Raw genomic sequence first — 57671 nt, forward strand, 5'->3', positions numbered from 1 at the left:
CATCTCCTTTGTCGCCATCGACGAGGCACACTGTATCTCGGAATGGGGGCACGATTTCCGGCCGGAATACCGCAAAATCAGGGGTATTGTCGACAACATCGGGCATCACTCGGGCCGCATGGGCCTGCCCGTCATTGCCCTCACGGCCACCGCTACGCCCAAAGTGCAGCAGGATATTCAGAAGAACCTGAATATGGAAGATGCCGACGTGTTCAAGACGTCGTTCAACCGCAAAAACCTGTATTACGAGATCAAACCGAAGGTCGATGCCAAGAAGGCCCTGATCAAATACGTCAAGCACAACAAGGGTAAATCGGGCATTGTGTATTGCCTGAGCCGCAAAACCGCCGAAGACATTGCCGAATTGCTGCGGGTCAACGACGTGCGGGCCCTCCCCTACCACGCCGGCCTCGACCCACAGACCCGCATCGCCAACCAGGATGCGTTTCTGAACGAGGAAGTTGACGTGGTATGCGCGACCATCGCCTTTGGCATGGGTATCGACAAGCCCGACGTTCGGTTCGTAATTCACTACGACGCGCCCAAGTCGCTCGAAGGGTATTATCAGGAAACGGGCCGCGCTGGCCGCGATGGGCTGGAAGGCAACTGCATCATGTTCTACAGCTACGACGACATCGTGAAGCTGGAGAAATTCAACAAAGACAAGCCCGTTACCGAGCGCGACAACGCCAAGCACCTGTTGCAGGAGATGGTGTCGTATGCCAACCTCGGGGTGTGCCGCCGTCGGCAGTTGCTGGGTTACTTTGGCGAATACATGGAAAAGGATTGTGGCTTCTGCGACAACTGCCTTAAACCCACGCCCAAGTTTAAAGCGCAGGCCGAGATTATTCTGGCGTTACAAACGGTTTTGCAAACCGATCAGCGCTTCGACGTAAGCCACCTCGCCGACGTGTTGACCGCCACTGACAATCAGTACATTACCAGCTACGAGCACGACAAACTGGAGCTCTATGGCAAGGGTAAGTCGTTCAGCGAAGATTGCAACGTCTGGTGTTCGCTCATCAAGCAGATCACCATTCTGGGTTTCCTCGAAAAAGACGTCGACAACTACGGCGTGCTGCGCGTTACGCAGAAGGGGATGAACTACATCGAGGACCCCTATCCGGTGATGCTCTCGACCGACCACGACTACGAGCAGGCCGAAGCCGACGCCAAAGAGGAAGACAACAACGAGGCAACGGCCGGCAGCGGCGGCAACGCCTACGACGAAGAACTGCTGGGGCTGCTGAAGGCGCTGCGGAAGAAAGTTGCCAAGGAGAAAAACCTGCCTCCCTACGTGATCTTCCAGGACCCTTCTATGGAGGAGATGGCGACAACGTACCCAACCACGCGCGAAGAGATGGCGCAGATCAACGGCGTGGGTATGGGCAAGGTGCAGAAATTCGGCAAGCCGTTTATCGACCTGATTACCAAATACGTTGAAGAAAACGACATCGAAACGGCCAAAGACGTCGTTGTGAAGTCGACCGTCAACAAGTCGAAGATCAAAATTTACATTATTCAGCAGATTGACCGGAAGATCGACCTCGACGAAATCGCCGAAGCCAAAGACCTGACGCTCGTTGATCTGGTCGAAGAAATCGAACACATCTGCTACTCGGGTACGCGGCTGAACCTCGATTACTACATCGATCAGATTATCGACGAAGATCGGCAAGACGAGATTTTCGAGTATTTCATGCGGGCCGAAACCGATAACATTGCCGTTGCCATGCAGCAATTCCAGGGCGACGATTTTACCGAACAGGAACTCCGCCTCATGCGGATCAAATTCTTGTCAGAAGTAGCCAATTAAAGTCGTTTGATGTTTGCTGTTTGTCGTTTGACGTTGTTCCACACCCATACATGACTTGGTTCTGAGCAGCGTAACGCCAGACATCAGACGTTAAACATCAAACCCTAAAAATGAATATACTTATACTTGGCTCGGGGGGGCGCGAACATGCCTTTGCATGGAAACTGACCCAGAGTCCGTTGTGTGATCATCTGTTTGTAGCGCCGGGCAATGCTGGCACCGCGCAGATGGCAACCAACTTACCCATTGCTGTTACCGATTTTGCCGCTATTGCCAAGGCCATACGTACCCACCAGATCGATCTGCTGCTGATCGGCCCGGAAGAGCCGCTGGTGAAAGGCGTAGTCGATTACTTGCGTCAGCAACCCGATCTGACCACGTTGCGCATCGTGGGGCCAGATGCGCTGGGGGCGCAGTTGGAGGGCAGCAAAGATTTTTCGAAGACCTTCATGGCGAAGCACGGCATCCCGACAGCCAGCTCGCGCACGTTTACCGACGAAACCCTGGCCGAAGGCCTGGCCTACCTGGAAACACATACACTGCCGGTGGTGTTAAAAGCGGACGGGCTGGCGGCCGGCAAGGGGGTCATTATTGCCGATACCGTGGTGCAGGCGCAGGATACGTTGCGCGAAATGCTCGGCGGGCGATTTGGCGAAGCAGGCCACCGGGTCGTGATTGAGCAGTTTCTGCGGGGCATTGAACTGTCGGTCTTCGTTCTGAGCGATGGCACGAACTATAAGATTCTGCCCGAAGCCAAAGATTACAAACGCATTGGCGAAGGGGACACCGGCCCCAACACGGGCGGCATGGGTGCTGTTTCGCCGGTGGTGTTTGCCAACGACACGTTTCTTCGGAAAGTCGAAGAGCGCGTTGTGAAGCCCACGATGGCGGGCCTTCAACAGGAAGGCATCGTCTACAAAGGCTTCATTTTTATTGGGTTGATGAACGTGAAAAGTGAGCCGTACGTCATTGAGTATAACGCCCGGATGGGCGATCCCGAAACGGAAGTGGTGTTGCCGCGCATTCAGACCGACCTGGTCGAACTGCTGGTAGCCACGGCCGATGGCGAACTCGACAAGGTGACGATGCAGGTGTTGCCCCAAACCGCCGTTACGACGGTGCTGGTTGCGGGAGGCTATCCCGATGCGTATGAGAAAGGCAAAGCCATTGCCGACCTCGACCGCCTCGATGACGTAACCGCTTTTCATGCGGGCACAACCAACCTCGACGGGCAGGTTGTGACCAACGGAGGACGCGTGCTGGCGATTACAGCCATTGCCAACTCGCTCGAAAACGCCGTACGGAAGTCGCAGGAAGCGGCCCGGACGGTAACTTACGACGGAAAGTATTTCCGAAAAGATATAGGACTGGATCTGATCCGGTACCAAGACTGAAACTGTACAATGCAGAACGAACAGTGTACGATGACTAGTACAACGAGTCAGGTACGTGTTCAGTGAAGCCATTGTACAGTGTTCATTATACAGTGTACATTCAAAGATGGGATGTCAATCCTGTGCTGTTGGCGGATGCGGGTCTCGCGCCCGAACAACCGATACCGATGAGGTAGCCGTAGCGACCAAAACGGCGGGTTGTTCGAGTGGAGGCTGCTCATCAGGCGGCTGCAATAAACTAAACTCGTTTGACTGGTTGAGCGATATGCTCCCATCAAACGCACCTAACACCCGCGACGGCTATACCGTCGTTGAGGTAAAATTTAAAGGCGGACGCAAAGACTACTTCCGCAATGTGCATAACCTGGACCTGACGACGGGCGACTTTGTGGTGTGTGAGATGACCTCGGGCTACCACCTCGGCGCCGTTTCGATGCAGGGTGATCTGGTGCGGCTGCAACTCAAACGCAAGCACATCCAGATCAACGACGATACGAAGGTGATTCAGCGGGTAGCGACCCAACGCGACCTGGAGAAACACGAACAGGCCATTCTGCGCGATTTGCCAAGCCTCTACCGTGCCCGCGAGATCGTGCGTGACCTGAAGTTGCAGATGAAGCTTTCCGACGTGGAGTTTCAGTCAGACAACACGAAAGCGACGTTCTACTACTCGTCGGAAGAGCGGGTCGATTTTCGGGAGCTGATCAAGATGCTGGCGTCGGAGTTCAAGGTGCGCGTCGAGATGCGGCAGATCAGTTTGCGGCAGGAAGCGGGGCGTATCGGCGGGTTGGGTTCGTGCGGCCGGGAGCTCTGTTGCTCAACCTGGCTGACCGATTTCAAAAACATTACCACCTCGGCCGCGCGCTACCAGAATCTGTCGCTCAACCCGGCTAAGTTGTCGGGGCAGTGCGGTCGGCTCAAATGCTGCCTTAATTACGAACTCGATACCTACGTGGATGCGCTGCGCGACATCCCGACGGTCGACAAGCCGCTGGAAACGCAGAAAGGCCGCGCCTTTTTGCAGAAGACCGACATCTTCCGCAAGATCATGTGGTTCGGTTATAGTTCGGAAAGCACCTGGCATCCGTTGCCCATTGCGCGGGTGCTGGAGATTGTTGCGCTAAACAAGCAGGGCGTTGTACCCGAGTCGTTTGACGTGCTCACGCCGGTTGGTGAGAAAGAAGCCCTTTCAGCCGCCGCTCTCAACGCCGACCTGACGCAGCTGGACAAGAAATACGCCAGCCAGAACCGCAGCAGTAGCAGCCGACGGAAAAAGAAAAAACGGTAAGAGCCTCACTCCATAAAAAGCAAAAAGGCCCTCAGTTTGATGCTGAGGGCCTTTTTGCTTTTTAGCTGCCCGCCGAAAACGGATATGCCTATACGTTTATAAGGGCAAATAAACGGTGAACGTAGCGCCCTCGGCAAGCTTGCTAGCCGCCGTGATTGCGCCACCGTGGGTATTGACCACTTTTTCGCAGATCGCCAGACCAATGCCTGTTCCGGCGTATTTCGCTTTGCTGTGGAGCCGCTGGAACACCTGAAAAATGCGGTCGATGTAGCGCGGGTCGAACCCGATTCCGTTATCGATGATATCAATCCGGTAGTAGCCCTGCGTGCGGGTTGGATCGAGCAGCGTTGGCGCATCAGCGGCGGTTACCTGTCGGGTACGTACCTGAATATGCGGCGCTACGCCTGCTTTCCTGAACTTGATGGCGTTACTAAACAGATTTTGGAACAGTTGCCGAAGTTGCGATGCATCACCGCGCACTACTGGCAGTTCAGGTACGTCGAACGTAGCGCCCGACTCAGTCACGGCGAGTTCCAGATTAAGCAGCACGTCAGTCACGACGGCATTGAGCGCCACCGAATTGGTGATTTCCTTGTGGGTCGAGAGGCGCGAATAGGTCAGCAAGTCCTGAATCAGCATCGACATACGCCGGGCGGCCGACTGCATTCGCTCCAGTAGTTCCACATCCGGGCCAAGCTCGATAGCCCGCTGATTTTTCAGAATGTCGCCGAACGACTGAATTTTGCGCAACGGTTCCTGCAAATCGTGGCTGGCGATGTAGGTGAACGACTGAAGGTTATCGTTGCTGCGGCGCAGTTCCTGGTTGGCGGCTTCGAGCTGCTGCTGGTTGGCGAGCAGGTTGTCTTCGGCCAGTTTTTCGCTCGTTTTGTCCTGCATGGTCAGCACGACTCCGTCGCCCCGTCTAACAATCGACAGGTTGTAAAAACCGGGGCCAGCGCCGTAATCGTAGGTAATATCGCCCCGGTATGGCGTGTCGGTATCAACGACCTGCCGGCAACGGCTCATCAACTCACCGGCATGGTTTGCCGTGAAAAAATCGAGGAGCGTACAGCCAGCCAATTGCTTGTCAGTCCGTTTCATCCACCGGCGATTGGCTTCGTTTTGAAGTACAAACCGAAAATTGGTGATTTGTCCGTCGACGTTCCGTATGGCGTCGAAGGCTACGATGGCATTCTGCGATCCATCGAGCACCGACCCCAGCAACTGGGCTTGGGAATGATACGCCAGTTGAGCTGTACGGGTTGCCGTGACGTCGGTCAGCGCGAGAATTAGCTGGTCATTTTGGGGTGCCATCGCCACCCGGTACCAATTGCGGTGCCCGTTTGTACCCGATGGCATCTCGAACTCCTGCGCTTCGCCCAGCTTAACCCCCAGAATACAGCGCGAGAGCAATCCCGACTCGCGGGCGTTGTGGAAGGCCGCGGCCAGGGGTTTACCGATCAGGTCTGTTTTGGACTGGCAGATCTCATCCCGAAACAGCGAATTCATCCGAACGACGCTAAAGTCCTGAACTCGGGCGGCGGAAGGCTCGGCTTTCAGGACAACCAACCCCATGGGGCCGCTTTCCATGATGTCGTTCAGCAACTGCGCCTGTTGCGATACGGCTTCATCGGCTTTTTTGCGCGCGGTGATGTCCAGGTACGTTACCATAACGCCTTCCTCAATGGGGACCACGGTTATGGCCCGCCAGCTGTTCTGGTCGGGGTAATAGGTTTCGACCGTCTGCCTTTCACCCGTTTCGAGCACCTGCCGGTATTGATCGAACAGCCCGCTGCTGGCCGGGTATATGTCCCGAACGGTCTGCCCGAGCAATGAATCGCGGGTGTGGCCAACGGCGCGCAGACCCACCTCGTTGGCGACGCCAAACCGAAAGTCGCGGAGTTGGCCCTGCTCATTACGAATAGCCTCCAGCACGATAACACCGTTCACCGATGCGTCGAAAGCCCGCTCAATCAGGGGTTTTAGCCTAGTCGAGGCCATTCCGTCGTCGTTTTTCACAAGGTTGAACGGTTTGTTAAGAAAAGTCCGGGTAAGCGGCAAGATGCTGAAAATAACCAAATGCCTGATCAGCAGCTACTACTACGTCGGTATGATGGCCTTCAGCCCGTTGCGTCAGGTACGTACAAAACGCTTTCCAGCGAGGGCCAGTCTGCGCACCGTAGCCTCCGTAGAACTGCGACTCAACGTCGGCCAGCGCGGGCGTTCGGCGCAGAGCTTTGGCAATCACCTGCCCGCCCAGCATCGAGCCTTCCGCTACGTAGAGCGCCCCCAGCAGTTGCGTGGCGTTCCAGCCAGCAAACAACCCAGTGGTCGGGTTCGGTAACGGTACGCCCATACGTTGCAGATCAGCAACCAGCCAGGGGGTTTTGCGGCTTGCTTGATAGTCGTAGCCGACCAGCGAACCGGCCTGTTTAGCCACTGCCGCCTCCAAGGCCTGATGAAATCGGTAATGAATGCTTAGCAAGTGCACATACTCGTCGCGGGTAAGCAAACCAGCCATCAGCTTCTGGGCATACAGCAGCCGTTCGGTTTGCTCATGACGGGTACGTGTTTCTAGTTTCAGTTGAGTAAGTATATCCATTGGTACGGAAGCGGTCATCCGACGTCGTTTATCGCCTTTGCCGCGGTTGCCTGGTCCGGCGCTTGGCGGGATGATCCCATTACAGCATTTGTTGGCTTTGTGACAGCCAGAAATCGATAGCCTGTCGCATCATATCGCTCACTTCATGGTAGCTCCCCGGCTTAATCATGTAGGCATTGGCTCCCAGCTCGTAGGCCCGGCGCATATCCTTCGGATTCTCGGAGGTACTGTAAACCACCAGCGGCAGATAGCGCGTACGGCTGGTGGCACGTACCTGCTGAATGACCTCAAAGCCGCTGTGGCCGGGCAGATTCAGATCGACCAGCACCAGCCGCGGCATCGGTACGCTTTGCCCCTGATACGTACCCTGTTGAAGCAAAAAGTCGATAGCCTCCGTGCCGCTAGTCAGAATCGTAAACGTCGGTGGTGAGCTCAGGCGGTTGATGACCCGCTTGAACACATCGACTTCGTCCTGATTATCTTCAACATACAGTATATCGAGCATGATCGTTACTGAGCTATTTTAGGAAATGAGACATAGAACGTGGTGGCCTGATAAGGTGTGCTATTAAACCATACCTTACCCCGGTGGCGGCTCATGATTCGCTTCACAATGGCCAGCCCTACGCCGTACCCTTCGTAGTCGGCGGCCGAATCGAGTCGTTTAAACAGCTCAAATACCTTGCCTGCCTGCCTCATGTCGATACCGATACCATTATCAGTAACCGAATAAATGATTTCGTGTTCGTTTTCCTGGCCCTGCACGCTCACATGTGGCTTGTCGACATGCCGCGAATACTTAACGGCGTTCGACATCAAATTGCTGAATACCTGGGTTACCATCGTGTGGTCGCCGTATAAGTCGGGGGTTTCGCCGATGCTGATGGTCACCTGATGGCCGCTGCCAGCCAGCGCAACCTGTAGCTCATCCTGAATCTGATGCAGCAACGACGGCATCGTCAGTCGTTCCACCGTAATCTCGTTCCGGCTCGTACGCGAGTAGTGCATCACGTTCCGAATCAGCATGCTCATCCGGTCTGAGGCTTTCACCACTTTACCGAACAGCCCCTTCGCCCCGTCGTCCATCCGGTCGCCATAATCTTCCTGGTAGATTTCGAGATAGCTCTTTATCGACGACAGTGGCGTGCGCAGGTCATGCGACACCGTGTAGCTGAACGCTTCCAGCTCTTCATAGGCCAGCCGCAGCTGCTCGTTGAGCGCCCGAATCTGGTTGGCTTTCTGCGTAACCAGCTGGAGCAGGTCTTCGCGCAGCCGGAGCGCCACCGACACCTCTACCTGCCGCCACGGCACCGATTTATTCCGAACCAGCTCGGCCCATTTATCGAAGCTCTTGCGGGGGCTAATCCGGCCTTCGCCTTTCTCATCAATGGTAACGGGCTTTTCGGGATTGCCACCCCACAAGACCGTCTGGATCTGCTCGGGCTTAAACCACAGCAGGTACTCGTCCATTTCGCGGGAAAGCATCATCGCCAGCAGGCCCGAGGCCCGGTCGCGGTAGGCCTCGGCGGCGGGGTACAGGTTGGGTAGCTGATTGGTCTGGAAAACCGTTTCGGTCGAGGTTGTTTTTAACCACGATACCAGATTCACGATCTCGTCGTCGGGTGGTGTGTCGCCGAGGGTGTACAGCTTACCTTCAAACATCAGGGCGGCCCCGGTGGCCGTGTTCATGTCGAGCACCGTCGTGCTGTGCTTGGTCAGCCCCTGCACCACATCCCAGTCGCCCAGCATTTGGTGGTACAGGGTCTGCTCGTGATTTTGCAGCTGCTGCGCAAAATCGGCATCGTCGTCGTCTTTCCGGATTTCGAGCGCCGTCGAAAGCAGCTGACTGATCAGCTTGACCGACTGCCGGGTGGGGTAATCGATAAACCGTGGACCGCTGTAGTGATGGCAGGCGATGAGCCCCCACAATTCACCCCGGTAGATGAGCGAAATGCTCATGCTCGACCGCACGCCCATGTTTTTGAGGTATTCGATGTGCAGCAGCGAGACAGCCCGAAGGCTGGCGTGCGTCAGATCAAGCGGGCGGTTGTGCTGGGCGTAGTTGACCGGGTAGAGCGGTACGTGGTGTTCCTGCACATCGACCACGCTGCGCACCAGGTTAATCTTGTACATCTCCCGCGCCTGCTTCGGAATGTCGGAGGCCGGGTAGTGCAATCCCAGAAACGGTTCCAGGTGGGCTTCGCGCGCTTCGGCAATCACCTCGCCATGCCAGTCTTCGCTGAAGCGGTAAATCATCACCCGTTCGAAACCCGTGATCTCTTTGATCTTTGGCGCAATTTTGCTGAACAGTGAGCTGATCGAGTGGCTGCGCTGCGTTTCGCTCATGGTCTGCGACAGCAAAATGGGCATCGTCACCGAAAAAATGCCTTTCTCGGTATTGACCGGCTCCATTTCCAGAATCAGCGCGCCATCGTGCAGGTGGAGCAGGATGTACCAGGTGCGCCCGTTGATCGTCACCTGATAAGGGTTGAACGATTCGAGCGAATTGTACTGCATGGCCAGCGTCAGCAGGTGCTGCATCAACGTACCTGGCTGGTCGCCGAAAGAAACATCCACAATCGGCTTCCCGATAAGGTCGGCGGCGGGCTGATGCGTAATTACCTCAATGTTTTCGCTGGCTTGCCAGATGGTGAACGTGGTGGGGTCAAGCGCCAGCAGATACCCGTGTGACTGAATAAAGCCAGGCCATTGAATCGGCTCCTGATCACAATTGGTTACGTCGTACGCGGGTTTCATAACGTTATTTTTTCCTATTACGCAGCCACCGGTGCCCTTTTCTGCGGGGCATCGTCTTTACTCAGGTAATCGTTTCATCCGGTAGCCTACAAAGCTACGATTTTGTCAAGGAGTATCCGGGCCGTTAGTTAAACAAAACGTCTAGCCGTCAACGATCACAAGACCGCTGATGACTAGACGTTTTACGTACCTGGCTAAGCAAAAGCAGCTTGTATTAGGCTGCGCCGCGGGTAAGTTTGGCTTTCAGGAATTGTACAATAATGGGCATCACCGACAACCCGACGATCCCGAAAACAACGATTTCGAAGTTCTTCTGGACGAACGGAATGTTACCGAAGAAATAACCCAGTAGCGAAATACTCACCACCCACAACACCGCACCAGCTATACAGTAACGGATATACGTTCCGTAGTTCATGCTGCCGGCGCCAGCTACAAACGGCGCGATCGTGCGAACGATGGGAATAAACCGCGCCAGAATGACCGTCCGGCCACCGTGCTTTTCGTAGAATTTCTCGGTTTCGGTGATGTACTCGCGTTTGAAGAACAGAATTCGTTCGCGCATTTTGATCTGTGTGCCCAGCTTCTTCCCAACGAAGTAATTGACGTTGTCGCCCAGCAGCGCAGCCACGATCAGGAGCGGAATAATCACGCCAACGCTCAGGTCGTTGGTATCGCGGGCCGCCAGCGCACCAGCCGCAAACAGCAGCGAGTCGCCGGGGAGCAGCGGCATCACAATCAGTCCCGTTTCGGTGAACACGATCAGAAACAGAATGGCATACAGCAGTACGCCGTAGTCGTTGGCCCACGCATCGAGAAACTTATCGAGGTGAAGCAGGAAATCGATGAGGGATTTGATTACGTCCATAACTCATATTGCGACACAACGGATTGCGTCTCACCGCCGGATGGTTTTGTGGCGACTTACTCGGTTGATTACTTCGCAAACGCCGCAGGGGCGTCGGTCTGGATTAGGCTTTATCCAGAAAATGCGTGAACGTATCGCCCCGCAGCCCCAGCCGGATGGTTTCCAGCGGGATAATCTCGTTGGGCGCAATATTGCCGACGTTCACATTGGCACCCAGCAGCTTGACAAACCAGACCTGCTGCTCTTTCTGGGGAGCCTCCCAGATGATCTTCTCAAACGGAACCTGCGTCAGAATCTCTTCGACCAGCCCCTGCCGAACTTCGCCGCTCGACCGGAACAACCCAACTGTACCGCCTTCGCGCGCCTCGCCGATCACCTTCCAGGCGCCCGCTTCGAGTTCGGCCGTCATCAGCTTGATCCACTTGTAGGGCGGAATGATCTTGGCTTCGTCTTTCGACCCCACCTCCGACAACACCGTCACCTGCTCCGACAGCGTGCGGATATACCCACACTTCACATCTGGGTCCATGTCGATCGAGCCATCCGACACTTCGGCGTGTTTCAGGTCGTATTTGTCGAGCAGTCGGCGGTAGTCGTCAAACTGATTACGAACAACAAACGCCTCGAACAACGTACCCCCGAAGTAGACGGGAATCCCGGCCGACCGGTAGGTATCCAGCTTTTGCTGCAGGTTGGGCGTAACAAATGACGTAGCCCAGCCGAGCTTAACGATATCGATGTGATCGGCCGAAACCGACAGCATATCTTCTACTTCGCGGACGCTGAGGCCCTTGTCCATAACCATGGTAAGGCCCTTGTCGCGGGGCTTCAGGGTGCGGTCAGGAATCTGGGTTAATGTATAGTTCATTGAATCAAGCAGTGGCCTGTGTTTGCAAAATCGCCCAAAAGTAGCAACACTTACCTGATTCTCACAATTTAATCCACAAATAGACGCCCGTTTGCCCGGTTCTGCTTAGTTAAATACTATTTTGCCGACATGGATGTTAACACACGACTTTCGGTTTTTCAGGCGCTGGTGGGGCAACCCATGACGCAGTCGCCATCGGGTGTGGGCCGATGGCTGGCCGGTACCCTGCAAACGGCCGAGGAAGGGCGCATGGTGGCCACGTACCTGATCCGCGACGACATGGTCAATCCCATGCAGGTGTTGCATGGCGGCGCGGCATCGGCCATTCTCGACGACCTGTGCGGGCTAACCGTTTTTGCCCTGGGGCGCGAATTCGGCTACACGTCGGTCAACCTGAACATGGATTTTCTGAATCCGGCGCGGCTGGGCGAAACCCTTACCGCCGAGGCCATCGTGACACGGGCGGGCCGTAACATCGTTCATGTGGAGGGGCGCATTACCAACGAAGCGGGTAAACTCATCGCCAAATGCAGTACCAATCTGGTGCAGACGGGCGTGAAACTGTAATCCACTATTCCAGGGTCAAAGGGCAATCTTGCGTTGTAGCCCTATTGTTTCGCGTTGGTGTAAGCAACTTTAGCCGTTGAGCCTTGACGTTTACCCTGCTTTTTCTTACCTTTGCCCCCTCATTTTCAAGTCATATACAATCATGTACGCAATCGTAGAGATCGCAGGGCAGCAATTTAAAATCGAGAAGGGCCGCTATATATACACTCACCGGTTGAGTGGAGAGGTGGACGCTGCACTTGCCTCCGACCAGGTGAAAGTTCTCCTGGTTGACAACGCGGGTACGATTACCGTTGGTGCTCCCACAGTTACAGGGGCCACGGTTTCGGCCACCATTCTCGAACACCTCAAGGGCGAGAAGGTAATCGTCTTCAAAAAGAAGCGTCGGAAAGGCTACAAGAAGAAAAACGGCCACCGTCAGTACCTGACCAAATTGCAGATTAACGATATCACGATCTAAAACAGTTGATTAGTCTTCAGTTCGCTGTTGCCTGCCAAGTAGTGAAGCAATAGCGAACAGCAAACTGAGGGCTGACAACAAACTTTCCAATGGCACACAAGAAAGGCGTCGGTAGTTCGAAGAACGGCCGTGACAGCATCAGCAAGCGACTGGGCGTCAAAATTTTCGGTGGTCAGGCGGCCATCGCGGGTAACATCATCATCCGTCAGCGTGGTACCAAACACCACCCTGGCAAAAACGTAGGGCTTGGCCGCGATCATACGCTGTTTGCCCTCGTTGACGGCACCGTAAGCTTCACCAAAGGCCGCGACAAGCGTTCGGTGGTGAACGTGGTTCCAGCAGAAGCCGTTGCGGTAGCTGCTGAATAAGCCCACCAACGTACCTGTAGAGACGCAATCCGTTGCGTCTGTCAAGCGTCAGCAACACAACGTACCCAACGCACAACGTACCGGGAACGCTTTCTTGCTGACGCTTGATAGACGCAACGGATTGCGTCTCTGCGCGTTTAGGCCGTCTACAAACCTTTCATGGAAGCGGGCGATCATTGCTGTAAACTGTTTGCCGCTCCCGCAGCGAGCCGGTAACTTTGGGCATTCATTGTCTACAACCACATGGATCAACTCTTCTCCGCAGAAGCCCTTGTCAGCCTGCTGACGCTTACCTTCCTGGAAATCGTTCTGGGGATTGATAACATCATCTTCATCTCCATTGCGGCCAATAAGCTCGCGCCAGCCGATCAGCCCAAGGCGCGTAACATCGGGTTGTTGTTGGCCATGCTGTTTCGGGTAGCCCTGCTGTTTGGCATCTCGGTACTTATTTCGCTCAGCAAACCGTTTACCCATATCGATGCAGGTTGGTTTGTGGCGGCCCCCACCGGCCAAAGCCTCATCCTGTTTGTGGGTGGCCTGTTTCTGCTCTACAAAGCCACGTCGGAAATCCACCACAAACTGGAGGGTGACCCGCAGGCCGACGAGGTGAACGCCAGCGATAAAAAGACAGGCCAATCGAGTGTCGGCAGCGTGGTTACGCAGATCGCCATCATCAACATTGTCTTCTCAATCGACTCTATCCTGACCGCCGTTGGGCTCACGCAGAACATCGCCGTCATGATTGCCGCCGTCGTGCTTTCTGTGTTGATCATGATGTTCTTTGCCGGCCCCGTAGGCCGCTTCGTCAATGATCACCCAAGCATTCAGATGCTGGGGCTGGCTTTTCTGATCATGATCGGCTTTATGCTGATTGCCGAAGGCGCTCACCTGTCGGAAGTGGTATTCTTTAACACGCCGGTGGGTACGGTACCCAAAGGATACCTTTACTTTGCCATCGCATTCTCGCTGCTGGTCGAGTTCCTGAACATGAAGCTCCGCAAAAACCAGAAGCCTGTTCACATGCGTGGTTATGAAGATCAGGCTGAGCGGGAAGGCATTATCTAAATGTATGATGCATGATTTATAATGTATAATGGGTTGAAGGAGACGTAGCTACGGCTGTGCACCTGACCTGCAATTCATCGTCCATTATTGATTGTTCATTATACATTCTCCAATGAGTCTTACCGATCAACTACAGGACATTCTCAACAGCCTGGGCGGCTTCGGCCCCGAAGCATGGCTGGCTTTTGCGTTCTGCGCTTTGCTGATAGCCGAACTGGTCTTGCTGCGGCGCAGTAGTGAACTGGTCACCCGGCAGTGGCTATCGGCTAAAACGTTGGTTGTGTTGCTCGTTGCCTGCGGGCTCTCGCTGATGCAGGAAAGTCGGGGGCCGCTGTTTCAGAGCCTGCTTTTCCTCGATAATCAGGCTGTCTTTTTCAAGATCGTCGTCGCGGTGGGTGCCATCGGCGTCGTGTTGTGGGAAACTGGCAGCCAACGCACCGCCCGACGGCTTCCCACCGAATGGTACGCCATCTTGATCGGCATGGTGTTGGGGTTATTTCTGCTGACGATGGCCGTAAATCTGCTGGCCATTTACCTGGCGATCGAACTGGTGTCAATCAGCTCTTATCTGCTTACGGGGCTGGCCGCCGACCGAAAGGCCTCGGAAGGCGGGCTGAAATACCTGCTCTTTGGGGCGGTCAGTTCGGCCGTTATGCTCTACGGCATGTCGCTGCTGTATGGCCTCACCGGTACCCTCGATATCACCAGCACCGTATTCGGCATCGAACTCGCCAAGAATGGCACGGTAGCGCTGGTAGCCCTGCTGCTGACCACCGCAGGCGTGCTGTTTAAACTATCGGCGGTGCCTTTTCACATCTGGACACCCGACGCCTACGAAGCCGCCCCTATTCCCGTCGCGGCCTTTTTCTCAATCGGCCCCAAAGCGGCGGCGCTCCTGGTGCTGATGCGCCTGCTCACGGCCCTACCCATCGGCGACGTGCAGACGCCACTCGCGGTAGTGGCGCTGGCCGGTATCCTGATCGGTAATTTGTCGGCACTACGCCAGACCGACGCCAAACGGCTGTTAGCCTATTCAACGATTGCGCAGGCTGGTTTTTTGCTCGTTGGGGTCATTGCCCTGAGCGAAGCGGGCTTTGACGCCGCTACGTTCTACGCGGCAACGTACCTGTTCATTACGCTGGCCGCATTTTTCCTGATCGATGCGCTGGCGCCAGCGAGCGCGGCTACGTCGGGCTCGTTTCGCATCGCCGACTTTGCAGGGCGTTATAAAGCCTCCCCGATCCTGGCAATAGCTCTGGTAGTGGTCGCGCTCGCGCTGACGGGCCTCCCCCCGACGGTCGGCTTTACCGCTAAGTATCTTTCGTTTACGGCCTTGTTCGGGGCGTATCAGACCACCGGCAATCCTTGGCTGCTTTGGCTCTTTGGCCTCGGGCTGGCCAACGCGGTTATCTCGCTATTCTATTACCTCAAAATTCCTTTCCTGCTGTTCTTCCGGCCGCCCGTAGCCAACGTACCTGGCGCCGACGTACCTGTCCGGCTGGTCGCCCTGCAATGGGTGGCGTTGGCCCTGATGCTTCCGCCCGTTGTGCTGCTGTTTCTGAAACCAGACTGGCTGCTGCAAGTAATTGCCAGTCTTTAAGTCAGCCAACACGGCGACGATATTGCTCTGTCAGCTTTCGTTTGGCCGCGTTGACATCCACTACTATGCTCCACTATACCATCGAGACCCTGGGCTGGGTCGCTTCCATCCTGATTGTGGGTGCCTACTTCCTGAACATACAGGGGCGGCTCGACGCGAAAGATCCGCGCTATGTATGGGCCAACCTGATTGGGGGGTTGTTTTTTGTGGTCAACACCTGGTACCACGGGGCCTATCCGTCGGCCCTTGTCAATGTCGTGTGGGTGCTGATCGCGGTCTTTTCGCTCAGTGTGCGTGCGCGGCGCGGTGGTGGCGCAGATTCAGCAAGTGCGAAGTAACCAAGCCCGCCGAGGCGGCGTAGGCGACATACTCAAACACCGGACTGACATCTTCCAGCAGCAGGCAAACGCCAAACAGCGCCAGGAAAGCCCACAGGGCGAACCGGATAGCAGGCGTCGTGTGCTGGCGCGTGGCAAAGTAAACGGCCACGATGTTCACCGCGATAAACGCATAGTCGAGGCCCAGGAAGCCCGCTTGCAGCACGCCATCACGCTGCAACAGATTCGACGTAACAACCAAAGCGGGTGCAGCCAGGCAATGAATAATGCACAGGATGGAACCGGTGATGCCGATATAGTCTGCTTTTCTGTCTACCACGTCTGCCTTCATACAAGTGAGCTGCCGCTTTCTGCCACAAAGTTAACTGACCAACCCTACTACTTGCAACATAGCTGCAAAGTTGCGGGCGTTTTGGTATAACTCGGTTTTTTGCAATAAGGTTGCAAACTTTATTGCAACATTGTTGCGATTACGTAAGTTTGCAGGAAACAACCGAATTAATCTTCTATGGTATCAACGTATGGAAACCGGCTAGCTAGCCTTATGGGCGTGCTAGTCATCGGCGGCTTACTGGCAGGCAGTTGCAAGAAGGGCACCGATCCGCTGCCGGCCGATGAAAACGAACTGATCACTACCGTTAGCCTACGCTTCACGCAGGGCAGCAACACCCAGACGTTCATCTATCAGGATAAAGATGGCGATGGCGGCGCAGCCCCGACCAAATTCGACAACGTTACCCTAACGGCCAATCAGAGCTACACAATGACCGTCGACCTTGTCGATGAGAGTAAAACGCCTGCTCAGAGTATCACGGATGAAATTCGAGAGAAGCAGGACGAACACCTGTTTGTGTTCACCCCCACCCCGGCCACGCTGCTGACGTACACCTACGCCGATAAAGACACACGCAACTTCCCGATTGGTCTGACCGGCACCGTACAAACTGGCGCCGCTGGAACCGGTCAACTCAACGTGCGGCTGCGGCATCAGCCCCCCATCAACGGCGCCCCCGTCAAGAATGGTACAGCCACCCCCGGCTCCGACGATGTGAACCTGAACTTCAACGTGACGGTACGCTAACTAAGCTACCGCTTACACAAGAAAGCCCCACTGGTATCACGCCAGTGGGGATTTCTTGTGTAAAGGCTAGTCTACTAGTGGCTAGATATCTTTCTTAGTACCCCTCATTTTGCACAATCGCCGGGTTTACGTCGATTTCGCGCTTGGGAATGGGGAAGACCAGCTTGGGGGCGTTCCAGGCAAACGTACCTGTCGACAGGCGCAGGCGCTTGATGTCGTGGATACGGAGGCCCTCAAAAGCCAACTCCCACCGGCGCTCCTGCACGATTTGGGCCAACGTCAACGTACCTGTGAGCGGGGCCACACCAGCCCGGGCCCGGATCAGGTTGACATCGGCTAGCGGCGAAGCGCCTGTAGCCGAACCTAGTTGCAGGTTCGCTTCGGCCCGGATCAGGTACATTTCGGCCAGGCGGATAACGGGAATATTAGCTCCGAAATCAGTAAACTTACCGGTATAGTACTGACTTGCGCCGCCCAAAGCGCCCACATAGAGAAGTTCCGTGCGGCGGGCGTCCGTAGCAGCGTAGCTGTTAACAAACGTCGAGATAATCCGCACGTCACTACGGCCAATACGCCCACCGCCTGCGGTCGGGATACTGGCATAGAACGTCGTCAAACCGTCATTGGCCGTTCCGGCGTTGTTTTGGTCATTCTGCTGAATTTCGAAGATACTCTCTTGCGTATTCCGGTTCCGGAAAATCGAGGTCACGCTAGGGTTGAGCCGATAGTAGCCCGACGTAATCACGCTGTTGGCTGCCGCCAGTGCAGCCGCATAATTTCCCTGTTGCAGATATACCCGCGCCAGAAAGGCCAACGCCGTATAGCGGTCCGCCCGGGTGCCATTGTCGTCAGGAAGCAGCGACGCGGCCTTAGTCAGGTCATCGATTACCTGCGTATACGTCTGGGCAACGGTTGACCGCGGCGTTTGTGTATTTGCCTGATTTACATCGCTACTCGGTGTCAAAACGAGTGGAATACCCAACTGCGTATTGCCTGAGGTAGCTCCCCACGGTAAGGCGTAATAGCGAACCAGTTCAAAGAACAGAATGCCCCGGATAAAGCGGGCTTCGCCTTCCAGCGTGCTCTTCTGATCGGCGTCGGTTACGACGTTCAATGCATTGAGCACTCCGTTGACGTTATTGATTGCCCCATACGCCGCTAGCCAGGTACGTTGCGCTTCGGCATTGGCATTGGTATACGTCTTGTTGGCTACCTCGCGGTAACTGGCAAACGTACCCCGCCAGGAAACATACCCCTCGGAACCCTGCAACTCGGACAACAAGTTGAAGTTTGTTCCATACAGTGCCCCTCCGCCCAGAATGCCGTACGAGCCGATAATAGCCGATTCAACCGCTTGCGCATCGCTCAGGGCGGTGGCGGCGTCGATACTTTGCCGGGGTTGCAATTCCAGTTTATCCGTACAGGCCGACAGCGACAGCACCACCGCCAGACTGGTTAACATGAGTTTCTTTTTCATAAATAAGTCTTCGTGATGAGTATCAGGTGCTAAAAACCAATGTTGACGCCGAACGTGATCGTCCGCTGTTGGGGCGGCGTGTAGAAGTCATGACCTATGGTTACGTTGGCCGACTGATTCGAGGTCGACGTATACTGGGTGTTCACCTCAGGGTCGTAGCCCGTGTACTTGGTGAACGTCAGCAGGTTTAGCCCCGACACGTACACTCGTGCCGACTGCATGTACACCTTACGAAGCAGCGATTTGGGCAGAGTATAGCCCAGCGTAGCCGTTTTCAGACGAACATACGTACCGTCCTGAATCCAGCGCGACGACGGACCAGCACCGTTACCCGCATACAACCGAGCCTGCGGCACCATCGTGATGTCGCCGGGGTTGCGCCAGCGGTTCAACTGGTCGACCGTTTGGTTATCGTAATAGTCGGCATTGACCGACTGGAAGAAGCCAGCGATGTTATACAGGTCATTACCGAACACACCCTGGAACAGGAAGCTCAGGTCGATCCCTTTGTACGTGAGCGTGTTGGTAACACCCGCAATAAAGTCCGGGTTAGGGTCACCTAGCTTCGTGTTGACGGCTGCACCGTAATCATTCGTCGGTTTCCCGTCCGGCCCTTCATACAAGGCATCTCCATTGGCGGGGTCAGCACCCAGAAACTTTTTCCCATAGAAGTAGCCCAGCGGTTCGCCAACGGCAACCCGGCCCAGCAAACGCGCGCCCGGTTCAATCGGTTGCCCGTTGAGTTTCGTTACCTGGTTGCGGTTCATCGAGAAGTTGAGGTTGGTGGTCCAGCGCAGGGCCTTCACCGTATTCTGCGTCGTCAGCGAGAATTCGACTCCGCGGTTACGCAGGCTACCCACGTTTTCAAACACCGACGTGAAGCCGTTGATGCCCGGCAGCGGCCGGTTCAGCAGCAGATCGCGCGTGTCTTTGTTGTACAGATCGATCTGCCCGTTGATGCGGTTCGACAAAAAGCCGAATTCGATACCGATGTCTAACTGAGCCGATGTTTCCCAGCCGAGGTTGGGATTGGCCAGCTGCGTGGGCCGGATACCCGCCTGATCAGCGTAGAAAATGGCCGAATACAGGCCGCGCGAAGCGAAGTTTGACACCTCGGAGTTGCCCGTCAGCCCGTAGCTGGCGCGCAGTTTCAGCAGGCTCAGCGTCTGGTTGTTTTTCAGGAAATCTTCTTCGTTGATCAGCCAGCCTACTGAAGCCGCCGGGAAGAACCCGTAGCGGTTGTTGGCTCCGAACCGGCTCGACCCATCATATCGCCCTGACAGGCTCAACAAGTACTTCTCGCGGAAGCGGTAGTTGATCCGGGCAAGATAAGACTCAATGCTGAAGCCCGTTTCGGTTGAGCTACCCCCCACGATCCGCGCGGCACTGGCAATCTTTTTAAACTGATCGTTCGGGAAACCACGGCCCTGCGCGCTGGCATCCTGAATGTTCTGCTCCTGGTACACAAAACCGGCCAAGGCGTCGATGGCGTGCTGCCCAAAGTTAGCCTGGTAATTCAGCGTGTTGTTGGTCGTCCAGTTGATGCTACGGATGTTGTTCTGGTAGCCGTAACCCGTGGGCGACCCGCTTTCGGTGCGGCGCGTCCGATAAATCTCTTCCTGCTGATTGAGCAGATCATAACCAAACTCACTCCGGAAGCTCAATCCCTTGGCAATTCGCAATGTTCCGTTGACGTTACCAAACGAGCGGTACGAGATCGATCGGTTGAAGGCGTCGGTTGTCTCGATTAGCGCATTGTAATACAGCGTCTGGTTGTTGAGCAGGCCGCTTTGCGGGTCGTAAATGGGTTGCAACGGCGGAATGGCATTCAACTGCACCGGGTTGGCAAAGTCGTTGTCGTCCGGCGTTTTGTTGTTGATGGTCCGGGCAATCGAGAATTTAGCCCCAAAGCTCAGGCGGTCGCTGACCGTATGGGTCAGGTTCAGTAGCAGGTTATTGCGGCTGAAATCGTTGGCTTTGATAATACCAAACTGCCGGTTGGTTGAGCCACTGAGGTAAAACTGCGTTTTGTCAGTACCTCCGTTTACGTTAAAGTTGAGCTGATTGATCGTGCCCTGGCGAAACGCTGCTTCTGACCATTTTTCGTCATAGCCCGAATTGATGTCGATGCCATAGCCGGGGAAGCCATCGATCTGATCATCAATAGCGATGCCCGAGTTCGTGATTGCTTCCGAGAACAGCTCAATGTACTGAGCGCTATTCAAAAACTTCCGCAGCCGGGTTGGGTTGCTGAAGCCTGTGTAGTAGCCGATGTTCACGTTGGTCCGGCCGGCGCGTCCTTTTTTGGTCGTCACCAGGACAACGCCGTTTGACGCCCGCGATCCGTAAATGGCCGAGGCCGAGGCGTCTTTCAGCACGTCGATACTTTCGATATCATTCGGGTCAATATCGGCCAACGGGCTATAAGGCTCCGTCGTCGTCGTCCCGATGTCCTGCGATGTTACGGGGATACCGTCGATTACGTAGAGCGGTTCATTACCCGCCGAAATAGAGGCGGCACCACGTACCCGGATCTGCAAACCCGATCCGAGCTTACCGCTGGCCTGCGTGGCCTGCACCCCGGCAAGCCGCCCCTGAATGGCCTGCTCGAAGCTTTGTACGGGCAGGTTAGCAATTTCAGCGGCTTTCACTGATACCGCCGAGCCGGTTACGTCGCGGCGCTGCTGCGTACCATACCCTACAATGACGACTTCGTTGAGCGAGCGATTATCGTTGGACAGCGCAACGTTGATAACCGACTGGTTGCCCACGTTGACCTCCTGGCTTGTCAGGCCCACAAAACTGAATACAATGACGTTGGCATTGGGTGGCAACACGAGTGAGTAATTACCATCAGCATCGGACTGGGCACCCCTTGTTGTTCCCTTTACCTGAATCGACGCACCGGGTACGGGCGTGTTCTCATCGGCAGAAGTTACCCTACCCGTAATGCGCCGTTCCTGCGCGAACACGGAAGAAGCAACAAAGGCCCACAATGTTACTGTTAACAGTAGGATGTTCTTCATATGGTCGTTTTTAGTTTGACTTTATTTTGCATTTGGCACAAATTAACATAGCTCTCTGCTACGATTATCCCAACTTATTAAAAAGTTATAAATAATATGCGTTTATCGCAAAAGTCCAGTAGATAAGTATGCATTCCAGAAAATAAGATCCGATTACCCCTCTATCATTAATTTAGTGAACTGGCACTGTCCGGCGTCAGGTCGGTCGTTACCTTTACAGATATACCCAACGCTTCCTCTTTTTATGGCTCAGCCCACCACCACAGACCGCCGATCTACACCGCCCCGCCAGAATACGCGGCGGCAGGAGCGCCCCGAAAAAGGCCGGCGCGAAAAAGAGGCGGCTCCCAGCCGAAACTGGTCATTACCCTTCGAGCGGGTTCGGGCCGACGAACGGACCAACCTCACCGTAGGCGTACTGTTGATGCTGCTGGCCGTTGGGCTGATGGTTGCGTTTGTGTCGTATCTGTTTAGTGGTCCCGCCGATCAGAGCCTGATTGGCACCGACGAATCGGTGAAAGAAGCGGGTAAAGACGTGCAGAACTGGGTCGGGCTGTTGGGCGCCCACATTGCCTATGTATTCATGTTCCGCTGGTTTGGGCTAGGCGCCATGTGCCTGCCCATCATTGTTTTCCTGGCGGGTTTGAAACTTACGTCTGGTCGTGAGCCGCTACCGCTGGCCCGCACAACCCAGTTTTTGCTTTTTCTGGCCGTCTGGACGAGTTTGCTGTTGGGTTATGTAGTGCTGGCCACCGACGCAGTCAGCGCGGGTAGCGTCTGGTGTGGAGGCATCGGCTACGAAATCAACCGGCTGTTGTATAGTCTGCTGGGCTTTGGCAGCATTGTCCTGATCGGCTTTCTCGGGTTCGCCTTCATCGTCTTCTTTTTTAACGTCACCCAACTGTCACTCGGGCAACGTACCCAGCCTGTCGGCGCTGAGGCGGCGACCGAACGGCGCGGTTATGGGGATGCCAACGATACCTACGAGGAGGCTGGCAACGTACCCAGCGATACGCTGACCGACGACGACGCTCAGCCCAACGTACCTGAGCCTAGCTACGTAACACCCAGCCCCATCGCCCCCGTTGACGTACCGCCCCCATACACGCCATCGCTGCCGCTGACGGTCAATACCTACGACGCCGAACTGGACGTTTCGACGCCCCTCGACACCCAGAGCAGCCGCCCCAAAACTGCCGCCGACCTGGCCGGGCTGGTGCTGACAGTGGAAGATGGTACGCCGCTGGCCGACACCGAACAGCCTAATCCAGTACCGCCTGTACAGACGCCCGGTTTCGAGCCCGACATGTACGACGCGGGCGATCTGGTGGCGCAGCACGGCCTCTACGACCCCACGCTCGATCTGCCCCAGTACCAATACCCAACGGTCGACCTGCTCACCAATTACCCCGAAAACCAGAAAGCCCAGGTGTCGGCCGACGAACTGGAAGCCAACAAAGACCGCATCGTCGATACGTTGGGCAAATTCAACATCGGCATTCAGCGCATTCACGCCACCATCGGGCCCACCGTCACGCTGTACGAAATTGTGCCCGCCGACGGGGTACGTATTTCGAAGATCAAAAGCCTCGAAGACGACATCGCCCTGAACCTCGCGGCGCTGGGCATCCGGATCATCGCGCCCATGCCGGGCAAAGGCACTATCGGGATCGAGGTGCCCAACAAAAACCGCGAAATGGTATCGATGCGGTCGATGATCGTCAGCGAGAAATTCCAGAAGGCCAACATGGACCTGCCGGTGGTGCTGGGCAAGACCATCTCCAACGAAATTCTGGCGGTCGATCTGGCCAAGATGCCACACCTGCTGATGGCCGGCGCCACTGGCCAGGGTAAATCCGTTGGCCTGAACGTGCTGCTGACCAGCCTGCTTTACAAGAAACACCCGGCCCAGCTGAAGTTTGTACTGGTTGATCCCAAGAAGGTCGAACTGACTCTTTTCAACAAGATTGAGCGGCACTTCCTGGCCAAACTACCTGACGCCGAGGAGGCTATTATCACCGATACCAAAAAGGTGGTAAACACGCTGAATTCGCTCTGTATTGAGATGGACAACCGCTACGACCTGCTGAAAGATGCGGGCGTACGAAATATCAAAGAGTACAACGCCAAGTTCACCAACCGGAAGCTGAACCCCGAACGCGGCCATCGCTACCTGCCTTATATCGTCCTGATTATTGATGAGCTGGCCGACCTGATGATGACCGCCGGGAAGGAAGTCGAGCAGCCGATTGCCCGGTTGGCGCAGTTGGCGCGGGCCATCGGCATTCACCTCGTGGTGGCCACGCAGCGGCCCTCGGTCAACGTCATTACGGGTTTGATCAAAGCGAACTTCCCGGCGCGGCTGTCGTTTAAAGTGACGTCGAAAATCGATTCACGCACCATTCTCGACGCCGGTGGCGCCGAGCAGCTGGTAGGCATGGGTGATATGCTGCTGTCGTCCAACTCCGACATTATCCGGCTGCAATGCCCCTTTGTCGACACCAACGAAATCGAAGAAATCTGCGAGTTTGTGGGCGCGCAACGCGGCTACGACGACGCGTATGTACTGCCTGAATTCTACGGCGATGAGGCTACTACGCAGGCCGAAGACAAAGACGTGGATCTGACCAACCGCGACCCGATGTTCGACGAGGCCGCCCGCCTGATCGTGACGCATCAGCAGGGCAGTACGTCGCTCATTCAACGCCGCCTTAAGTTGGGCTATAACCGCGCCGGTCGCCTCATCGACCAGCTGGAGAAAGCGGGTATCGTGGGGCCTTTTGAAGGAAGCAAAGCCCGTGATGTGCTCGTGCACGACGCAGCCCATCTGGAAGAAGTACTCAAATCACTCGGCTGAATTACGCCCGGCGTGCCGTCACCCAGCGGGGCAAAAGAGCCCTATTCGGGGTTACAAAGCGTTTCCCCTTCGACAATGATTGTAGCCAGCTGTTCAACAGTGGCGGGTTTCGTCATGAAGGCGCAGGCACCCAGCGCATAGCTCCGTTCTCGATCATCGGCCGTGCTCGACGTCGTCAAGATCGCGACCGGAACCTGCTGCCAGGCCGGATGCGCCTTGAGGGCAGCCAACGTCTCAAAACCAGTGAGGCGAGGCATATTTAGGTCCAGAATAATCAAGTTGGGCAATGCGGCGTTGGGGTGTTCGCTGAGGTGGTCAATAAGTGCCTGTCCATCGCAAAAACTGGTCAACGCCCACGCGGGAAAATGCTTGGTGAAAGTCAGCTGAGCCAGATAGATATCGTCGTCATCATCGTCCACCAAAAAAATTGTCGACTGTGTCATTGAAGTGTGAAGCCGGTTCCTAAAAGAGGTAAGTTTTCGCAGCTAGTTTACTAAATGCCACCCCATTAAGTAGTTTACGAGGCGGTACAATGATCAAATATACGTCTATAAGCCCTAGAAACCTGTAACAACATGTTTGTTGGACTAGCCGATTGGGTTCAGACGCTTAAACTTTTTGAGTGTTAAACTCATCTAAGCTGAAAGCCGTTAACCAATTTAGCACCTGTTAAACGACAACCGTTATACGTTAGGTTCTGCATGGCGAACAGTTTCGTGTATGCTGTTTGCTGATCGGCCAACGAACCAATTCAACAATACCCAAATCAGAATGAAGAAACTACTGAGTGCCGGTCTTTTACTGCTTCTTTCGTTTTCATCGCTCATGGCTCAGAAAGATAAACGGGCCGAAGCTATTCTAGATGCTATGAGTGCCCGGTACAAAGCCCTGAATAGTTACCAGGCTACGTTTAGTTACGCGGCAGGTAGCGAAGCCTATAAAGGAGACATTTCGGTGAAAGGGCGCATGTTCCGGCTTAAGACGGCGGGGCAGGAAGTGTTTACCGACGGCAAAGTCATGTCGACCTACGTGAAAGAAGCCAACGAAGTCAATGTGCAGGACTACGACGCCAGCGCATCCGGTGATTTCAACCCGACCAAGATTTATTCGATGTACAAAAAAGGGTTCAACTACACATACCTGCGCGAGCAGAAAGTGGGGGGCCGCACCGTGGATGTGGTCGAACTGAAACCCGAGAAAAAGAACACGCAGATCACCTCCGTGCAGATCAGTGTCGACCGCGCCGACAAATCGGTGCGCAGTTGGCTGCTTACCGACAAGAGCGGCAAGAAAACGAGCTATACCATCAGCAAGTTTGTGCCAAACCCCAACTTGCCCGATAGCTACTTTGTGTTCGACAAAAGCAAATATCCGGGTGTAGAAGTGGTGGATTTGCGGTAGTCGCTTCCTCAAAATTTACGGCCGTTGCCGCGCAGGGCACCGTGTTGGATGATACGCCAGTTTGTCTGGTGATCAGTCAATACGGTGCCCTGTTTGCGTTTCGCACAACCGACGATGCCGCGCGTGCCAAATCGCGCTAACTTACCCACCACTTTTGTTCCCTTGCCTATGCCCCCCCTTCAGACCGAATTCCCGGCGGGTCGTTTGCTGTCCGTCGATGCCTATCGGGGCTTTGTCATGCTCCTGATGATGGGCGAAGTGTTGCATTTCGACCACCTGCACGAGGCCTTCCCCGGCAGCGGCTTCTGGGCCTTGCTGGCTTATCACCAAAGCCACGTCGACTGGTCGGGTTGTTCGCTGCACGATCTTATTCAGCCTTCGTTTTCGTTTCTGGTGGGTGTGGCGCTGCCCTACTCCATCGCCAGCCGGCAGCTGAAAGGGCAGTCGGCAGGAGTTCAGTTTGGCCATGCACTCCGGCGGTCGCTCATCCTGATCCTGTTGGGCATTTTCCTGCGCTCTACCCACGCCTCGCAGACGTATTTTACGTTCGAAGACACCCTTACGCAGATTGGGCTGGGTTATCCCGTTCTGTTTCTGCTGGGGTACGTTCGGCCACGGTGGCAGTGGGTCGCGCTGGGCGTGATTTTAGTTGGCTATTGGCTGCTGTTTGTTGGCTACCCGGCGCCCGGTCCGGCTTTTGCGTACCCCGCCGTGAGCGTACCCGCCGACTGGCCTCATCACTATACTGGGTTGATGGCCCATTTCAACAAAAACAGCAACGTAGCCTGGGCCTTCGACACCTGGTTTCTGAACTTGTTTCCGCGCGAAAAGCCGTTTCTGTTCAACGGCGGCGGCTACGCAACCCTGAGCTTCATCCCGACGCTGGGCACCATGCTGCTCGGTCTGATAGCCGGTCAGTGGCTACGGCTGAACCTCTCCCCGACCGATTTACTCCGCCGACTCGTACTGGCGGGATTCGTCGGGCTGGCGGCAGGTACGTTGTTCGAGCTACTGGGTATCTGCCCCGTCGTCAAACGCATCTGGACTCCGGCCTGGGTGCTGTTCAGCGGGGGGTGGTGCTTTTGGCTACTGGCATTTTTCTACGGCGTCGTCGATGTGGGGCAAAAGCAGCGCTGGGCCTTTCCACTCGTGGTCATTGGCATGAACTCGATTGCCATTTATTGCCTCGTGCACCTGATCGAAGGTTTTATCATCAACTCCTTCTACACTCATCTGGGGCACCGCCCTTTTCAGGTAGTCGGCGCGGCCTACGAACCCCTGCTGGTTGGCCTTACGACCCTGCTGGTTTACTGGCTGTTGCTGCTGTGGATGTACCGTCGGAAGCTATTTATTCGCATCTGACGATACCATTGGGCATCAGCCGGTTAGATAATACCAAGGCATCGACCAACGTACCTGCGCGGCCCCGCAGTTGCTGCTGCGTTCGGTAGAATGCCTCTCTGGCTGGCTTATCGCTTCACACACATCCGCCTTATGCGCCAATTAGCCCTGCTTCTCACCTGCGTTCTGGTCACCGGTTTTTGTTTCGGACAAGCCCGGCCCAAAGCCGACCAATGGATTGAACTCTTCAACGGAAAAGACCTTACCGACTGGGCTGTCAAGATTACGGGCCACCCGCTCAACGATAATTACGGCAACACCTTCCGGGTTCAGGACGGAAAAATGACGGTAAACTACGACCAGTACAAAGCGTTCGACGAGCAGTATGGCCATATCTTCTACAAGAAACGCCCGTTTTCGGCGTACCTGCTGGTGGTCGAATACCGGTTTGTGGGTAATCAGGTAGCGGGCGGGCCGGGCTGGGCCACGCGCAACAGCGGAGCCATGCTGCACGGGCAGGCCCCCGAAACGATGGGCCTTCAGCAGGACTTTCCGATGTCGCTGGAAATGCAGCTGCTGGGCGGCGACGGGCAACGCGAACGGCACACGGCCAACCTCTGCACGCCCGGCACCAACGTGGTGTATCAGGGCAAGCTTTTTACCCCGCACTGCGTCGATTCTCGCTCTAAAACCTACCACAGCGATCAGTGGGTGCATGCCGAAGCACTGGTGCTTGCCGACTCGCTGGTGCACCATATCGTGGAAGGCGATACCGTGCTGACCTACAGTAAACCGCAGCTTGGCGGCGGCAACGTACAAGGGCACGATCCTGCGCTGAAGAAAGACGGGCAGCCACTCCGTGAAGGTTACATTTCGCTGCAAAGCGAGAGCCACCCCGTCGAATTCCGACGTGTTGCCGTGTTTGATCTGGCTCCGTACATGAACAAACCAGCCGAACTCGCGGCTGTACTGCGGCGGCTACGTACCCGGAAATAGGGCCTACAGGTTGTCGTCCGGCGCGGGCAACAGCGCCGCCAGCTTTTTGGGCGCTACGTGCCGGTAAGCGGCTCGCAGCGCATCCAGCAAAGTCTCTTCGGCTACGTGTTGCAGGTTGATGAGGGTCCACCCCTGTTTGCCCCATTTATTGGGTACGGGGTAGATAACGGTCCGATCGAAGGTGCAGAACAGGTCCTGATCCATGTCCGACAGCTTGACACAGATCCGGTTCTCGTTGCGGTTTAGCGTCGCCATCACTTTCCCGCCCACCCGAAACGACAGCTTATCGAAATGGGGCTTTTCAGTAACCTCGGGAAGTGAGCAGGCCAATTGATGACATGTTTCCAGTTCGACCATACAGCAAATTACGTGTTTCTGATGGACCAAGCTAGCCAGCAGCCGTAACGTACCCACCGGATAACGGATAAACGGTTGCACCAAAACAATACGCGTGTACCTTGTTGTAAACCAACAAATCGACGGACATTAGTCAATGGACACGCAATCAATTCCAACGTTATATGACTGGGCGGGCGGCAACGAAAAGCTGGAACAGCTGACCACACTTTTCTACAGCAAGGTGCATCAGGATGCGTTGCTGGAGCCGGTTTTTCGGCATATGTCGCCCGAACACGCCCAGCACGTCGCCCATTTTATCGGTGAGGTTTTTGGCGGGCCAACGCGCTATACCCATAACGACCACGGTAGCCACGCCAGCATGGTCGCCCATCATATTGGCAAGCACCTCACCGAAGGCATGCGCAAGCGCTGGATGCATCTCCTGCTCGAGAGCGCCGATGAACTGGGCTTACCCAGCGACCCCGAGTTTCGGTCGGCGCTGGTTGGTTACCTGGAGTGGGGCAGCCGGATTGCCGTGCTCAACTCGACAGCTACCGAAAACCCCATCCAGCCAAACGAACCAATGCCTCGCTGGGGATGGGGCGTTCCGGGCGGGCCATATCAACCCTAGCCGTGTGCCGCTTGCTTACTGCCGACGCTGTGCCAGCAGCGCCTGCGGGCTAACCCAGGCAATGCCCGCGTACCGGTCGTTGTCGAGCGACTCGTGCTGCACACTGAACATGCTTTGCATATACTGACTTTGTTGCCAGCGCGGAAACACTTCCTGCTCGCCTTCGGGGTGGGCAGCCCGCTCCCGTTTGTTATAAGCCGCCAGTTCATCCAGCGAGCCCATACGCACCAGGTCAAATGCTTCGCCCATCGCCGCTTTCGTGATAGCCGCCAGTTCGTTGGGGCTGACCTGAAAATCAGCAATGCGCAGTATACGGGGCGTCGACTCGTCGAGGGCGGCGGCAGCGGTATAGGCGGCGGTGCTGTCCATCGTTGTGAAGTCGATGCGCCAGTCGGGGTTTTCCCAGTAGCCAATCTGCTTTTTCTTGACATCGAGCAGCGGCATGCCATAAAGCAGCAGGTCGGCAAACGCGCCGTTCAGAATCGAGGTGGTGGCAATGGCCTTCGTGTCGACTTGCCGCATGAAGTCGCGCCGAAGGTCGAAGTTGCGGTTTTCGCCATCAGGCTGTTTGGTAAAATCGCTCGAAAAATCGGAAGCGATAAACCGAGGTACACCCGCCGCCACCGCCGCATCGACCAGCCGCAACTGCGTATCCACGATCACGTCGTGCAGCCCCTGTAGCGACGATACCACGCAATCGACGCCTTCGCAGGCCTTCGTTAACTGCGCCAGATCCGATGGGTCAGCTTCGGCGATCTGCACGCCCTGCTGTTTCAGTTCCTCTACTTTTTGGGGGTCAGAACTCGGCCGGACCAGCGCCCGCACGTCGGCACCCCGTTTGCGCAGTTCCCGAACGATTCGTCCGCCCAGATTACCGGTTGCCCCGGCCAATAAAATTGTCGTTGCCATATGATTGGTTCGCATTCGTTGCTGTGTATTGAGTTACTACGTGTGGCGACGAATTGGCCACAAAGGTCGCGGGGGTTGGCCAGCGGCGGCTGCACATTCCTGCTGACTTCTTGCGAATTCCTGCTAATTGCCCTTACGCCCTGCCACGCTGGAAGGCCCGTGGCGTTACGCCCATAACCCGCTTGAACGCCGCCGAGAAATGAGCGGGCGTGGCAAAACCCAGCGCGTCGCTGATATCGGCCATGGTTGCCTCATCGGCCCGCAACCGCTGACAGGCCAGCCTGATTTTCCAGCCAATTACGTACTGGTACGGCGACATACCCGTTGTCTGCTTAAAGAGCCGGGCAAAATGGAAAGCGCTGAGGTTAGCCAGGCTGGCCATAATTTCCACCGTGATCAGGGCGTCGGCATGGGCTTCCAGGTACGTGTCGATCCGGCTCAGCACCGATGGCGCCAGCCGGGGTACGTGCGCAGGGCGCCGCTCGTAGCTGGCGTAGTGTTCGATCAGGTGGTAGCAGAGCGTATTGGTCATCGATTCGATGTACAGCAGGCTCAGCGCGTGTTGGGTGCCCACCGCCTGCAACAACTGCCGCCCTAGCTGGCCCAGCAACGCATCGTCGAACTGAAACCGGAACGGCAGCTTCAGATACGCCAGATCAAGGCTTTGCCGGGCCATCGTTTCCAGATGCTCATTGTCGATGAATAGATGAATTGTGTCGGCGGGTTTGTTCCAGGAAACCGCGCCGTATTCCCCACCCGGATACAGCCCCAACGTACCTGGCCGAAACAATTCCTGATGAAACTGACTGCCCTGCTGTTGCCGCACCAGCATCGGAGACTCACTCTGGTAAAGCAGCAACAGATGCTGTTCGTGAACATGCGCGGGCAGTTCCATCGCCGCCGACAGATGATGCTCCAGCCTGACGCCCCGCCAGGCCAGGCTTTCGCTGGTTGCCAACGCGGGGCGGGGATACAGTTCGGACACGTATTTCATTGAGCTAAGACGGCGACGCGAAAGGCAGTCATTGTATCAACCGATTTCACCGGTATTGGTTACTGGATTGGCAGACCGGGCAAGGCTGTAAAACGCAGCCACGCGCTGGTTGCTGGCCCTGCGGCGCAGAAAACCGAGGCGATTCGTTAGTAACGTCCAAACAAAATCGCCAATCAGGGCTTGTCAGGTAGGTACTTGATTTAAGCACTCATAAACATGAAACATTGGTTAATCACCGGTGCCTCGCGGGGCTTCGGTAAAATCTGGGCGGAAGCGGCCCTCAAACGCGGTGATAAAGTAGCGGCTACAGCCCGCAACACCGACGATATCGCTGACCTGGTAAGCACTTACGGCGACGCCGTTCTGCCTATTCAGCTGGACGTTACCGACCGGCAGGCCAACATCGACGCGGTACAGCAGGCGCATCAGGCCTTTGGCCAACTCGACATCCTGGTCAGCAACGCGGGCTATGGCCATTTTGGCGCGATCGAAGAAATCACCGAAGCCGAGGCCCGGCAGCAGCTTGACACCAACCTGTTTGGCTCGCTCTGGCTTATTCAGGCGGCCCTGCCCATCATGCGCGAGCAAGGCAGCGGGCACATCATCCAGGTATCGAGCGTAGGCGGGGTGGCGGCGTTTGCCTCACTCGGTATGTACCACGCGTCGAAATGGGGCATCGAAGCCATCTGCGAATCGCTGTCGCAGGAAGTGGCCGACTTTGGCATCCACGTAACGCTGATCGAGCCGGGCGGTTTCGACACCGACTGGCGGGGCGATTCGGCCAAACGCAGCCAGCCCATTGCCGCTTACGACCCCATTCGGGAGAAGCGGGCGCAGATGATGAAGAACACCACTCAGGGTAACCCCGAGGCTACTGCGGCGGCCCTGATGAAAGTTGTCGATGCCGAAAAGCCTCCCCTTCGGATTTTCTTCGGGTCGATGCCCCTCAAAATCGTGGAGCCAACGTACCAGAAACGCCTGGACACCTGGCGGGAATGGAACGCCGTTTCGGAAGAAGCGCAGGGATAATCCACAAAAAGCCGCAGGAAGTCATTTTCCTGCGGCTTTTTGTTGTTTCGGAACAGCCCATCAGGCGGGCGGATTCATCCGGTCGAAGGCCGCGCGCAGACCATCGGGGGTAGCGTTGGCCATTGCCTCGCTAAAGCCGTAGGTCAACTCGGTTTTGCCTTGTGTCAACTGCTCGAATACGGCGTCGATAAACCCACTTACGGGCGGCGCCTGATCGTGCAGGCCTTTCCCACCCAGATCGGTATTCAGTGCGGGCGGGATCAGTTCGATCACGTCGATGCCTTTGGGCGCCAGTAGGTACCGCAATGACAGGGTAAACGAGTGAAAAAACGCCTTCGTTGCCGAATAAACCGGCACCTTCGTCAGCGGCACAAAAGCCAGCCCTGACGTCACGTTCATCACGGTCTTCAGGGCTGGCAGGTTGGCAAACAGCGCCGTCAGGTGTAGCGGCGCTTCGATATTCACCGCGATTTCGTCTTTCGCCCGCTCATAAAACGCGTCGTCGGTAACCGACATCCACTGCTGGATCCCCGCGTTGTTCACCAGCACGTTCAGGTCGGCATGTTCGGCACGTACCCAGTCGTAGAGCGCCTGCCGGTCGTCGGCCCGCGCCAGATCACACACCCGCGTGATCACCGACGGAAACCGGGCCGCGACGTCGGCCAGCGCGGCTTCGCGGCGACCACAGATAATGACCGCGTTGTTTTCCTGAATGAACCGTTCGGTCAGGCCCAGGCCGATGCCCGACGCGCCGCCCGTAATCAGGATTTTGTTATTCGACAGATTCATGCGCTTGCGTTGTTCGACACGTTTGTGTCTTTTTTCCGATAAGCAAATAACCGCCCCCAATGGCCGATCGCAAACGCTTCATTAAAACTTCACACACAACATTGCGGCCAACCCGCTATCTTCATTAGTCAGTCACCTCTATGGGTATGTCTTCCCGATCGTTTCACCACCTGTTTCAGTTCGTTTGCTGGCTGGCTGTCACTTGGGCTGGTTGCGGCTCTGTTTGGGGGCAATCAGGGCGTTCCCGCCAACCCGACTCGACGTTCAGGCAACTAAAAGCAGCTCTGAACCGGGCCGTCGAGCAGCAGGATCTGCCCGCTGAAAACACCCTTCGGCAGCAAATCGGCCTCCTTTTTTACCATCAGGGCAATTATACCCAGGCGATTGATTACCTGCTTCAGGCCCAAAAGGGCTACCGGGCCGTGGGCGCCGGTGATGACCTAGCCAACAACCTGAACGAGCTGGGAACGGTCTACTATTACAATCGGCAGAGCGCCCTTGCCCGAAAGCAGTTTGACGAGGCACTGACCATTTACCGCCGCACGGGCAACCGGTCGGGCATTGCCCGGACGTATGGCCACATCGGCCACCTGTTCGAGAAAGAGCAGAACCTTGCGCAGGCATTTGCCTATCAGAAACGCGCCCTCGCCCAGTACCAAACTACGCAGGACGAAGCCGGGCTGGGCAAAATCTACGAGAACATCGGGAGCATTTTTGAGGATCAGGCCCGCTACGACTCCGCGCGGTACTATTACCAACACGCCCTATTGTTGAGCCAGAAAAGTGGCCGCACAGTCGATCAGCTCGAAATCATCAACAACCTCGGCGACCTCTACCGTAAAACAGGCCAATATGACTCGGCACTGACCTACTACCGGCAGGTGGTGGCTACCGCCCAACGGACGCAGGAGACTTACCAGCTCAACGGCGCCTACCGCGATTTGGGCAAAACCTATCAGCTCCTAAACCGCCACGACAGCGCCTACGCTTATTTTGAGCGGAGCCACGACCTCACCGACGAGTTGTATGCGGTGGGCAACAACCAGCAGATTGCCCTGTTGCAGACCCTCTTCGACGTTGAGCAGAAAGACAACGAGATTGCCCGGCTCAGCACCGAAAAGCGAATCAACACGATTTTGTCGCTAACCGCCGGGCTGGTCTTGCTCCTGTTGGGTGGCCTGGCGGCGGTCATTATCAGTCGGCAGCGGCTCAAGATTCGGAATGAACGCGCGCTGAACGAACAAAACCGGCAGATCTTCGACACCCAGCGCGCCCTGATGGAGGCCGAAATGACCAACCAACAGCTGGCCGAAGAGAACCTTCGCTACCAACTCGCCCTGCAAGGCAAAGAGCTGTCTTCACATACCCTCCACCTGATCCAGAAAAATCAGGTGCTTGAAGAACTCAAAAACGACCTGACGACCCTCCTCAACGACGACAAGCGAGACCAGCGGAAACAACTGAAACAACTGGTCCAGAAGATTGGGCAGAGTTTCAGCACCGACAAGAACTGGGACGACTTCCGGGCGACGTTCGATCAGGTTCACCCTCATTTCTTCACCGAACTGACCCGCCAGTTTCCCGAGTTGACGCCAACCGACCTTCGCCTCATTGCCCTGCTCAAGATGAACCTACCCTCGGGCGAGATGGCTACCATGCTGGGCATCTCGCCCGACAGCCTGCGTGTAGCCCGGTATCGGCTCCGCAAAAAGTTAGGGCTCGCCGAAGGTGAATCGCTCACCACGTACCTGCTCCGGTATGCGGCCCAGCCCACCGGCTCTCCGGCGGCTTCATCCTGAGGCAACAGTACGATAACAATAAGATAATGGCAGGATATTTACCCCCCAAACCACTGATTGTTAGCATCTTATATTTAAAATAGCAGTAATGTTGCTCTGCTGTTAACGGCGCGGGCGACGTTGTTGCTTTCTTGCTTACGGTTGTTAGTTGCCCCGCTGGCGACGGGCCATACACCTTTGTGGCGTCAATCGCTGGCGACACTGCTGGCAACCGTCATGAGATTATCTTCTTTCGTATGGCTCATTCTTGTACTGCTTCCTCTCGCCGGTTGGTCGGGTAGCATTCAGGGCAAAATACGCGATGCGGCCACGGGTGAGCAGGTCATCGGCGCCAATCTGATTCTGGAAAACACGAAGTACTACGGGGTATCGGGCCTGGATGGCAGCTACACCCTGCGCAACGTACCCGCCGGTACATACCGCCTCCGAATCAGCTACCTCACTTACAAAACCAGTGTCCGAGACCTGACCGTCGGCACCGAAGCGGCAGTCACCCTCGACATTGCCCTGGAATCGGCCGAGCAGACCCTGACGGAAGTGACCGTTATGGCTAAACGCGATGGGAGCAGTGATCGAAGCGCCCGCGACCTCGAACGCAACGCCCTCCAGGTGACCAACATCGTGTCGGGGCGCAGCATCGAACTCTCGCCCGATCTCACCGTCGCCAACGTCATTCAGCGCGTGTCGGGCATTTCCATCGAACGTAATTCCAACGGCGATGGGCAGTATGCCATTCTGCGGGGCATGGACAAACGCTACAACTACACGCTGGTGAACGGCGTGAAAATCCCTAGTCCTGACAACCGATACCGCTACGTTCCGCTCGACATCTTCCCGTCCGAATTGCTCGATCGGCTGGAAGTGTATAAGGCCCTGCTTCCCAGCCAGGAAGGCGACGCCATCGGCGGTGCGATCAACATGGTGATGCGTGACGCCCCCAACCAGCGAACGGTGCAGGCAAACCTGGCCACGGGGTATACTAGCCTCTTCGTCGACCGGCCTTTCACGAGTTTCGATACCCGCGCAATCAGTGCGCAGTCGCCCTATGAGCGCTTTGGCAACCAGTATAGCGCCACCGCCGCCGACTTCAACGCGGCCCCAAGCACCTACACCAACCGCCAGCCGACGCCCAATGTGCTGGGTGGCTTCGCCGTTGGCGATCGCTTCCTGAACCGGCGATTGGGGATTGTGCTGGCGGGCAGTTTTCAGCAGACGTACCGGGGAAGTAGCAGCCTGTTTTTCAACGGCGACGTGGTCGATACGCTACGCGGCGTGGTGCTGAGCCAGCAGGCCGAACGCCAATACTCCGAACGCCAGACGCGTTACGGCCTGCACAGCAAGGTTGATTTCCGGCTGTCGGATCGGCATAAGTTGCAGTGGTATACGGCGTTTATCAGCCTGACCAACGCGCAGATCCGCGACACCAAACAAACGCAGTTGGGTATTGGTGGCTACAGCGCCGAATTGGGCAATGCGTCGCTGTCCTTTGCCACCCGCTCCCGCCTCACCCAACAGCAGATTGCCACGAGCACGCTTCAGGGCACACACACCCTGGCCGAGGCGCTGAGCGTAAGCTGGTCTGGCGTGTATTCGCGGGCCACCAACAACGTACCTGACCAGACCAATATCCCGTTGTTGGGCATCCGAAAGGCGTTCGTCGAAACCCGCACGACGGTCAGCGATGGCTACCGGCGGTGGGAGCACAACACCGATCAGGACCTGGCCGCCTACCTGAACCTGACTTACCGACGGGCCGTAGCGGGCCTTCCAATCGAATGGATGGTGGGTGGGCTGTACCGCGACAAACAACGAACCAATTTCTACAACAACTACCAGCTGCGCCCGACTAATGCGCTGGCCCTGTTTGGCACCGATTTCACCGATTATAACCAGATTCGCTGGACGGTGCAGAACCCGCTCGGTTCGGTCGCATCGGCTTTGAACTACGACGCGACGGAGCAACTTTCGGCTGGGTACGTTCAGTTTCGCACCCTCGACCGTCCGCTGGAAGCCGTGGGCGGGGTGCGTGTCGAGCATACCAGCCAGGGCTACGCCATGAAATTCCCGATCGGTGAAGACTTTCCGACGGGTAGCCAGCTATACACCGATCTGCTGCCCAGCCTGCATCTGCGCTATCGGCTTAGCGACGGCCGCACCAACTGGCGGGCTTCTTACTTCCGGTCGCTGAATCGGCCGGGCTTCTTCGAGATTGTGCCGTATCGCATTGTCAACGAGGAGTATCAGGAACGCGGCAACCCCGGCCTGCAACGAGCCATCGCCGATAACATCGACCTGCGCTATGAGCACTTCCCGCGCCCGCTGGAGCAGTTTATGGTTGGTCTGTTTTACAAGCGCATTCAGAACCCAATCGAGTACACCCTGCAAAAAGACGCCATCCGCGGGCAGGACCTGTACTACGCCCCCGGCAACTTCGGCACGGCCACCAACTACGGGCTGGAACTCGACGCCATCAGGTACGTCCGGCAGTGGGGTCTGAAAGCCAACTATACCTACACGAACTCGAGCATCACCACGCCCAAGTCGAAGCGTATCCGTAATGCGCAGGGCGATCTACAGACCATTTCGGTGAGCCAGACCCGGCCGCTCTACGGGCAGTCGGCACACGTTGCCAACCTGTCACTGCTGTACAAAGACGCCAAACGTGGCTGGGACGCCCAACTGGCCGCCAGCTACACGGGTGAGCGCATCACCACCGTTTCGCAGTTTGTCGACAATGATCTCTGGCAGAAAGCCTTCATCCAGATGGACGCGTCGATCGAGAAGCGGCTAGCCGGAGGATTCATCCTGTTTGCGAAAGCCAACAACCTGCTGAACACACCCCTGGAGGTTTACATCAAAAATGGCAACGCCCAGAACACCGGCGTCCCCGAACAGAACCCGGCGGCCGGCCAAACCCTGATCCGGCGCGATGTCTACGGGCAATCGTACTTGCTGGGCCTCCGCTACAAACGATAACCACTTATCAATCAATAACCATGAAATACGGATTCATCATCTCAGCCTTACTGGCGGCAACGGCGTTCAGCTGCACCACCAAACAAGACAACAGCACTCCTGCGCCCGCACCTGTCGTGCAGGAAAACGTAGGCGGCGACGTATCGGGCGTTTGGACGGCCGGTGGCACGTATAAAATCACCAATCACCTGCAAATTTCGGAGGGTAAATCGCTCACCATTCAGGAAGGGGCCACGGTCCTGTTCAGCGACTCGACCCTAAAGCCGGAGTTTATCGTGAAAGGCAATCTCTACGTGTTGGGCACGGCTACCAACCCGGTAAAATTTACGGTGCCGGATGCCTGGAAGACCGCCAAAAACGAGTTTGGTAACCTGTGGGGCGGGATCATCTGCGGCCCTAAATCGGAGGAACTGCTGATCCAGAACGCCATTCTGGAATATGGCGGGGCCGTAACCACCGAAAGTTCGCCGTCGGTGAAAGCTGGTTTTTACAAAGCAGCCGCTGGCAACCACGTACCTGCCGTCAACTATTCGAACACCAATGGTAAGGTGGTGATCATCAACAGCCGCCTGAACAACCAGAACGAAGACGGCTTCTACCTCGAAGGAGGCAAAGTGATTCTGGCCAACAACCTGATCTACACGCAGGGGATATCGGGTGGCGACGCCATCAACATCAAATCGGGTGTGGTAGCCGACGTGGCGTTCAACACGATTTACAGCCCCAACACCAACGCCCTGAAACTGTCCAACACGGGCGACCGCAGCCCGCAGACTTACGTTGTGGGGTACAACAACACCATCGTCAATGCAGGCTGGCGCCGGCCAAGCATCAAAGGCGGCTCCATTTGGGTCGAGGTGGGCGTGCGGGCCGACCTGTACAATAACCTGCTGGTCAACGACCGCTTCGGCATCAAACGCGACCCCAAAAATCCGGAAGATAAGCGCAGCGTGGTGAGCAACAACTACTATTACGGCTTCACGCAGCAGGGCGTCGATCAGTTTCAGCCCAGCACCGAGATCGTCGCCGGCACCAACGACATTCTCGGCAAAAAAGCGAACGACAACGATCCGAAGTTTGTCAACTTCGCGCTCGACAATCCCTCGCTGAACCAGACCTATAACCCAGCCTGGGACTTCAGCCTACAGGCTGGTTCGCCTGCGCTTGGCAAGGGCATCACTACCTTTACCCGCAACCACGCGGCGGGCATTACTCTGAACGGTACACTTTATCAGTCGCCCGCACCAGCCAGCTACGTTGGCGCCAAAGGAACGAAATAAGGTCATTTCTGCTACCGCTGGCGGCCAGCATCGCCTTGACCGTCAGCGGTTTTCACTTCGAAGGTATTCATGAAACGTTGGTTTTTCCTGCCCCTTGGCCTACTGGCTACCCTGTCGCTGCAACGCTGCCGAACCGAAGCCCAGCATACCGTTGAGCAGGCCGACGCGGCCGTTAAGCCGGTGGTTGTGACTGATTCTGTAGCGCACGACTCCGATGATCCGGCCGTGTGGATCAACCCCGCCGACCCGGCACAAAGCCTGATTATCGGCACCGATAAAGAGCATGATGGCGGCCTGTATGTGTTTGGCCTCGATGGCAAACTTCAGCCCGATAAGGTGGTTCGCGGCCTGAAACGCCCCGACAACGTGGATGTCGAATACGGGCTGATGCTGAAGGGCAAACCGACCGACATCGCCGTGGCGACCGAGCGGCTCACGCATAAACTGCGCATTTACGCGCTGCCCGCCATGACACCCATCGATAACGGAGGCTTGGACATGTTTGTGGGCGAAACCGGCGATCAGTTTCGCGACCTGATGGGCATTGCGCTGTATCGCGATCCAAAGGGCGTTATTTACGCGATCGTCGGGCGGAAGTCGGGCCCAACAAATGGCACGTACCTGTGGCAGTATCGACTCTACGATGACGGCACCGGCCACGTGGGGGCCACCTTAGTCCGAAAATTTGGGCAATACAGCGGCCTGAAAGAAATCGAGTCGATTGCCGTCGATGACGCGCTTGGGTACGTTTATTTTTCCGACGAAGGCAAAGGCGTGCGCCAGTACTACGCCGACCCGCAGAAAGGCAATGCCGAACTCGCCTTGTTTGCGACTACCGGCTTCACCCAGGATCACGAAGGGATTTCGCTGTACGCCACCACCGACAGCACGGGCTACATTCTGGTGTCCGATCAGCAGGCCAACCGCTTTCACGTATTCCGCCGCGAAGGCACAGCCACCGAGCCGTTCAAACATGAGTTGGTGAAGACGGTGCTGGTGAGCACCCACGAGAGTGACGGCTCCGAAACGGTTTCTGTGCCACTCAATCAGCAATTCCGGCATGGTCTGTTTGTAGCCATGAGCGACGACCGGACCTTTCAGCTGTATCGGTGGGAAGATCTGATGGGTCGCCAACCCCGCGCCCTGTCGACCCGCTGACCCTCAGCGCCGCCGGGTCGGTCCGTTCCGCTTCTATCCGCCCACACAACACCGGCTCATACCGCCCGCGCAGCGCATCGTCAATGAGTATTAGGGAAGGCCCTCGACACTTTATAGGTACGTCGAGTTGGTCTTCCCTAAATCGGTTGTCAGATGAACGCTGCGCATGTCCAGAAGCCCTTTTTTCGTGTCGGCTCAGGCCACTGGCTGTGGGTCGCGTTCTGCCTGGCGCTTTGGTTCAGCTCGGCCGCGGTAGGGCAACCGGGCGCCAACACCCAATCCTTATTTAACGGCAAAACGCTGGACGGCTGGAAAACCGTCGACCCAACGCACGCCCGGCTCTGGACGGTGAAAGACAGCGTGCTCATCGGCGGCGACGGGCGCACAAAAATCGCCGACAACACGTACCTGCAAACGACCCGAGCCTTCGGCAACTTCGAGTTTCGCTGCCTCTTCCGGCTCTCGGGCGACCCCAAAACCGGCCTGATCAACAGCGGCATTCAGTACCGATCGGTACTGGAAGGCGACAAGATCGTTGGTTATCAGGCCGACATGGGCGCCGGTTTCTGGGGCGATATCTACGACGAACACCGCCGGGGCAAACTCGTGGGCGGCGATCTGAGCGTGCTGAAACGACTCCTGAACGAAACCGGCTGGAACAGCTACCTCATCCGCTGCCGGGGCAATCACCACGAACTGTACATCAACGGGGTGAAAACCGCCGACTACATCGAACAGGACCGCACCATCCCGGCAAAGGGTGTCATTGCGGTGCAGGTGCATAGTGGCGGGGCGGCAAAGGTCGAATTCAGAGACCTTACCCTGACCGAACTCTGACCACTCACCGACGTACCTAATTCCTAACTCCAACACATCCGTATGACCAGGTTCCAACTGCTGCTGTCATCGCTGGGGGTACTCTTCCTGCTACCCGCCGCCACTAGCCAGGCCCAGACGTCCGAAAAGATCGATCGGGACTACGCGCTGGAAGCGACCATGCTGGGCTACTTCGCCAAAGACGGAGCCCGCAACCCAACCCTGAAGGCCAACAAAGGCGATCGGGTGCGGATCACGATCACCAACGGCGAGCTGATGACGCACGATATCTCGCTCGAAAAGCTGGGAATCAAAAGCAAAACCATTCAGGAGAAGGGCACCACCACCAGCCTCGTCTTCACCGCCGACAAGAGCGACACCTACTATTGCTCGGTGCCGGGCCACCGGGCGGCGGGTATGGTTGGCAGCTTCGAGGTAGTCGAGGGTGCTATCAACCAGACAACCACAGCCGGTCAGTTGCCCCAAAAGAACGGCAAGCCCCTGAACCTGAATCTGGAAACAGGTACGTTGGCCGACTGGACCGCCACCGGCGACGCCTTTGCCAACCCCATCGTAAGCCAGGACGACCCCTCGCCGGTACACGAGAAAGAGATGCACATTGGTTTTGCGGGCAAGCATTTTCTGAGCAGTGGCGGCACCACCAACGCCAAACTGACGGGTACGTTGACCTCGGTGCCGTTTCCCGTCACACAGCCATTCGCGGCGTTCATGGTGTCGGGCGGGGCGTTGCAGGATACGCGCGTCGAACTGGTGCAGGCGAGTACCAACAAGGTTATTTTCCACAGCACGGGGCAGGGCCGCGCCACGCTGCAACCCGTAGTTGTCGATCTACAACCCTATCAGGGTCAAGAGGTATTTATTCGCATCATCGACAACGAGACGGGCATTTCGCAGATTCCGTACATCCCCAACGACAAGTGGGCGCACATCAACTTCGATGATTTTCAGTTCTACGCCACCCGGCCCAGCTTCCCCAACGAGCTGAAGCAGAAGGATATTATCATTCTGCCACCCCTCGATCCGGTGCTGAACGCGGGACTGTCGGGGCCCAAAGCGGCGCAGGCCATGACGCCGCCGCCCGGCTTCAAGATCACGCTTGGTGCCGCCGAACCTGATCTGGTCAAACCCATCTGCTTCACCATCGACACCCGCGGCCGGCTTTGGGTGGTCGAATCGCATACGTACCCGGTCCCCGCCCCCGAAGGACAGGGTCGCGACAAAATCCTGATTTTTGAAGACACCAACGGCGACGGCACCCTCGACAGCAAAAAGGTCTTCATCGAGGGGTTAAACCTCGTCAGCGGCATGGAGATCGGCATGGGCGGCGTATGGCTCGGGGCCGCCCCGTACCTGCGGTTTATTCCGACGGATTTCAACGCTGATAAACCGACCGGCCCGCCCCAGAAAGTGCTCGACGGCTGGGGCTTGGAAGACACCCACGAAACGCTGAACAGCCTGCGCTGGGGTCCCGATGGCTGGCTCTACGGCACGCACGGCGTCTTTACGCACTCGAACGTGGGCAAACCCGGCGCGCCCGATTCGGAACGGACGAAGCTCAACGCGGGCGTGTGGCGCTACCACCCGACTACGCAGAAATTTGAGCTGTTCGCCGAAGGAACGAGCAATCCCTGGGGCCTCGATTTCAACGATTTTGGCCATGCGTTCATCACAGCCTGCGTGATTCCGCACATGTACAACATGATTCAGGGCGGGCGCTACCAGCGGCAGGCGGGCAAACATTTTAACCCCTACACGTACGACGACATCAAAACCCACGCTGACCACGTACACTGGGTGGGCGAACGCGGTCCCCACGCGGGTAACTTCCGGTCGGCGTCGGCGGGAGGCGGGCACGCGCATGCCGGGGCGATGATCTACCTCGGTAACAGCTGGCCGCAGGAATACCGCAACGACATTTTCATGAACAACATCAACGGGGCCAAGCTCAACCGCGACCATCCGGCACCGCAGGGCTCCGGGTACGTGGTCACGCACCAGCCCGATTTCATGGCGATGAACGACGCGTGGTCGCAGTGGCTCAACATGAAATACGATCCCAGCGGCTCGGTCTGGGCGATCGACTGGTACGACAAAAATCAGTGCCACAGCCCCAACCCCGACGTGCACGACAAAACGATGGGCCGGATTTTCCGGATCAGCCACGACAATGACAAATGGGTACAGGTCGACCTGCGGAAGGCGTCGGATCTGGAACTGGTGCAGTATCAGCTTCATCCTAACGACTGGTACGTGCGGCAGGCGCGGCTATTGTTGCAGGAACGGGGCGGCAGCAAAAAGATACACAAGGCGCTGAAGGTCATTCTGAACACCAACCCCGACGCCACCCGCAAACTCCGGGCCCTCTGGGCGCTACACGCCACCAACGGCCTCACCGACGACGAACTGGCCGCCCTGCTCGCCAACGAGAGTGAGCACGTCAGAAGCTGGGCCATCCAACTGCTGGCCGAAGACAAAATCATTTCGCCCGAAACGATGAAAAAACTGGCGACGATGGCCCAGAAGGATCCGTCGCCGGTGGTGCGGCTGTACCTGACATCGGCCATGCTCCGGCTCGATCCGGCCCAGCGCTGGGATGTGCTCGACGCCCTGGTGCAACATACCGAAGACAAAGACGACCATAATCTGCCGCTGATGATCTGGTACGCGTCGGAACCGCTGGCCGCCATCGATGCCAAACGGGCGCTGGAACTGGCGCAGAAATCGAAGATGCCGAAGCAGTTGCCCTACACCATTCAGCGCGTGGCGGCCCTCGGGACCGATGAATCGAAAAAATTGCTCAAAGACCTCAACGACCGCGTTGGCAAACTAGAACATTCGCCCCAAAACCACGACGTACAACGGCTGCTGAGTCAGGTGCTAGGGCAGTGATCTGTTCTTGACCGCTGGAAGGCGATGACTGCGTATCCACAGTGAAGCTTCCTTCGAGGCTCCTCTTGTCATCCCGACGACAGGAGGGATCTTACCGTTTCCTAACCCACAAACAAGCTGTCTCCAAGATGCTTCCTACCGCACCGGCGGACCGGTCGGGATGACAAAAGGCACTTAAACAGACCGAAGACATGAGGATACATCCCTGTTTTTTACATCACGCATTGAGTGGCGCGCTGCTCGCCGGTTGCCTGACGCAGGCCATCGGCCAGTCGAACCCGACGGTGAAGCTGAAAGAGCAAATGGCTAATGGTGCCGCTACGGCCCGTGCCACCAGCCAGACGGCGGTCGCTTCCGGCGACTTCAAAAAGACGACCCTCAGCCGTGAGTTTATGTCGGAAGGCGTAGCCGTGGCCGACCTGAACAAGGATGGCAAACTCGACATCATCGCTGGTACGTATTGGTTTGAAGCCCCCAACTGGACCCGCCGCGAACTGATCCCGTCACGTACCTACGACCCGCGCCAGGGTTACAGCGACTCGTTTCTGAACCTGGGTATGGACGTGAATCTGGACGGCTGGGACGACGTCGTCATCATCGATTTTCCCGGCCGACCGGCGTTCTGGCTCGAAAACAACAAGAACAAACCGGGCGCCTGGACGAAGCGAATGCTGGTCGATTCGATGGGCATCGCCAACGAGTCGCCGGGCTTTATCGACATCGACGGCGACGGGCGGCTGGATATTCTGTGCGGTGACCGGGCTAAGAAGCAGATTGTCTGGCTTAAAGCCCCCACTAAACCCGGCGAAACCGAGTGGCAACGCTTTGCGCTGAGCCGGGAGAACGTACCTGGCACCGAAATTTTCTCGCACGGCATCGGCTACGGCGATATCAACAAAGACGGCCTCAGCGACGTGGTGGTTCGGGAAGGCTGGTTTGAAGGCACGACCGACAAAAAAGGGGGAAATTGGGTGTTTCATCCGGCCAACGTGGGCGAACCCTGCTCGCACATGCAGATTCTGGACGTCAATGGCGACGGTAAAAACGACGTGGTGAGCGCCTCTGCCCACGCGCTGGGCGTCTGGTGGCATGAGCAAATCACCGACGAGGCGGGCAAGCTCAATTTCAGAACACACCTGATGAGCAACACCACCTCCCAAACCCACTCGTCGATCATGGCCGACCTGAACGGCGACGGCCGCAAGGACTACGTCACGGGTAAGCGCTTTCTGGCCCATAACGGCCGCGACCCCGGCGATGCCGATGCCCCGATTTTGCTTTGGTTTGAGTTTACGCCCGGCAAGGCCCCCTATTACAAAGAGCACGTGATTGATACCGATTCTGGCGCGGGGCTCAACATTGTGGCGCAGGATATGAACGGCGATGGCAAAACTGACCTCGTCGTAGCCAATAAAAACGGCGTGTTTCTGTTTGAGAACAAACTCAAGAAGTAGGCTCAGCTGCGCAGAAAAACGAGCACCATAAAGCCCACAATGATGGCCTCCACAATCCAGATGCGGAGCACGTTCCCGTTTGATGCCCGCCGAACGATGTAGTGAAGCCCAATGGCCCCCAACAGGACGGGAATCCCGAAGATGAACTGAAGCACGTTGTTTTCCTGGCTGGGCTTCACAAAGCCATAAGCGATCATGATCAGCCCCATAAGAGCCACAAGCAGGAGCGGCGTGATAAAGCCGGCGATCTTCTCAAGGTTCATAACGCGTTGCTGGTTGGACTGGGCCGTTGGCTAACGAACCCAGATGTGCGCAAACAGGGTAAACCTGAACGATACGTTTCCCTTATAACTAGATAATCCGTTTTTACTCATTTAGTTTGAACGACCACCACTACCAGTCGCCTAACCCGATCAGGTTACCCAACTAACTAGGCCGTAAACAGGCACACTTCGCCGAAAAAGCCCGTGTATGGGGTTATTTCCATAAATTCGGGCGGAGCAACGGCTGTATGATGAAAATTCTGTTGGTTGAAGACGAGGTCAAAACGGTGCAGAGCATCAGGCAGGGGCTGGAAGAACACCAATGGGAGGTTGACGTGGCCTACGACGGCGCGATGGGTTACCAGTTGGCGACCCGGTCGGCCTACGCGCTCATTATCTCCGACGTTATCCTGCCCGGCCTGAACGGTCTGGAGCTGTGCCGCAAGCTGCGGGCGGCCAACGTGACTACCCCTATTTTGATGCTGACGGCGCTAGGCACCACCGACGACAAGATCACGGGCCTCGACGCGGGAGCCGACGATTACCTCGTCAAACCCTTTGAATTCCGCGAACTGATGGCGCGGGTACGGGCGCTCACCCGGCGCAGCACCGGCAACGTACCCAGCACCAACCTGCTGAAGATTGCCGATCTGGAACTGAACCCCGATACCAAGCAGGTCACACGAGCGGGCAAAGATATTACCCTGACAGCCAAGGAGTTCCAGCTACTCGAATACTTCCTGCGGCATCAGGGTCGGGTTATTTCCAAAGTCGAACTGGCCGAAAAATTTTGGGATGTAACCTTCGACACCGGCACCAACATCATCGAGGTTTACATCAACTTCCTGCGCAAAAAGATCGACAAGGAGTTTGAGCCCAAGATTCTGCACACGCAGATCGGCATGGGGTACGTCGTAAAGCTGCCGTCGTAATGATCAACATACGCACCCGGCTCACCTACCAATTCGTCGTTCTGGTCACGCTGATCCTGCTGCTGTTCTCGCTCGGCGTTTATTTTTTCAGCAAACTGTACCTCGAAAAACGGTTCTACAAGCGCCTTCAGGACCGCGCCATCACCACCACCACGCTCCTCTTCGACCTGCAACAGACCGACAGCACGGTGCTGCGCCTGATTGACGCGGCGGGGAAAGAAGCGCTGCTCAACGAAAATATTTCGGTGTACAACACCGCCACCCGGGAGGTACTGTTCTCGACGAATCCGGCCAACACGCAGTTTCATGAGCAGTTCATCCCCCAACTCGACTCGGCGGCGCAAACGCTGTACCTGCGGCGGAATGAATACCAGATCGTCGCCATTCACCTGAACCGGACCGGCGGCGGTAACTGGGTCATTGTCAGCGGCATCGATCAGGTGGGCAAAGACGCGCTGGCCGATCTGAAAAAGATCCTGCTGATCATGATTCTGGCCGCCGTACTGCTGCTGGGCGTGTCGGGCTGGCTCTTTGCCGACCGGGCGCTGGCTCCCATGTCGCGCATCGTCCAGCAGGTAACTACTATTTTCCCGGCCAATGTGCAGCGGCGGGTCGAACACCCCAACCGCTCCGACGAAATTGGGGTGCTGGTCGCCACGTTCAACCAGTTGCTCGACCGCATCGAACAGGCGCTGTACACCCAGAAGATGTTTATCGCCAACGTGTCGCACGAGCTGAAAAACCCGCTTACCAAGATCAACTCCCAAATCGACGTGGCGCTGATCCAGAAACGCGACGCCGATGCCTACGAACGAACCCTGCAATCGCTTCAGGAAGACACCCGCACCCTGACTCAACTGACCAATACACTGCTCGAACTGGCCAACACCTCGATTCAGGCCAGTACCATGCCGTTTGAGCCGGTTCGACTGGATGAGCTGCTCTGGGAGTGTAAAACGCAGTTGCAGGCCTGGCACGACGACTATCAGGTGCGGCTTACCTTCCCCGATTTCCCCGACGACGAAGACGCCTTGATCGTGCAGGGAAACCGGGCGGCGCTGCGCGTCCTGCTGATGAACCTGATGGACAACGCCTGCAAATTTTCGCCCACCCATACGGCGCAGGTCGAGTTTCTGGCAAAAGACGAGCATATCAACCTGACGGTGTTCAACGAGGGGCCTCAGATACCACCCGCCGATCTGCCGCACATTTTTCAGCCGTTTTTCCGCAGCAACGCCACCGCCCAATCGAGCAAGGGCCATGGCGTAGGGCTGGCCGTCGTCGCGCAGATCACCCAGCTTCACCGGGGCGACATCACGGTCCAATCGACCCCCAAAGGCACCACGTTTTCGCTTATTTTGCCCAGTTTGGGGCACTTAAGCTAAAATTAAGGTGCGCTTAAGTCGAGGTTAAGTACGGGGTTGTTGCTTTACGGGTAGTAACGCAACAACGGTATGGAAACAGACGAAACAACGGGTAAACAAGGCGTCGTGAAAATGACCATCGGCGCGCTGGTAGGCGTGGTAGCCTTGCTGGCCTACCTGTTTATGGGCTCCCGCAACGAGACGCTGGAAGTGCAGAAGCTGCTCACAACCAAAGTGGAGCAGTTTGCCACCACCCAACTGAAGTTGGATTCGATTTCAACCGTACTGGATACCAAAATCGTCGAGGTTCGGCAGTTGGGCGGCAGCGTCGTCGAACTGGAGCGCATCAAACGGCAACTGGAAAACGACAAGAAAAAGCTCAAGTCGGACCTGTCGTTTTCGATGCAGCAATACGACCTGAAAATCCGGGATTATCAGGCGTTTCTGGCCAACAACGAGGTTGATATTCGGAAACTGAAAACCGAGAATGGCTCGCTGCGCAACCGGGCGCAGGTACTGGAACAGGAACGGCAGACGATCCTGACCGAAAACGCGGGGCTGAAAACGGAAAAAGCCATTCTGGCCCAGACGGTGGTCGACTATTCGGAGCAGAACGAAGACCTGCGTAACAAGGTCAGTCTGGCGTCGGCGCTGAAGGCCCTGAACATCGAAATTAACGCGCTGGCGGCCAACGGCCGGGAGCGGCAGGGCGGTACCTACAAGGCGTCGCGCATCGATCGGCTTCACATCACGTTTATGCTGCCCTCCAACCCGGTAGCGCAGCGCAACAACAAAGACATTTACCTGCGCATCCTGGACGCCAACGGCGCTGTGGTGAGCGAAAGTGGCTTCGGCGGGACCACCTGGCTTGACGGCCGCGAGATCGGCTACAGCTTCCGGCAGACGGTTCCGTACGAGAATAACGACCAGCAGGTGAACATGTATTTCCGCCGCGATGCCCCCTACGCGCCGGGTACGTATGCCGTCGAACTGTACGCCGAGGGATTCAAAATCGGCGATAGTCGGTTTATAGTAAAATAAGGCTTTTCCAACCGGCCCTGGGCCACCACATCATGATGACCAACCTTCAGCAACTTCTTTCCCGCGTGCGGCCGGCCTTGCAGCCGCTGCTCGACGGGCTAATCCGCCTGACGCGCCGCGTCTTTGATGCCTATCGGAAATTCCCGATTGCCTACACCGTCCTGAGCTACCTCTACCTGACGATGGCGTTTTCGTATTACCCCGTCATTGGCCACTGGCTCACGGGGTTTATGATGATGAGCCTGCCCCTGGCCATCCTGGCGGGTTTTGCCGCCTGCGTGTACCTGTTCGTTAAACGGCAGCAGCTGGTCGCCACGGCGGGCCTGGTATGGGTGCTGTTTTCGTTTATGGTGACGAAACGGCTGGTCGGCATCAGCCCCGGCGAGCTTTCGCTGAATCAGGCCCAGACGCTCAACGTGCTCAGTTTCAACAGTGAAACATTTCCAGCTGGCGGAGAATCGACGTTTGATCTGGCTTCGCTCAAGGCTGATATCGCCTGTTTTCAGGAGTATTCGCCCAACGAACCCATCGAACAACAGTACGCCGCGACGTTCAAGAAGCTAACCTGCTTCGGCGACGTGCGGGAGGTGGGGCTTGCGCTCTTTTCCAAGTACCCGATCGTCAACCAGTATGGCCGCATCTGGGACCGCACGCAGGGCCCCGATATCAACGGGTTCCTGTGCGCCGACATTGCCTACGGGGCCGATACCATCCGGGTCGTCAATGTGCATTTGTGGTCGATGGGGGTGCGGACCAATCAGGCGATGGACGCGTTGAAAAAAGGGCAATTAGGCGTTTTCTGCCACGAATTGGCTGATACTTTTGTCCGCCTGAAGGAAGGCTTTGAAAACCGCAACGCCCAGTTCCGCGAAGTCGAAACCTACGTGGTTGGCAGCCGGTATCCGGTGATTATTTGCGGCGATTTCAACGAAACGCCCATTGGCTACTCCTACGGAAAGCTGAGCCAGAACTTCAAAAATGCGTTTGAAGAAGCTGGGGAAGGCCTTGGTTTCACGCTGAACCGCCACCCCTACTGCGTTCGGATCGATCAGCAGTTCGTCAGCTCCGACTGGCACATCAAAGCCTGCCAGACGTTATCGGGTATTTCGTTCTCCGATCACTTCCCGGTATTGGCCCAATACGTACTCAAAAAGTCGATGCACGTACCGGCGACCATCGTTGCCCAACGTACCCAGCAGCTAGGCCACGCACTGGCTACGAAATAGCGTCGGCAACGTACCTGAGAAGCTTATTTTCTGTCATTCCGACGTGAGGAGGGGTCTTGAGGCATCCTAGCTCACAAGTCAGGAGGCGTTAAGATTCCTCCTCACGTCGGAATGACAGAAAAGCGGACCGCAAAAGCCACGTTCCTATTTGTACAGCTCTGGCACGAGCCCCAGATGCGGTGACTTGCGTTGGTGCCAGTAGGGGTACGTTGTTTCGCGGTCGCTGGCAGCGTCGAGGCGTTTTACCTGCTCGGTCGTCAGGTTCCAGCCAATAGCGCCCAGGTTTTGCTTCAGCTGCTCTTCATTCCGAGCACCAACGATGACGTTGCAGACCGTGGGGCGTTGCAGCACCCAGTTGAGCGCCACCTGCGCGACAGTTTTGCCGGTTTCTTCGGCCAGTTGATCGAGCACGTCAACGATGCCGTACCAGTACTCTTCGGGAATCTGCGGGCCTTCGCCCCCACCCTGCGCAATCCGGCTATCGGCCGGCATCGGATTCTCGCGGCGATATTTTCCGCCTAACCGACCAGCCGACAGCGGGCTCCACACCATCGTACTAACGTGCTGATCCATGCCCAGCGGCATCAGCTCCCACTCAAACTCGCGGCTCAGCAGCGAGTAATAAGCTTGGTGCACCACATACTTGGCCCAGCCGTAGCGCTCTGATACCGACAACGCTTTCATCAAGTGCCAGCCCGAAAAATTAGAGCAACCAATGTAGCGCACCTTACCGCTCTGCACCAGATCATTTAGGGCGCTGAGCGTTTCCTCTACGGGTGTCCGGGCATCGAATCCGTGCATGAAGTAGATGTCGATGTAATCGGTTTTGAGGCGACGCAGGCTGTCTTCGCAGGATTTGACGAGGTGAAAGCGCGACGAACCGAAATCGTTGGGGCCATCGCCCATTTTGAAGGTCGCTTTGGTCGAAATCAACGCTTTATCGCGCCGTCCTTCCAGCGCCGCCCCCAGAATTTCTTCCGACATGCCGCGCGAATAGACGTTGGCCGTATCGAAAAAATTGAGCCCGGCGTCCAGACACAGATCGACCATCCGGGTGGCCTCGTCGAGTTGGGTGCTGCCCCACGCTTTGAAAAACTCCGTACCGCCGCCAAAGGTGGCCGTACCAAAACTCAAAACGGGAACTTGTAGCCCCGAATTACCTAACTGTCTGTATTCCATTTCGTAACGTGCGTTAGAACTCGCTCAACAACAGCGTCTGACTAACGCGAAATTGTATGCATTAGCCAGACGCTGTTGTCGAGCGAATCAGTAAGTGACCGGCTTAGGCAACGCCCGTGGCCGATTTGGCTTTTTGCTCATCGATGGCGGCCAGCAGTTTGGCGTAGGGCTGGTTGAACTTTTCAATGCCCTCGGCTTCCAGCTGCTGACTGATCGCTTCCAGGTCGATGCCCGCGTTGGTGACCCGGTCGAGCACCTGCATAGCCCCCTCCGTGTCCGATTCCAGCCGCGACGCCGCCTGCCCGTGGTCGCGGAAGGCGTCAAGCGTTTCTTTCGGCACCGTGTTGACCGTTTTGGGGCCAATCAGTGCTTCTACGTACTTCACATCCGAAAACGCCGGGTTTTTGGTGCCCGTACTAGCCCAGAGCAGCCGCTGTGGCACCGCCCCTTTCGCCGCCAGCTTCTTAAACCGCTCGCTGTTGAAGGCCTCCTTGTAATGTTCGTAGGCCTTTTTGGCCAGCGCAATCGCGACTTCGCCCTTCAGTTCACCCAGCCCTTTCTCATCCAGCATCGGGTCAACGAGTACGTCGATCCGGCTGAGGAAAAAGCTGGCGACCGAGGCGATCGAATCCACGGGTTGCCCGGCCTCATCACGCGCTTCGAGCCCCGCAATGTAGGCTTCCACTACCGCCTGATAGCGTTCCAGCCCAAACAGCAGCGTCACGTTGATGTTGATGCCTTCGCTAATCGCCTGCTGAATGGCGGGGAGCCCTTCGGCCGTACCCGGAATTTTAATCATCACGTTCTCCCGGTCTACCGCCTTCCACAGCTCGCGAGCCTGCGCTATGGTGCCATCGGTATCGCGCGCCAACCAGGGTGAGACTTCCAGACTAACGTACCCATCGGCACCCCGTACCTCGTCTTCGTATACCGGCTTGAATAGGTCGGCTGCCCGCTGAATGTCGGCAACAGCTAAGCCATAGAAGATGGCTTCGTTGTCGTGGCCGTCCTGAGCGAGTTTCTGAATGTCGGCGTCGTAGTCGGACCCGCTGCTGATGGCTTTCTCGAAAATGGCCGGGTTTGAGGTCAGCCCCCGCACGCCGTCTTCGTCGATGAGCCGTTGCAACTCACCGGAGTTCATAATGGGCCGGTCGATGTAATCGAGCCAGATGCTCTGTTCAAACTGGTGAATCTGTTTTACGTTGTTCGTTGCCATGCGTTTTGTGTTTGGCGTTTAAGGTTTTCGTTTTTCAGGATAGTACTTCTTTTTTCTCGATGCCGCCCGGTTGGCTGTTCAGGACCTTCTTGGCTTGCTCGACTACATTCTCGACTGTAAAGCCGAAATAAGCCAGGACCTCATCGGCAGGCCCCGACAGCCCGAAGCGGTTCATGCTGACGGTGGTGCCTTCGTCGGTAACGTATTTGTGCCAGCCCAGCGGTGAGCCCGCTTCCACGGCCAGCCGTTTGCGAACCGAAGGCGGTAACACTTCGTGGTGATACGCCTCATCCTGCTGCTCGAACAGTTCCCACGATGGCATGCTCACAACCCGCGCCGCAATGCCCTGATTTTTGAGTTCGGCCTGCGCTTTCAGCACCAGCGACACTTCAGATCCCGTCCCGATCAGAATCAGCTCGGGGTCACCATCGGCCTCGCTCAGGATGTACGCGCCTTTCTCGAGCCCACGTGCCGGATTGTAGTTGGTCTGATCCAGAATGGGCAACTCCTGCCGACATAAAATCAGCAGCACGGGCGTTTTGGGCGTCTGCATCGCTACGCGCCAGGCCTCTACTGTTTCGTTGGCATCGGCGGGCCGTAGCACAATGATGTTCGGAATGGCCCGGAGTGAAATTAGTTGCTCAACGGGTTCGTGCGTAGGTCCGTCGCCACCCACGCTGATGCTGTCGTGCGTAAACACAAACGTAGCGCGTGACTCGGCTAGGGCGGTCAGGCGAATGGCCCCACGCATGTAATCGGAGAAGTTCAGGAACGTACCCCCGTACGGATGCACGCCACCGTGTTGCGACAGGCCGTTGAGGGCCGCCCCCATTGCGTGCTCACGTACCCCAAACCACACGTTCGACTGCCCGTAGTGGCCGGGCTGGAAGCTCAGGTTGTCTTTCGTCGGCATCACGTTGGAGGATGCCAGATCGGCCGAGCCCCCAAATAGGTATGGTACGGTTTGCTTAAGCGCCTCCAGCACCTTACCCGACGCCTGCCGGGTAGCCATGCCTTTTTCGTCGGGTTCAAACCGGGGCAGCTTGGCGTCCCAGCCGTCGGGCAACGTACCCGCGAACGACTGATCGAACTGTAAGGCTTCCGCCGCGAAGTCACCTTTATAAACCGCAAACCGTTGGTTCCAATCGGCCTGTAGCTCGGCACCGCGTTGGCCCGGCTCCAGCAAATGCGTTTTCACCTCGTTGGGAATCACAAATGACTGATCGGGGTCGAAACCAAAGAATTCTTTCGTTTTCCGTAGGTTTTCCTCACCCAGCGGGCTGCCGTGCACTTTGCTGGTACCCGCTTGTGGGCTGCCGTAACCAATCTGCGTCCGAACGGCGATGATCGACGGGCGGTCTGTCTCCTGCTGCGCCGCCCGGATCGCCGCTTCGATGGCGTCGAGGTCGTTACCGTCGGCCACGTGCTGTGTGTGCCAGCCGTAGGCATCGAAGCGCAGCATCCGGTCTTCGGTAAAGGCCAGTTCAGTGGGGCCGTCGAGCGAAATAAGGTTATCGTCGTAGAGGTAAATCAGCTTGCCCAGTTTGAGGTGTCCCGCCAGCGAGGCCGCCTCCGAGGCAATGCCCTCCATCAGGTCGCCATCACTGACGAGCGCGTAGGTGTAATGATCGACGACGGTATGCCCGTCCCGGTTGTAGGTTGCGGCCAGGAAGGCCTCGGCCATCGCCATGCCAACGCCGTTGGCGAAGCCCTGCCCCAACGGGCCGGTCGTTACTTCCACGCCGGGCGTTAGGTTCGATTCGGGGTGGCCCGGCGTCTTGGAGTGCAGTTGCCGTAGTCGCTTCAGTTCGTCGAGCGGCAAGTCATAGCCGTACAGATGCAGCATACTGTAAAGCAGCGCCGCCCCGTGCCCCGCCGATAGGATGAACCGATCGCGGTCAGGCCAATGGGGATCGTTCGGATTGAAACGCAGAAAGCGCGACCACAGCACGTAGGCCATCGGCGCGGCACCCAGCGGCAGGCCGGGGTGGCCGTTGGTGGCTTTCTGAATGGCATCGACGGACAACAGCCGAATGGTGTTGACGCTCAGTTCGTCGAGGGAGGCAGGTTGGTTTGGCATAGTAACATCCAACGTCTTACTAGTTAATGGGCAACGTGACCCTTCATACCCTAACCTACGCTCAGAAAAATGGCTGAAATAATTAGCCACCGCCATCCCGCCTGACCACCATTCCGGCCTCATCGTCCGTTAGGTTACCCAGTAAAACGAGCGAGTTTGGCAAGTAACCCCCCATTTGTGGCGCGCTCGACAGGGAGATTAAAGGCTTTATGTACTTTATACGTAAAGCCTTTCTGTTTAGCCAACACCTGTTGTCACTCCGCCTATGAAATTCTGTATACTACTGCTGGTCAGCCTGCTCGTGATGGGCAGCACCCTGGCCCAAACCACGCCGCCCAAACGGCCGCTACCCATCATCGACGTTCACGTCCACGCCATGAAGGTGAACCCGAGCTTTTCGCTTGAGATGTGCCCCTGGTTTTTACGCGACATGCCCGGCGGCGACCCCAATCAGCAGATGCGGGCGTTTCTGAACACCGAGTGCGTCGACCCGCTTCAGCCCGCCAAGTCCGATGCGGAAATGGAGGCGGCCGTACTGGCGACCATGGAACGCCTCAACATGACCATCGTGGCCTACGGCGACCCCACTATCCTACGGCGCTGGAAAAAAGCTGCGCCCAACCGCGTGATCCCCGGTATCGGCATTAGTTCGCCCAACGAAATGACGGTAAAAGCGTTTACCGACTCGCTGTCCTCGGGCTTTTACCAGGTGATGGGTGAAGTCGCGCCGCAGTATCAGGGCCTCTCACCGAGCGATCCGTCACTGGATGGCTATTTTGCCGCGGCCGAAAAGCTGAACATTCCCGTGGGCATTCACATGGGCACGGGTGGCAATGGCATGGCCAACCTAACGCAGATCAAATACCGGGCTTCACTGGGCCGGCCTTTTCTGTTGGAAGATATGCTGGCCAAGCACCCGAAACTCAAAATCTGGGTGATGCACGCAGGTTACCCCATGATCGATGAAATGATCGCCCTGATGGGTTCCAACGCCTACGTGTACGTCGATCTGGCGGGCTTCATCTGGAGCTATCCGCAGGCCGAAATTCACGCCTACCTGAAACGGCTCGTACAGGCTGGCTTTGGCAAACGCATCCTCTACGGCACCGATTTCATGATGTGGCCCAAGCTGTTTGAAACCTCGATCAGCGTGATCGAAAACGCCGATTATCTGTCCTTCGATCAGAAGCGCGACATCCTGTTCAACAACGCCGTCCGCTTCTTCCGGCTCGATGCCAGCAAGTTCAACTGATGCACGGTGGCTGCCGCCCGATCCGTCAACCAGGCGGCAGCCACACCATCAATTCGCCAGCTTACCGGGCAACGTACCTGGCCGTAACGCATGACCTATCGTCGCCCGCTCACCTGCTGTACCAGCGCCCGCCCCGACTGCCAGATAAACGAGGCGTCGGTACCCACCGCTATAAACTGAACGCCGCTGGCCAGTTCGGCCTTGGCGGCTTCGGCCTGAAGCACGAACGTACCCACCGGCAGGCCGCGCTGAGCGCAGCCTGTTTTTACGCGCCGAATTGCCTCCTGCACGGCCGGATGCCCTACCTCGCCCAGCCGCCCCATGCTGCCCGACAGATCGTAGGGGCCGATAAATACCCCGTCGATACCCGGTACGGCCAGTATCTCGTCCAGCTGCTCGACCGCCCGAATGTGCTCAATCTGAATAAGCAGCGCCGTTGTGTCGTTGGCGGTCGTCACGTATTCGCTGAAGGTGGCTCCGTAACCATGCGCCCGGCCAATACCTACGCTACGACTCCCCAACGGTGGGTATTTTGCCCACTGCACGGCCCGTTGGGCTTCTTCGGCCGAATTGACCTGAGGAATAATAAGCCCGTCGGCTCCCAGGTCGAGCGCCTGTTTGATACAGACCGCGCTATTCTCGGCCACCCGGACAACCCCGCTGCACGTACCCCGCATGGCCTGTAGCAGTTGCTGGGCATCGGCAGGCGTCAGCGTACTGTGCTCCAGGTCGATAAACAGCCAGTCGAAGCCCGCCGCCGACAGCATCTCGCTGATTTGGGGAGCAGGCAGCGATACCAACGTACCCAACAGGCCCGACGAGCCGCGTAGCTTCTGAGCGAAAGACAGTTTCATGTCACTAAAGTAATGCCCGGCCCGCCATAACCCCTTACTGAGTAAGGGGTAGAACAGCCGTTGTTGCAGCCCGATGCGTTATCTTTGCACCATGAAAATTCATCAGGCTGAGTTCGTTATCAGCAACTCCGATCCCGCCAAGTGCCCCAAACCCGACCGTCCCGAATACGCCTTTATCGGCCGGTCGAATGTCGGCAAATCGTCGTTGATCAACCGGCTGGTACAGCGTGATCTCGCCAAAACGTCGGGGAAGCCGGGCAAAACCCAGCTGATCAACCATTTCAGCATCAACAGTGGCAAACTGACGCCTAAAGGTGAAACGGCCTGGTATCTGGTCGATTTGCCGGGCTATGGCTACGCCAAAGTGCCCAAAAACGTGCGCGACCAGTTTGCCGGCATGATTTCAACGTACCTGACCGGCCGCGAGAACCTGCGCTGCATTTTTGTGCTGATCGACATGCGCATTCCGCCGCAACAGATCGACCTGGATTTCATTACCCGCCTAGGCGAAGAACGCCTGCCCTTCGTGCTGGTGTTTACCAAAGCCGAGAAACTGAAATCGGGCGCGCGGTCAACGGCGCTGGAAATCTACCACGCCGCCGTCGCCCAGATCTTCGACACCTTCCCCACGTATTTCATCACATCAGCCACTACGGGCGAAGGCCGCGACGAGATCCTCGCCTATCTAGACGACATGAACAAGGCGTAACGCCCTGGCCCCTAAAAAGTCATTCGTGCTGATCGACAGTTCCCCAATGCCAACTCAGCGTCGTATCTTTGCCCTTACATATGGAAGCATTAAAAACAATTGCCAATATCTCGGGCTATCCAGGCCTATATCGCATTCTTAAACCGGGCCGGTCGGGTGTTATCGTCGAAACCATCGACGCTAAGAAAACCAAGACCATGATGGGGCCGCAAGCCCGCGTATCGGTGCTCAATGACATCTCGATGTATGTCGACCGTCCCGATGCCCCCCAGAATGAACAGTCGGTGCCGCTCAGCGACAT

At 56.7% G+C, this 57671-nt stretch carries 49 protein-coding genes (2 of these 49 running past the window's edge); 30 read left to right on the top strand and 19 right to left on the bottom strand.

The window, feature by feature from the left end; all coding sequences use genetic code 11:
• The 3 genes from recQ to FAES_RS01525 form a co-directional block, all read left to right on the top strand.
• Positions 1-1816: the 3' portion of a DNA helicase RecQ gene (gene recQ, locus FAES_RS01515; RefSeq protein WP_015329414.1), read on the top strand. It extends 413 nt beyond the left edge of the window; 1816 of the gene's 2229 nt are visible here — the last part of the coding sequence; its start codon lies beyond the left edge, outside the window; it ends in the stop codon at positions 1814-1816.
• 110 nt (positions 1817-1926) lie between these two features.
• Positions 1927-3210, top strand: a complete 1284-nt coding sequence (purD, locus tag FAES_RS01520; RefSeq protein WP_015329415.1) for a phosphoribosylamine--glycine ligase — start codon at positions 1927-1929, stop codon at positions 3208-3210.
• 106 nt (positions 3211-3316) lie between these two features.
• Positions 3317-4498, top strand: coding sequence for a PSP1 domain-containing protein (locus FAES_RS01525; protein ID WP_015329416.1), 1182 nt, complete (start codon positions 3317-3319; stop codon positions 4496-4498).
• 96 nt (positions 4499-4594) lie between these two features.
• On the opposite strand, the gene FAES_RS01530 is transcribed toward FAES_RS01525, so the two are convergent.
• The 6 genes from FAES_RS01530 to FAES_RS01555 form a co-directional block, all read right to left on the bottom strand.
• Positions 4595-6517, bottom strand: coding sequence for a PAS domain-containing sensor histidine kinase (locus FAES_RS01530; protein WP_041257354.1), 1923 nt, complete (start codon positions 6515-6517; stop codon positions 4595-4597).
• Between the two features lie 16 nt (positions 6518-6533).
• Positions 6534-7100 (bottom strand): biliverdin-producing heme oxygenase, encoded by a 567-nt coding sequence (locus FAES_RS01535; protein ID WP_041257356.1) that lies wholly within the window; start codon positions 7098-7100, stop codon positions 6534-6536.
• A gap of 79 nt (positions 7101-7179) precedes the next feature.
• Positions 7180-7605 (bottom strand): response regulator, encoded by a 426-nt coding sequence (locus FAES_RS01540; RefSeq protein WP_015329419.1) that lies wholly within the window; start codon positions 7603-7605, stop codon positions 7180-7182.
• A 5-nt stretch (positions 7606-7610) separates the two neighbouring features.
• Positions 7611-9857: an ATP-binding protein gene (locus tag FAES_RS01545; RefSeq protein ID WP_015329420.1), complete on the bottom strand. Its 2247-nt coding sequence runs from the start codon at positions 9855-9857 to the stop codon at positions 7611-7613.
• A 214-nt stretch (positions 9858-10071) separates the two neighbouring features.
• Positions 10072-10725 (bottom strand): DedA family protein, encoded by a 654-nt coding sequence (locus FAES_RS01550; RefSeq protein ID WP_015329421.1) that lies wholly within the window; start codon positions 10723-10725, stop codon positions 10072-10074.
• A gap of 103 nt (positions 10726-10828) precedes the next feature.
• On the bottom strand, positions 10829-11593 hold the full coding sequence (locus FAES_RS01555) for a phosphosulfolactate synthase (protein ID WP_015329422.1): 765 nt from the start codon (positions 11591-11593) through the stop codon (positions 10829-10831).
• 129 nt (positions 11594-11722) lie between these two features.
• Here FAES_RS01555 and FAES_RS01560 point away from each other — a divergent pair, with 129 nt between their 5' ends.
• From FAES_RS01560 to FAES_RS01585, 6 genes are all read left to right on the top strand, one after another.
• Entirely contained in the window at positions 11723-12160 is a 438-nt protein-coding gene (locus tag FAES_RS01560) for a PaaI family thioesterase (protein ID WP_015329423.1), read from the top strand.
• 142 nt (positions 12161-12302) lie between these two features.
• A complete protein-coding gene (gene rplU, locus FAES_RS01565) occupies positions 12303-12620 on the top strand; it encodes a 50S ribosomal protein L21 (RefSeq protein ID WP_015329424.1) in 318 nt (105 codons plus the stop codon).
• Between the two features lie 89 nt (positions 12621-12709).
• The gene (rpmA, locus tag FAES_RS01570; protein WP_015329425.1) at positions 12710-12988 is read left to right on the top strand and encodes a 50S ribosomal protein L27; all 279 of its coding nucleotides are present in this window, start codon (positions 12710-12712) and stop codon (positions 12986-12988) included.
• A 243-nt stretch (positions 12989-13231) separates the two neighbouring features.
• Positions 13232-14053, top strand: a complete 822-nt coding sequence (locus FAES_RS01575; protein ID WP_015329426.1) for a TerC family protein — start codon at positions 13232-13234, stop codon at positions 14051-14053.
• 112 nt (positions 14054-14165) lie between these two features.
• Positions 14166-15653, top strand: coding sequence for an NADH-quinone oxidoreductase subunit N (locus tag FAES_RS01580; protein WP_015329427.1), 1488 nt, complete (start codon positions 14166-14168; stop codon positions 15651-15653).
• Positions 15654-15718: 65 nt separating this feature from the next.
• Entirely contained in the window at positions 15719-15991 is a 273-nt protein-coding gene (locus tag FAES_RS01585) for a CBU_0592 family membrane protein (protein WP_041257358.1), read from the top strand.
• Here the strand turns inward: FAES_RS01585 and FAES_RS01590 are convergent.
• Complete coding sequence (locus FAES_RS01590) at positions 15939-16322, bottom strand: MerC domain-containing protein (RefSeq protein WP_015329428.1); 384 nt, start codon at positions 16320-16322, stop codon at positions 15939-15941. The two genes, FAES_RS01585 and FAES_RS01590, sit on opposite strands and share 53 nt — an antisense overlap.
• Positions 16323-16499: 177 nt before the next feature.
• Between FAES_RS01590 and FAES_RS01595 the strand changes: the two genes are divergently transcribed.
• Positions 16500-17072 (top strand): hypothetical protein, encoded by a 573-nt coding sequence (locus FAES_RS01595; RefSeq protein WP_015329429.1) that lies wholly within the window; start codon positions 16500-16502, stop codon positions 17070-17072.
• A gap of 94 nt (positions 17073-17166) precedes the next feature.
• Here FAES_RS01595 and FAES_RS01600 read toward each other — a convergent pair whose 3' ends face one another.
• Positions 17167-18549, bottom strand: a complete 1383-nt coding sequence (locus FAES_RS01600; protein ID WP_015329430.1) for a RagB/SusD family nutrient uptake outer membrane protein — start codon at positions 18547-18549, stop codon at positions 17167-17169.
• 29 nt (positions 18550-18578) lie between these two features.
• Positions 18579-21575, bottom strand: coding sequence for a SusC/RagA family TonB-linked outer membrane protein (locus tag FAES_RS01605; protein ID WP_015329431.1), 2997 nt, complete (start codon positions 21573-21575; stop codon positions 18579-18581).
• A 244-nt stretch (positions 21576-21819) separates the two neighbouring features.
• On the opposite strand from FAES_RS01605, the gene FAES_RS01610 reads away from it, so the two are divergent.
• On the top strand, positions 21820-24432 hold the full coding sequence (locus tag FAES_RS01610; protein ID WP_015329432.1) for an FtsK/SpoIIIE family DNA translocase: 2613 nt from the start codon (positions 21820-21822) through the stop codon (positions 24430-24432).
• A gap of 41 nt (positions 24433-24473) precedes the next feature.
• On the opposite strand, the gene FAES_RS01615 is transcribed toward FAES_RS01610, so the two are convergent.
• Complete coding sequence (locus FAES_RS01615) at positions 24474-24875, bottom strand: response regulator (protein ID WP_015329433.1); 402 nt, start codon at positions 24873-24875, stop codon at positions 24474-24476.
• Positions 24876-25203: 328 nt separating this feature from the next.
• Between FAES_RS01615 and lolA1 the strand changes: the two genes are divergently transcribed.
• The 3 genes from lolA1 to FAES_RS01630 all read left to right on the top strand — a co-directional run bounded on the left by lolA1 (position 25204) and on the right by FAES_RS01630 (position 28170).
• Positions 25204-25833, top strand: coding sequence for an outer membrane lipoprotein periplasmic chaperone LolA1 (gene lolA1 / locus FAES_RS01620; RefSeq protein ID WP_041257359.1), 630 nt, complete (start codon positions 25204-25206; stop codon positions 25831-25833).
• A gap of 168 nt (positions 25834-26001) precedes the next feature.
• Positions 26002-27195, top strand: coding sequence for an acyltransferase family protein (locus FAES_RS01625; protein WP_051054008.1), 1194 nt, complete (start codon positions 26002-26004; stop codon positions 27193-27195).
• A 132-nt stretch (positions 27196-27327) separates the two neighbouring features.
• Complete coding sequence (locus FAES_RS01630) at positions 27328-28170, top strand: 3-keto-disaccharide hydrolase (protein WP_041257360.1); 843 nt, start codon at positions 27328-27330, stop codon at positions 28168-28170.
• A 3-nt stretch (positions 28171-28173) separates the two neighbouring features.
• Here the strand turns inward: FAES_RS01630 and FAES_RS01635 are convergent, their stop codons facing one another.
• On the bottom strand, positions 28174-28527 hold the full coding sequence (locus FAES_RS01635) for an MmcQ/YjbR family DNA-binding protein (protein WP_015329438.1): 354 nt from the start codon (positions 28525-28527) through the stop codon (positions 28174-28176).
• A gap of 136 nt (positions 28528-28663) precedes the next feature.
• Between FAES_RS01635 and FAES_RS01640 the strand changes: the two genes are divergently transcribed.
• On the top strand, positions 28664-29140 hold the full coding sequence (locus FAES_RS01640; protein WP_015329440.1) for a group II truncated hemoglobin: 477 nt from the start codon (positions 28664-28666) through the stop codon (positions 29138-29140).
• A gap of 15 nt (positions 29141-29155) precedes the next feature.
• On the opposite strand, the gene FAES_RS01645 is transcribed toward FAES_RS01640, so the two are convergent.
• Both FAES_RS01645 and FAES_RS01650 read right to left on the bottom strand, forming a co-directional pair.
• Entirely contained in the window at positions 29156-30049 is an 894-nt protein-coding gene (locus FAES_RS01645; protein WP_041257362.1) for an NmrA family NAD(P)-binding protein, read from the bottom strand.
• A 133-nt stretch (positions 30050-30182) separates the two neighbouring features.
• The gene (locus FAES_RS01650) at positions 30183-31043 is read right to left on the bottom strand and encodes a helix-turn-helix transcriptional regulator (RefSeq protein ID WP_015329442.1); all 861 of its coding nucleotides are present in this window, start codon (positions 31041-31043) and stop codon (positions 30183-30185) included.
• A gap of 216 nt (positions 31044-31259) precedes the next feature.
• Here FAES_RS01650 and FAES_RS01655 point away from each other — a divergent pair, with 216 nt between their 5' ends.
• Positions 31260-32072, top strand: a complete 813-nt coding sequence (locus FAES_RS01655; RefSeq protein ID WP_015329443.1) for an SDR family oxidoreductase — start codon at positions 31260-31262, stop codon at positions 32070-32072.
• Between the two features lie 60 nt (positions 32073-32132).
• Here FAES_RS01655 and FAES_RS01660 read toward each other — a convergent pair whose 3' ends face one another.
• Entirely contained in the window at positions 32133-32861 is a 729-nt protein-coding gene (locus FAES_RS01660; RefSeq protein ID WP_015329444.1) for an SDR family oxidoreductase, read from the bottom strand.
• A 146-nt stretch (positions 32862-33007) separates the two neighbouring features.
• Between FAES_RS01660 and FAES_RS01665 the strand changes: the two genes are divergently transcribed.
• The 7 genes from FAES_RS01665 (at position 33008) to FAES_RS01695 (ending at position 45254) form a co-directional block, all read left to right on the top strand.
• Positions 33008-34660, top strand: a complete 1653-nt coding sequence (locus FAES_RS01665) for a tetratricopeptide repeat protein (protein WP_229364404.1) — start codon at positions 33008-33010, stop codon at positions 34658-34660.
• 216 nt (positions 34661-34876) lie between these two features.
• Positions 34877-37636 carry a TonB-dependent receptor gene (locus tag FAES_RS01670; protein ID WP_015329446.1) on the top strand — a complete coding sequence of 920 codons (2760 nt, stop codon included), beginning with the start codon at positions 34877-34879 and terminating at the stop codon, positions 37634-37636.
• 20 nt (positions 37637-37656) lie between these two features.
• A complete protein-coding gene (locus FAES_RS01675) occupies positions 37657-38916 on the top strand; it encodes a beta-helix domain-containing protein (RefSeq protein WP_015329447.1) in 1260 nt (419 codons plus the stop codon).
• Positions 38917-38985: 69 nt separating this feature from the next.
• Positions 38986-40074, top strand: coding sequence for a phytase (locus FAES_RS01680; RefSeq protein ID WP_015329448.1), 1089 nt, complete (start codon positions 38986-38988; stop codon positions 40072-40074).
• Between the two features lie 153 nt (positions 40075-40227).
• The gene (locus FAES_RS01685; protein WP_015329449.1) at positions 40228-40911 is read left to right on the top strand and encodes a 3-keto-disaccharide hydrolase; all 684 of its coding nucleotides are present in this window, start codon (positions 40228-40230) and stop codon (positions 40909-40911) included.
• Between the two features lie 42 nt (positions 40912-40953).
• Positions 40954-43800: a PVC-type heme-binding CxxCH protein gene (locus FAES_RS01690; protein WP_015329450.1), complete on the top strand. Its 2847-nt coding sequence runs from the start codon at positions 40954-40956 to the stop codon at positions 43798-43800.
• Between the two features lie 191 nt (positions 43801-43991).
• Positions 43992-45254 carry an FG-GAP repeat domain-containing protein gene (locus tag FAES_RS01695; protein WP_015329451.1) on the top strand — a complete coding sequence of 421 codons (1263 nt, stop codon included), beginning with the start codon at positions 43992-43994 and terminating at the stop codon, positions 45252-45254.
• A 2-nt stretch (positions 45255-45256) separates the two neighbouring features.
• Here the strand turns inward: FAES_RS01695 and FAES_RS01700 are convergent, their stop codons facing one another.
• A complete protein-coding gene (locus FAES_RS01700; RefSeq protein ID WP_015329452.1) occupies positions 45257-45517 on the bottom strand; it encodes a hypothetical protein in 261 nt (86 codons plus the stop codon).
• Positions 45518-45768: 251 nt separating this feature from the next.
• Here FAES_RS01700 and FAES_RS01705 point away from each other — a divergent pair, with 251 nt between their 5' ends.
• From FAES_RS01705 to FAES_RS01720, 4 genes are all read left to right on the top strand, one after another.
• Complete coding sequence (locus FAES_RS01705) at positions 45769-46449, top strand: response regulator transcription factor (RefSeq protein WP_041257366.1); 681 nt, start codon at positions 45769-45771, stop codon at positions 46447-46449.
• Positions 46449-47834 carry a HAMP domain-containing sensor histidine kinase gene (locus tag FAES_RS01710; protein WP_015329454.1) on the top strand — a complete coding sequence of 462 codons (1386 nt, stop codon included), beginning with the start codon at positions 46449-46451 and terminating at the stop codon, positions 47832-47834. The genes FAES_RS01705 and FAES_RS01710 overlap by 1 nt, the downstream gene beginning before the upstream one ends.
• 69 nt (positions 47835-47903) lie before the next feature.
• The gene (locus FAES_RS01715; protein ID WP_015329455.1) at positions 47904-48854 is read left to right on the top strand and encodes a DUF8428 domain-containing protein; all 951 of its coding nucleotides are present in this window, start codon (positions 47904-47906) and stop codon (positions 48852-48854) included.
• Between the two features lie 32 nt (positions 48855-48886).
• Positions 48887-50080 carry an endonuclease/exonuclease/phosphatase family protein gene (locus FAES_RS01720; RefSeq protein WP_015329456.1) on the top strand — a complete coding sequence of 398 codons (1194 nt, stop codon included), beginning with the start codon at positions 48887-48889 and terminating at the stop codon, positions 50078-50080.
• A gap of 144 nt (positions 50081-50224) precedes the next feature.
• Here FAES_RS01720 and FAES_RS01725 read toward each other — a convergent pair whose 3' ends face one another.
• The 3 genes from FAES_RS01725 to tkt all read right to left on the bottom strand — a co-directional run bounded on the left by FAES_RS01725 (position 50225) and on the right by tkt (position 54555).
• Positions 50225-51259 (bottom strand): aldo/keto reductase, encoded by a 1035-nt coding sequence (locus tag FAES_RS01725; RefSeq protein ID WP_015329457.1) that lies wholly within the window; start codon positions 51257-51259, stop codon positions 50225-50227.
• A 103-nt stretch (positions 51260-51362) separates the two neighbouring features.
• Entirely contained in the window at positions 51363-52475 is a 1113-nt protein-coding gene (gene tal / locus FAES_RS01730) for a transaldolase (protein WP_015329458.1), read from the bottom strand.
• A 34-nt stretch (positions 52476-52509) separates the two neighbouring features.
• The gene (gene tkt / locus FAES_RS01735) at positions 52510-54555 is read right to left on the bottom strand and encodes a transketolase (protein WP_041257367.1); all 2046 of its coding nucleotides are present in this window, start codon (positions 54553-54555) and stop codon (positions 52510-52512) included.
• Between the two features lie 265 nt (positions 54556-54820).
• On the opposite strand from tkt, the gene FAES_RS01740 reads away from it, so the two are divergent.
• On the top strand, positions 54821-55807 hold the full coding sequence (locus tag FAES_RS01740; protein WP_015329461.1) for an amidohydrolase family protein: 987 nt from the start codon (positions 54821-54823) through the stop codon (positions 55805-55807).
• A gap of 95 nt (positions 55808-55902) precedes the next feature.
• Here the strand turns inward: FAES_RS01740 and FAES_RS01745 are convergent, their stop codons facing one another.
• Positions 55903-56661 carry an HpcH/HpaI aldolase family protein gene (locus FAES_RS01745; protein WP_015329462.1) on the bottom strand — a complete coding sequence of 253 codons (759 nt, stop codon included), beginning with the start codon at positions 56659-56661 and terminating at the stop codon, positions 55903-55905.
• A 91-nt stretch (positions 56662-56752) separates the two neighbouring features.
• Between FAES_RS01745 and yihA the strand changes: the two genes are divergently transcribed.
• Entirely contained in the window at positions 56753-57370 is a 618-nt protein-coding gene (yihA, locus tag FAES_RS01750) for a ribosome biogenesis GTP-binding protein YihA/YsxC (protein WP_041257369.1), read from the top strand.
• An 80-nt stretch (positions 57371-57450) separates the two neighbouring features.
• Positions 57451-57671, top strand: partial view of a DUF5606 family protein gene (locus tag FAES_RS01755; RefSeq protein WP_015329464.1) — the beginning only. The gene runs 271 nt beyond the window's last position; only the first 221 of its 492 coding nucleotides appear in the window; it begins with the start codon at positions 57451-57453; its stop codon lies off the right edge, out of view.

This window comes from Fibrella aestuarina BUZ 2 (assembly GCF_000331105.1).
Lineage (GTDB): Bacteria > Bacteroidota > Bacteroidia > Cytophagales > Spirosomataceae > Fibrella > Fibrella aestuarina.

Excerpts from the sequence above, each read along its gene's own strand:
- FAES_RS01690 (WP_015329450.1), top strand. The coding sequence starts at position 40,954 with ATGACCAGGTTCCAACTGCTGCTGTCATCGCTGGGGGTACTCTTCCTG.
- FAES_RS01525 (WP_015329416.1), top strand. The coding sequence starts at position 3,317 with ATGGGATGTCAATCCTGTGCTGTTGGCGGATGCGGGTCTCGCGCCCGA.
- FAES_RS01705 (WP_041257366.1), top strand. The coding sequence starts at position 45,769 with ATGAAAATTCTGTTGGTTGAAGACGAGGTCAAAACGGTGCAGAGCATC.
- FAES_RS01585 (WP_041257358.1), top strand. The coding sequence starts at position 15,719 with ATGCTCCACTATACCATCGAGACCCTGGGCTGGGTCGCTTCCATCCTG.
- FAES_RS01695 (WP_015329451.1), top strand. The coding sequence starts at position 43,992 with ATGAGGATACATCCCTGTTTTTTACATCACGCATTGAGTGGCGCGCTG.
- FAES_RS01710 (WP_015329454.1), top strand. The coding sequence starts at position 46,449 with ATGATCAACATACGCACCCGGCTCACCTACCAATTCGTCGTTCTGGTC.
- FAES_RS01675 (WP_015329447.1), top strand. The coding sequence starts at position 37,657 with ATGAAATACGGATTCATCATCTCAGCCTTACTGGCGGCAACGGCGTTC.
- FAES_RS01665 (WP_229364404.1), top strand. The coding sequence starts at position 33,008 with ATGTCTTCCCGATCGTTTCACCACCTGTTTCAGTTCGTTTGCTGGCTG.
- FAES_RS01550 (WP_015329421.1), bottom strand. The coding sequence starts at position 10,725 with ATGGACGTAATCAAATCCCTCATCGATTTCCTGCTTCACCTCGATAAG.
- FAES_RS01635 (WP_015329438.1), bottom strand. The coding sequence starts at position 28,527 with ATGGTCGAACTGGAAACATGTCATCAATTGGCCTGCTCACTTCCCGAG.
- FAES_RS01645 (WP_041257362.1), bottom strand. The coding sequence starts at position 30,049 with ATGGCAACGACAATTTTATTGGCCGGGGCAACCGGTAATCTGGGCGGA.
- FAES_RS01560 (WP_015329423.1), top strand. The coding sequence starts at position 11,723 with ATGGATGTTAACACACGACTTTCGGTTTTTCAGGCGCTGGTGGGGCAA.
- FAES_RS01610 (WP_015329432.1), top strand. The coding sequence starts at position 21,820 with ATGGCTCAGCCCACCACCACAGACCGCCGATCTACACCGCCCCGCCAG.
- FAES_RS01725 (WP_015329457.1), bottom strand. The coding sequence starts at position 51,259 with ATGGAATACAGACAGTTAGGTAATTCGGGGCTACAAGTTCCCGTTTTG.
- FAES_RS01685 (WP_015329449.1), top strand. The coding sequence starts at position 40,228 with ATGAACGCTGCGCATGTCCAGAAGCCCTTTTTTCGTGTCGGCTCAGGC.
- FAES_RS01650 (WP_015329442.1), bottom strand. The coding sequence starts at position 31,043 with ATGAAATACGTGTCCGAACTGTATCCCCGCCCCGCGTTGGCAACCAGC.
- FAES_RS01740 (WP_015329461.1), top strand. The coding sequence starts at position 54,821 with ATGAAATTCTGTATACTACTGCTGGTCAGCCTGCTCGTGATGGGCAGC.
- FAES_RS01615 (WP_015329433.1), bottom strand. The coding sequence starts at position 24,875 with ATGACACAGTCGACAATTTTTTTGGTGGACGATGATGACGACGATATC.
- FAES_RS01625 (WP_051054008.1), top strand. The coding sequence starts at position 26,002 with ATGCCCCCCCTTCAGACCGAATTCCCGGCGGGTCGTTTGCTGTCCGTC.
- FAES_RS01715 (WP_015329455.1), top strand. The coding sequence starts at position 47,904 with ATGGAAACAGACGAAACAACGGGTAAACAAGGCGTCGTGAAAATGACC.
- tkt (WP_041257367.1), bottom strand. The coding sequence starts at position 54,555 with ATGCCAAACCAACCTGCCTCCCTCGACGAACTGAGCGTCAACACCATT.
- FAES_RS01680 (WP_015329448.1), top strand. The coding sequence starts at position 38,986 with ATGAAACGTTGGTTTTTCCTGCCCCTTGGCCTACTGGCTACCCTGTCG.
- tal (WP_015329458.1), bottom strand. The coding sequence starts at position 52,475 with ATGGCAACGAACAACGTAAAACAGATTCACCAGTTTGAACAGAGCATC.
- FAES_RS01630 (WP_041257360.1), top strand. The coding sequence starts at position 27,328 with ATGCGCCAATTAGCCCTGCTTCTCACCTGCGTTCTGGTCACCGGTTTT.
- FAES_RS01720 (WP_015329456.1), top strand. The coding sequence starts at position 48,887 with ATGATGACCAACCTTCAGCAACTTCTTTCCCGCGTGCGGCCGGCCTTG.
- FAES_RS01545 (WP_015329420.1), bottom strand. The coding sequence starts at position 9,857 with ATGAAACCCGCGTACGACGTAACCAATTGTGATCAGGAGCCGATTCAA.
- rplU (WP_015329424.1), top strand. The coding sequence starts at position 12,303 with ATGTACGCAATCGTAGAGATCGCAGGGCAGCAATTTAAAATCGAGAAG.
- FAES_RS01590 (WP_015329428.1), bottom strand. The coding sequence starts at position 16,322 with ATGAAGGCAGACGTGGTAGACAGAAAAGCAGACTATATCGGCATCACC.
- FAES_RS01700 (WP_015329452.1), bottom strand. The coding sequence starts at position 45,517 with ATGAACCTTGAGAAGATCGCCGGCTTTATCACGCCGCTCCTGCTTGTG.
- FAES_RS01580 (WP_015329427.1), top strand. The coding sequence starts at position 14,166 with ATGAGTCTTACCGATCAACTACAGGACATTCTCAACAGCCTGGGCGGC.
- FAES_RS01575 (WP_015329426.1), top strand. The coding sequence starts at position 13,232 with ATGGATCAACTCTTCTCCGCAGAAGCCCTTGTCAGCCTGCTGACGCTT.
- FAES_RS01535 (WP_041257356.1), bottom strand. The coding sequence starts at position 7,100 with ATGGATATACTTACTCAACTGAAACTAGAAACACGTACCCGTCATGAG.
- FAES_RS01670 (WP_015329446.1), top strand. The coding sequence starts at position 34,877 with ATGAGATTATCTTCTTTCGTATGGCTCATTCTTGTACTGCTTCCTCTC.
- yihA (WP_041257369.1), top strand. The coding sequence starts at position 56,753 with ATGAAAATTCATCAGGCTGAGTTCGTTATCAGCAACTCCGATCCCGCC.
- FAES_RS01600 (WP_015329430.1), bottom strand. The coding sequence starts at position 18,549 with ATGAAAAAGAAACTCATGTTAACCAGTCTGGCGGTGGTGCTGTCGCTG.
- FAES_RS01540 (WP_015329419.1), bottom strand. The coding sequence starts at position 7,605 with ATGCTCGATATACTGTATGTTGAAGATAATCAGGACGAAGTCGATGTG.
- FAES_RS01655 (WP_015329443.1), top strand. The coding sequence starts at position 31,260 with ATGAAACATTGGTTAATCACCGGTGCCTCGCGGGGCTTCGGTAAAATC.
- lolA1 (WP_041257359.1), top strand. The coding sequence starts at position 25,204 with ATGAAGAAACTACTGAGTGCCGGTCTTTTACTGCTTCTTTCGTTTTCA.
- FAES_RS01555 (WP_015329422.1), bottom strand. The coding sequence starts at position 11,593 with ATGAACTATACATTAACCCAGATTCCTGACCGCACCCTGAAGCCCCGC.
- purD (WP_015329415.1), top strand. The coding sequence starts at position 1,927 with ATGAATATACTTATACTTGGCTCGGGGGGGCGCGAACATGCCTTTGCA.
- rpmA (WP_015329425.1), top strand. The coding sequence starts at position 12,710 with ATGGCACACAAGAAAGGCGTCGGTAGTTCGAAGAACGGCCGTGACAGC.
- FAES_RS01660 (WP_015329444.1), bottom strand. The coding sequence starts at position 32,861 with ATGAATCTGTCGAATAACAAAATCCTGATTACGGGCGGCGCGTCGGGC.
- FAES_RS01640 (WP_015329440.1), top strand. The coding sequence starts at position 28,664 with ATGGACACGCAATCAATTCCAACGTTATATGACTGGGCGGGCGGCAAC.
- FAES_RS01605 (WP_015329431.1), bottom strand. The coding sequence starts at position 21,575 with ATGAAGAACATCCTACTGTTAACAGTAACATTGTGGGCCTTTGTTGCT.
- FAES_RS01745 (WP_015329462.1), bottom strand. The coding sequence starts at position 56,661 with ATGAAACTGTCTTTCGCTCAGAAGCTACGCGGCTCGTCGGGCCTGTTG.
- FAES_RS01595 (WP_015329429.1), top strand. The coding sequence starts at position 16,500 with ATGGTATCAACGTATGGAAACCGGCTAGCTAGCCTTATGGGCGTGCTA.